Source organism: Absiella sp. AM09-50, assembly GCF_003433845.1.
Classification (GTDB): domain Bacteria; phylum Bacillota_I; class Bacilli_A; order Erysipelotrichales; family Erysipelotrichaceae; genus Hoskinsella; species Hoskinsella hominis.
On sequence record NZ_QVFI01000027.1, the window covers coordinates 3,658 to 54,052 of the forward strand.

Below are 50,395 nucleotides of genomic sequence, written 5' to 3' on the forward strand. Positions count from 1 at the left end.
TTGTCCATAGATATTGATCTCACCGGTACTTGTTGCGAGTACTTCCGCATTTTCTAAGCTCTTGTCTAAGATATAGGCAATGTTTTTGTTATCCCAGTCATCTCCATCACTATCCCAGTTTTCTTCTTCCATCAGTACACATTTGTGATGTGTCTTACGATAGTTGCTTTGGTAACGTACAGACTCTATGATCTGATCACTGTTCTTATCATCCAACAGTTCTTCTACTTCTTCAAAGCTTGTCTGTTCCAGGGATTTATACCATGTATCATTGTCATAGGCTTCACTGTAGTTCTTCTGATAACGGATACGATCTCCTTGGGCATCATAGCTAACAAATTATAAAGTAATCGTATAAAGCATACATTCTTGTTCTATCAATCTATTTGAAAAAAAATTAATATTATGGTATATAAAAAAAATCTAAAGTTGCTAATTCAGCATATCTTTAGATTCTTCTTTAAAGATTATTTTTTCACATCTTCCTTCAAGAAATTTTCTTTCCAATACTTATATGTATCAAATAAATAACATTCATTTGGATTATCTAATATCTTCAAAATCACGATATGAGTCATATGACAAGGTTGAAAAAATTCTTCATCATCAAACCCAAATAATCCTGGCATATTAGGTAATGCATATTCGGGTAATTGTTTTGGTGTTATTATCCCCCAATATAACTTTGGATAATTCACTAAAAACACCTTTGCCCAATAATATGCAATATCTACAGATATTTTGATTATTTCGTTTGTAAAAATATTTCCATTTATAATTAATTGATGTACTAGCCAATCTTTCTCATTGAATCTTTCTTTCATCCATTGAAAGCCTTTTGATTCTTTTATTATTTGCCGTGCAAGCCATTTGTTTAATGGTATCAATGATTCAGCTGAAAAATCTAGATTTATTTTATCTTTCATTTCAGGATCACTATCAATAAAGTCTTTTAATATCGCTATACGCTCATCCATATGATCTACATACCATTTCAAAAATTCATATGCTTCTTTTTCATTTAATTTGCGTAATTTGAATCGCTCTTTATCAATTATAAAACTTGGATATTCTCTTTTACCCATATACAACCACCTCATTTTAATGGAAAATATACTTTATATTTTTAAGGTGTAATATGATTATATCTTGGAACGATTTCATTTAAGTCTTTTTCCGTATCAAATGGCAGCATCTTAGCACCTTCAGGAATCTTGACTCTGCTGATATGAATTCCATTTGAACAATGATGACACCATACCTGAAGATATCCTATTTTTGTTTTCTTATCACCGATATAAAGATAGTCTAATGTCTTTCTACCACATGTAGGGCAATTGATATTATTGATATCTTTAAAATTTTTTGCTACATTAGCGGATGTCATTAACCATATTTTATACATTATTTTAACACCCGTTTAATTGTATATTTTGATTTATCTTCCATAGAATACCTCCTCATATTAATTTATGACCGATGACTATAGATATTTCCTGATGAACTTTTTTAATGAAATCGATTTATCTTTTGTTAAATCATAAAAGTCTTTAAAGTTGCCGTTTTCATCATATTGCCAGCACAGATCAGTTCCATAAGGTGCATCAAATATCTGTATCATCAATGGCGCTATTTGATAAACGGATTCTGCGCTAAGAATCACAAAGTTATTAGAATCATTAACATATGCATCATCATCTTCTATAGAATAGATCGTCCAACCATTTAATTGTGGAATTGTGCTTTTTTCCCGATATGTATATCGAATTGGTTTTCCATCAATGACATTTTTTGATACGATAAATCCACCAAAATCATCATTATTTATTTCCATTTACATTTCCTCACTTTTTACTTTTCTTTTTTAAGATATCATCAATAAATGTTTCTTTTCTTTGATTCATATCATAGAAACCGGCAAATTGTCCTTTTTCATCATACTTCCAACATAAATCCGTACCATAAGGTGCATCAAATATTTCCAACATCATTGGAGATACTGTATTGATAGTATCTGCATTTAAAATCACAAAGTTTTTATGGTCTTTCACAAACTGATTATCATCTGCCACACTATATATTGTCCACCCATTGAGTTCAGGAATTTCACTTTCCTGACGATATGTATAACCAATTGCTTTCCCATGCATAACATTCTTCGATACAATAAAACTTCCATACTCTGTATTATTTATTTCCATTTTTTCTATCCTCCATTTGTTTCACAATAAAATCTTAATTAGCGAAATTAAACTCTTATGTGAATCAATTTCTACCTGTATACTAACAAAATTATGAAGGAAAGTATACATGTTTAGTTAATTTCAGAAATACGCATATAAAATTGCTCGTATTGAACAAATTCAGGATATGATTTCAAATGTTTTTTTACAATATTTTGTATTTAAATTATGAAATATTGCGATAATTTTTACTCTTTAAGCAAAAAAACAACAATTTATAAATGCAATTAGTTATTTTTTCATTCTACCTTGCTTTTTTATAAATCAGGCATATACTGAATGTATTCTTTATAAAGAAAAGGAGAAAGCTATGAAAAAAGATAAGCTTCTAATCGCTGTCGTAATTCCTGTCTATTTGATTGTGAATTTGATATGCTACTATTTGAAAGTAGATAAGATGATTTTTTTGCTTGTGAATGTTGTTGGTATTGGTATCATAACACTGATTTTAGATTTTGTTGTGTATGGGCATAAAACTGATAATCATGATACAAAGTTGTTGGATAACCAGTTTTTCTTAAGTGTTCTCTTTATCGTTACTATGATTTTCTATATTCTTACGTTAACTGTGTGGATAGATTTATCTACATTTGGCTTGTTGTTTTTTATGATTACGTTGATTTTAGTCATAAGAAATGCCTATAAAAATCTGCATACACATAATATATAATATCTTAAAAGCACACCTCATTTAAAATGGAGTGTGCTTTTATATATATGTGTTACTCATTTCTTTTAATCAAACAAATTCGATATATTTCACAAAGAAAATATATGATGACAAAAGTGAAAAAAATAACTTTTGTCAATAATCCAGATATAGCGTAAATTAACAAAAATGAAGCAAATAATGTAGACATAAAACGATAGGCTTTTGCTGCTGCATATATCTCATGATTTAATAAAATATCATCCTTTGTTTTTATCATCTTTCTACGCATCCTAAATTCATTGATTAAGTATTTTTTTTGAATAAGCATGGATATCACAATGCCACAACTACTGGCAAATACAATCCAATCATGATCATGCGCATATATCAAATATAAACATAAGCATTGAATCAATATACAAATAATTAATAGCACTGCATATTTAAGCTTTTTATCTTTCATAAGTACCTCCATATCATGAGCATACTTTATCACGACTTTTTATAAATATGATATACCTTGTAGTAAACAACCTATTTTCATGTAGTCAGATAAACTTTTATTAAAATAAAAATCTTGACATTTAACCATATTTTATGTAGGATAGATACTTTTATAAGATAGAAGGTGCTTTTATGATAAAAATAGCAATTTGTGATGATGATATTGGACTATGTAATCAATTAGAAAATATTATCATGCAATCTAAGCCATTGTTAGATGACACAGATGTAGCCATTGATATATATTACTCTGGTTCATCTTTCATCAAGAAAATAAAATCTAGTATAGATTATGATTTGCTTTTTTTAGACATTGAATTAGATGAAACTAATGGAATTATGATAAGTGAACATATAAGATCCAACTTAAAAAATGATACTTGCCAGATTGTGTTTATTTCATCAAAAACAAGTTATGCACTTAAATTATTTGAATACCATCCATTGAATTTTCTTACAAAACCTTTTGAAGATATTAAAGTCATTCATAGTATAAATAAAACAATAAAATTGCTAAAAACTAATCAAGATTATTATACATATAAAAGCAATCAAACGATGAATAAAATAGCGATACATGACATTCTTTATTTGGAAGCGCAAAACAGACAGGTAAAAATCGTTTTAAAAAATGGTGAGAATATTTTATATTACGACTCTTTTTCTAATGCTATGAAACAGGTATCCAATCATAATTTTTATCAAATTCATAAATCTTATATCATAAATTACAGATACGTAAAAATATTCAAATATGATCAAGTGAAAATGATGAATGATGAAATTATTCCAATTAGTCAATCTTATCGTAAATCTTTTCGATTAATACAATTAGAAATGGATAGGTTAGACTTATGATGACAACCAAAGCTTTCTTAATTTACCTTATTGTTAATATATTAAACACTTACATTGTTTCTATTTTTTTAAAAGCTTTTTTAGGTGAACATATAAAAAATAAATATATCTATAGATTTCATTTACTTCTATACAATCCTACTCAAATTCTTATATATATTTTTATAACTACACCTATTATAAATCTTTTCATCAATATTCTTTTCATTTATTGTCTAACTTTTAATTTTGATACAAAAAATACAAAAAGGATTACTTCAGCAATAGAAATATATGCAATTTTTATGTTAGTTGAAACTGCTTTTGCTATATCTAATGGCTTTTTAAATGCTCCTATGGACCAGCCAATTCAATATTATGAATCCGATTTTTCTTTTTTAGTTACTAATATCATATCTTATATAATTGCACTCATCTTCAAAAACTATAAATATTTGAAAAGTGACATCTTAGTTCCCAAAATTTATTCATTACTTATTTTCATCTTACCCTTATTAACAATTGTTGTGATTTTTATATTAACAACTTCCAAACTCTCTTTTACTCATATGCTCATTGCTTTAGGTGCTATGCTTTTCATTAACACCATTGTATTCTATTTATTCAATACGATACTAAAAGATGTTCATATATATACAGAATCTTTAAAAATTTCTAATCAAAATAAATACTATTTGACGCAATATGAATTAATGAAATCGAATAATGAACAAGTGAAATTGATTCAACATGATTTTAAAAACTTTGTCCAAATGTTTGATTATCTTTTACAACATAAAGAATATGACCTTTTATCGCAACAATTAAAAAAGTTCAGTGATAAAACATTGTGTAGCGAATATATGAATAGTGGCAATTATATCATTGATGGTATTTTAAATTACAAGATCCAATATTTAATTTCAAAAAATATAAAATATACTATGGATTTACAAATACCTAATGATTTAAATATTGATTCTGATTTCATTACGATTGTATTAGGCAATTTGCTGGATAATGCAATTACAGCTGCTGACAAAAGTGATGCCTCATTTGTGAATTTTGCTATGAAATATAATCAAGGAAGGATATTTATTAAGCTGGAAAATAGTTATTCTAATGACCTGATATATGATGAACATATGAATTTTACTTCCACAAAAACAGATAAAATAAATCATGGACTAGGGATACAAAGTGTTAAAAAGGTTCTTTCAGAAAATAATGGTGAAATAACATTCGATTTAAAACCTGCCATCTTTACAGCTCATGTGATGATTTATACAAATTAGAAAAAATACGCAAGACGAACGCAAAAACGATGCAATCGCATCGTTTTCTTATATTATAGGCTCTGTATAACGTTTCGGATAGAAGCCGCATCAATCCCATACTTTTCAAACAGCTGTGCTGGTTTTCCACTTTCGCCAAAGCTGTCTTTTACACCGATCATGATTTGCTTACACAGCTTACAAGGTGCTAGTACTTCAGCAATCGCACTGCCTAAACCACCGATGATGTTATGTTCTTCACAGGTAATGATATACTCATGGGTTTTCGCAAGTTCAAGGATAAGTTTATCATCAATTGGTTTGATACAAGGCATATCGACAAGGGTAATGTCCATATCCTGTGTGGCATGAATGGCTTCTTGTACCATTGCGCCACTGGCAATGACGGCGATACGGTTTCCTTTTTTTAAGATATTTCCCTTTCCGATTTGGAAATGGGAAGTTGTTTCATATACATCTTCTACAGCACTTCTTCCAAGGCGTACGTAACATGGTCCATGATAATCTGCGATGCATTCTATGACTTCTCTAGTTTGGATATCATCACATGGCTGTATCACCACCATATTAGGAATGACACGCATTAATGCTAAATCTTCAATACATTGATGACTGGCACCATCTTCTCCTACCGCAAGTCCTGCATGGGTAGCGCATATTTTTATGTTTAATTTGGGATATGCGATACTATTGCGTATTTGTTCATAGGCTCTGCCTGCCGCAAACATCGCAAAGCTGGATGCGAATACGGTTTTTCCACTCGCCGCAAGTCCTGCTGCTACCCCCATCATATTTGCTTCCGCAATGCCCATATTGAAATGCTGGTTTGGACATACAGCTTTGGCTTCACTTGTTTTGGTAGATTTACTTAAATCTGCATCTAATACAATGATATCTTTTCGTTTGGATATAAGGCCGGCTAATGCTTTTCCATAAGCTTCTCTTGTAGCTGTTTTACTCATGATCACACCCGCCTTTCAGATCTTCGCAAGCTATGTGGTATTGTTCCTTATTCGGTGCACTTCCATGCCATGCGGGGTTATTTTCCATAAAGGATACGCCCTTGCCTTTGATCGTATGGGCAAGAATCATCGTTGGCTGATTCTTACATGCTTTCGCATGTGCACATGCCTGTGCGATTGCTTCAAAGTCATGACCGTCAATAGAAATGACATGCCAGCCAAATGCTTCAAATTTCACATCGATTGGTGTAGGATTCATGACTGTACGAATATCTCCATCAATCTGTAGGCCATTGTAATCCACAAAGACACAAAGATTATCTAATTGATAATGAGCCGCAGCCATAGCGGCTTCCCATACTTCACCTTCTTCACATTCTCCATCTCCAAGCAAGGCATAAATGCGATAATCGTTGTGATCAATTTTATTGGCGAGTGCCATACCTACAGCTGCAGATATCCCCTGTCCTAATGAACCGGTAGACATATCCACACCTGTGACTTCATTCATATTAGGATGTCCCTGTAAGTTGGAATTGATTTGACGAAAGGTGGATAATTCTGATTCTGATAGAATGCCTTTTTCCATAAGAACGCTGTATAATAAAGGACTGGCATGTCCTTTGGACAACACGAAACGATCACGATCGATACTGTCTGCGTTTTCTTTTGTGATATCCATTTCCTCAAAATATAAGTATGTTAAAATATCTGCGGCTGACAAGGAACCGCCAGGATGTCCGCTTTGGGCAAGATATACCATATCCACAATACGTTTTCTTATCTGTTGCGCATGTTTCTTTAAATTCATTTCCTTCCTTCTTTCATTGTTTCATCTATTTTATTTCTGATGGCTTTTGCGTTTTCTGCGATATCTTTAGATGTACCTTTGGTTAATAATCCCCCAAAGCCTAAACAATCGGCACCCTTCTTGATCCATACTGGGATTTCATCCAATGTGACTCCCCCACTGGCTAAGATTGGCATATAGGGAATCGGTGTTTTAAATACACTGATTAAATCTGGACCATAAAAGTTTGAGATGGGAAATGCCTTAATCATAGAAGCGCCTGCTTCTAGTCCTGTGATTGCTTCTGTGATACTGGTGCATCCTGGCATATAAGGGATACGATATCGATTACAGGTTTTCGCAACATCTAATGATAAATTTGGCGCAATGATAAACTGTGCACCTGCTAAAATCGCAAGGCGTGCTGTTTCACTGTCTAATACAGTGCCTGCTCCTACTAATAATGTATCCTTATAGCGTTCTCGTAATGCTTTGATCACATCATTGGCATTGGATAGTGTAAAACTAATTTCCATGATGGGTACGCCACCTTTGATCAATCCATCTGCGATTTCACAAGCACGTTCGATAGAATCTGTGCGTACGATTGCCATCGCTTTTATTTCATCGATTCTTTGTAATATTTTATACATTGACGTTTACCTCTTTTTTTATACAGGCTGCCATACGCACCTGAATATGATGCTTATGAAGCCATTGATACAGGTATTCTTTATCCTGTTGTAACTGACTGTGTGCGAAAGGATGGTGCAAATCAATCAAATACACGCCACTTGGATGATGAATGTTTTCCCCATGGATAATCATACGGATACGGTGTGCTTCTTCTTTGATTTCCACATCTTCAATATCTTTTACTGCCATGATTTTCCCATCTCCTGATGGCATAGCGATTTCTATTTCTTTATCACGAAGTACACATAATGGTTTATGTTTGATAAAACGATAGATGGCTCTGCCACCCCATTTGCCTGTGAACCAGCATAGTGTTAACATCATGAATACGCCAATGGGATTTAATGGTAAAAAAACCATAGAGATAAAGATGACAACAAGAAGCAGCAAATTGATAATGCCTTTGCCTAATAATAAAGTTCTATCGTAGTGGATCGTGTATGATTTCATAAACATCTTCCTTTCTTACATATGATAATATTCCAGCATTTCTTTTACTTTCTGGGTTGTTTTTTCATCTGGTGCACATACAGGATAACGGGCATCTCCTACCGGAATACCTGCCATATGCACAGCTTTTTTTAGGATGGATGGTACTGTCCCAAGTTTTAATACAGCACGTAATGGTTCTATTTCTTCTTGATAATATTGTGCTTTTTCTATATTGCCTGCTTTATAATTGTCATAGATAGCGACATCGATATCACATAACAGATTACTGGTACCGGCAACTGCCCCAACGGCTCCCATTTCAAAAGCCTGAAGCATTTTGGAATCTGAGCCAATCAGTACTTCAAAATCATAACGTGATGCGACATCTAAGTAATCTTTCAAATTATCCATATTGCCACTGGAATCTTTGATGGCAACAATATTGTCTACTTTCGCAAGTTCTTCTACCACTGCCTTGGATAAATTGATACCTGTACTCTTTGGGATATTGTATAAAATAATAGGCAAACGAACTGCTTTTGCGATCATTTGATAATGCGCAATCAGTTCTTCATCTCTTGGAGCGATAAAGTATGGGGTGATAATGGATAAGGCATCTGCGCCAAGGGCTTCCATTTGTTTAGATAACGCAATGACATGTTTGGTAGAACAGCCGCCAGTTCCTACGTATACGGGTACACGGTGGTTGGTTTTTTCTATGACATATTTTGCGAAAGCGATCTTTTCTTCATCATCTAATACATGGAATTCTCCATTGCTTCCTAAGATAAATAAGCCTTTTACACCATGGGCAATCAAGTGTTCTATCAACTGTCCACATGCTTCATAATTGATTTCCTGATGTTCATCAAATGGTGTTACAATCGGTGTAATGATTCCTTCAAAATTCATGCTGGTTCTCCTTCCTTTAAGGTTTCTTTAATGCTCTTGCCAAGACTTCCTCCCGGATGCCATTTGACATATTGTTTAGGATCTAAGTGTTTTTCATTTTGTAGAAGAATGCTTAAACACTGTAAGATAATAATTTCCGCTAGAATGGATGATCTTGGTGGTTTATTTAAATCATCACCTTCCTGTTTTACACCCGCAAACAAATAAGCATCTCCTTGTTTTGCCAGCCAAGAGTCTGGATTTCCTGTCACAGAAATAATTTTAGCGCCATTGCGTTTTAATGTTTCTACGGTTGCTTTCAGCTCGTTTGTTTCTCCGGAATTGGATATAGCAATGACCACATCTCCTTCCTGTACCTGGCCACTGCTTCCATGCACGGCTTCTGTTCCATGCAGTTCATAGGCTGGTGTTCCTGTACTGGACAACAAGCTTGCGATATAGCCTGCCACATGTCCTGGTTTTCCAATCCCTGTCACATGTACACGATTTTTATTGCGTTCTGCTTCAAGTATCAAATCTCTTGCGTTTATCAATGATGCTTCATCAATCTGATCAATGAAGTTTTGTATTTCATTTGTTTCTATATCTAAGAATGTTTTAATCTGTTGTTGTTCATTCATTTTAAATCTCCTATCATATCTTCGTATGTATTGACTGCCTGCATCATGGCATTTCTGATCATATTGGTATCAATGGCAGATAGAAAGAAGTCGATATCCTGTTTAAAATATTGAAGTAAAGCGACGCCTCCTATAATGCCGAAATACTTATGATGCGCATGTGCAGCATCAATCACTTTTTGTATCATTTGTAACTCCTCACATGCCATGACATTGTCTGGATTATTCATTGATATCCCTAAATCACATGGTCCAACGATCACTGCATCTATGCCTTCTACTGATAATATCTCATCAATATTGGCAACCCCTAAGCAGGTTTCTATTTGTACGATGGACAGGGTATTGGCGTTTATTTCTGTCATATGTTTTGCATGGTTTCCACCCGGGCCATAAAAGGTATTGGCACCTCCGGAATAACTGCGTTTTCCAATCGGTGGATATTTACTGTATGCGACCAGCTGCTCTGCTTGTGCTCTGGTTTCTATCATTGGTACCATGACACCCCTTGCCCCGTAATCAAGAATCTGTGAGATATCCTTTCTACCACATTGTGCTACTCGCACAATGGATGGTAATTGTATGGCATTACCAAACAACATGAGATCATGCAGCTTACGATAGGTAAGTACCCCGTGTTCAAGGTCATAAAACAGAAAGTCCATGCCACAATCTTTTGCCATACAAACAATTGCAGGATTTTCTATGATTTTTACCAGCATCCCTTTATAAGGATGGTTTTCTATATTCTGAATCCATGTCATTTTCTTATCCTCTTAAAAATAAGAACAAGGATGAAGCTCCTTGTTCTTAATATATTTCATTAAGCAAAGATGCTTAAGATCTTATCTAAGATAGCGCCGATGATGTTGTAGTCAACATTCGGGAAGCTTGCGCCTGCAATACCTAACTGCGCAAATGCAGGATACAGAATTAATGGAAGTGCTGTTAAGGCAATACCAACGATGAAGCTGCCGACCAGTGCACCTTTCCATCCACCATATGCATTACCGAATACACCACAAGTACCACCTGAGAAGAAACAGATACCAGCAGCAGGAATCATAATGGTTTCACTACCCATCATAACCATACCGGCCATAGCAACCAAACCACCTAAGAATGATCCAACAAAACCAATCAATACAGCTGTAGGTGCGAATGGGAAGATTGCAGGACAGTCAACAGCAGGTTTAGAATTAGGAATATATTTTTCAGAAATTGCAACGAATGCTGCAGTAATTTCTGCGATAAACTGACGAACACCATAAATCAATACACTCATACCAGCCGCAAACTGAAGTGCCTGTAAGAATGGATAGATAAACCAGATATCATTGCCAGATTTTTCTAATACAAAATCCATGTGACCATTGACTACACAAGCGATAACAGCAATGTAGAATAAGATAACCATAAACAATGCGATGGAGAAAATAAAGTCACGGAATAATTCAAAGAATTTAGGCATTTTTACAGTACTTGCGTCTTTGTGTTCTTTATTTCCTTTAGAGAATAATTTACCAACATAACCTGAGAAAGCATAACCAATACAGTTAAAGTGACCGATTGCTAGATTGTCTGCGCCAATGATTTTGTTCATGAATGGCTGACACATAGAAGGAAGTGCAGCACCACAGAAACCTAAGATGATACCTCCACCAATGACTGTCACAGGCATTGGAAGTCCACTGGAAATAAATACTAATGCAAGTACACATGCAAAGTATAAGAAGTGCTGTCCTGTTAAGAAGATAGCTTTAAATCTAGTGAATTTAGCGACTAACAAGTTGATAACAAAACCAAGCAGCATGACCATGGCAACTTCTGTACCATATGTATTTAATGCTAAGCCGGTTGCAACTTCTACCTGTGTGGTAACCCCGTTGATTCCAAAGCCGGTATTGAATAATTCGTTGAATGTTGTGATAACCGCAGACATTGCATTGGAACCAATATTGAAGACCATAAACCCTATCACTGTCTTCATTGTGCCACTCATAACATCTGTAGCTGATTTCTTTTGTAGTAATAAACCGATTAACGCGATCAACCCCATGATCAGCGCTGTATTTCTGGATTGTGCTAATATAGCATCTAACATATATAAATCTCCTCTCTTAATTATTTTCTATACATTCTATCCTTTTGTTGCTAAGAAAGCTTCCATTTTTTCTTTCATTTCGACTTTATCCATGATATTACAAATCCCTAATGCGTAAGGCACTTTATCTGCCAGTTCATTGGATAAATCATCCATTGTAATAACTAAATCCCCATTAAATCCCATTAATGAATCCAAATTTCCATGTTCTGTTTCAATTGGAAAGTTGTTTTCCTTAATAACCTGGTCGGCTTTGATTTTTAATAACATACTGGAACCCATACCAGCACGACAACAAACTAATGCTTTATACATAAATGTATCCTCCTTTATTTGTTTAAATATTCCATAATCTCTTCAGGTGTGTTGGCCTGATCCAGCAGATCGAAGAATGCTTTTTCTTCAAACAGCCCTGCCAGCTCTGCCAATGCGTTTAAATGTTTGATATTATCTGTTGCGCTTAAACAAAACAGATATTTGACCGGATCGTTGTCTTTATTGCCAAACTTCACTGGATGTTTCAATGTAGCAATACCAATCGCACTTTCTAGCGCGCCAGCTTCTGGTCTTGCATGTGGTAATGCCACATGTTTGGTAATGACAATATAAGGTCCCATCTCAAATACACCATTGATGATTTCATCTACATAAGCTGCTTTTACTTTTTTGTGATCCACAAGTGGCTGTGCCGCTTTGCGGATTGCTGTTTGCCAGTCATCAGCTTCAATGTTTAATCGAATCAAGGATGTATCCGTTAAATCCTTCAACAAGGTTATCACCTCCTATACATGTTTGTTTGATATCGTATCGATCCGCTATCAAATCTTACACTCACATTGTAATCTGATTTTTAAACGCTTTCAATTCTTTTTATATTCAACTTTTGTGTTTAACCTTTACAAAAATCAGACACAAATGATACACGAAAATCATGCATAAAACCGTCATTTTTTCAATATTACTAATATTCAATTTTTGTCAATTCCCATCACAAAAATCAGACATGTGACAATGTTCAGATTTTGTAACAGTGCGAAACAATAATCATACAGAAAAACACTTGCAACCGCTTCATATTTTCCATACAATAAACATGGAAGATTTATATCATATAGAAAGGGGAATGTTTTATGGATAATGAGCTGTTGGTACTCATTCGCCTGTTACTAAAAAAATCATTTCTGACAACCAAAGAAATTGAAGTGGAAACAGGCGCAAGCAGACGCCAGATTACCTACCGTATGGAGAAGCTGAATCATATGTTAAAAGAACACGCTGCCAATACGATTCGTATTTCCACACGTGGAGATATTATGATGGATCAGGAAATCAAGCATACCTTACGCCTTCTACTAAAACAGGCAAAAGATGATAAATATTATGTCATGAATAAAAAAGAACGTATGATCTATCTATACCTCATGCTGTTTTTAAACCTGTCTGATGTATCTCAAAGTGATTTGGTCAATGCCTTAAAAGTTTCCCGTTCCACTGCATTATTAGACTTTAAAGAACTCCAGCAGGAGTTGTCCACTTATCATATCAAAGTCGCAAATAATCGTACCAGAGGCTATTATCTGGTAGGTTCAGAACTATCCATTCGCCGCTATATGATGGAACTTGTCATCTATTTTCTAGCCGAAGAACATAATACCAAAGTATTTGATATCTTTATCGATGATTTCCATTTGGATTTATTTGAATATTCCCGCCTAGTTATATCTGAGCTGGCAGATAAGTATGATATTCGTTTTGTGGAAGATCGATTAACTGAATTCATTTATATCTTCTGTTTCCTAAAAGTGCGTATGAGCAGTGATATTCCTCAGGATGAACAAATCCTTCGCCTGCAAGAAGTCATTGACTTATCCACAATGAAAGAATACCAGTTCACAAAAGAGCTGTTGTCACACTTTAAACAAACACAACTCATTTCCCCTATTGATCAATACTATATCAGCTCCTGGATACTGGGCATCTGCGTTGGCAACGTGGAAGAAGATACACAGGACTGCCTGGTTATCGCAGAAATTGTGGAAAAAATTATGTTTCGTTTTGAATCATTAAGTGGTATCCATTATAAAGACAGTGAAGATATTTTCCGTAAACTATACTCCCATTTTCGCCCAGCGTATTATCGATTATTATTCAAAATTCCGATTGTCAATCCTTTGCGGGAACGTGTAAAGGAAGAGTTTCCAGAGTTGTTTCAATTAGTCAAAGAAACCATGAAACCTTTCAATGCCCTGTTTGGTGAACATATCCCAGATGATGAAATTGCCTATCTGACGATCCATTTCACCGCCATCTACTCTAAAAGCCGTGCCATGGAAGTAATACCTAGAAAGACTGCATTAATCGTATGTTTAAATGGTATTGGCAGCAGTGCAATACTATATAGTGAATTAAGTGACCTATTCCCGGAAATGCAGTTTCTTCCACCTATGGAAACAAGTAAACTCCTACATGCGGATATCAAAGCAGATATCATCTTTACCACCAGTGAATTGATTGACATCGATATTCCCGATGTCCCCATTGTGAAGGTTTCTCCTGTCATGAACTTTATGGAACGCTATCAGGTTGCACGTGAAGTCTATTTATTGATGGGAAATGCCATGAGTAAACAGCCGGATATTGATGCTATCATGGATATCATCGCACATCATGCAGATATCAAAAATGGCCCTCTTCTACAACAAGAATTATTACGTTATTTCTCTAATGTAGATGTGAAAGAAGATGTACAGCACAGTTCCCTTGCGTTAACCAATATGATAACGGAATCTATTATTCAACTACAGGTGGAGGCAAACGATTGGGAAGATGCGATACGCAAAGCTGGCAAACCAATGATTGAACATTTATATGTAAAACCTGCTTATATTGAAGAAATCATACGGATTATGCACCAAGAAGGACCATTTGTGGTTATCACAAAGCATGTCGCATTGCCACATACCAAACCATCCAGTGGAGCATTGCGCTGTGGACTAGGGCTTACTGTCTTAAAAGAAGGCATAACCTTTGGCAGTCAGGAACATGATCCCATCAAATACATCTTTACCTTATCCGCAGTTGATAACGAAAGTCATTTAACGGCCATGTCACAATTGCTGGAGTTATTTAATGAACCATCCTTTTTCACCATGATGGATGAAGCAGAAACACCACAAGAAGTGATTGCCTATATCAAATCGCACATCACAATGAATGGTCTGTAAGGAGTATCATCACGATATTCCTTTTCTTTTCCATGTTTTTCATAATGAAAAGATGGCTATTTAAACACTTCTGTAGTATACTGTCCATGTATCATTTTTTAAATGACAAATATATAATTAGTTTGTATAAATAACATAAGGAGTGGGAATATGAGTCAAAGAAAGCTAATGCAGATTAGTGAAGAAGAATATGATCAGTTTATTAACACACAGGAAAGCAACAACTTTCTAAATTCCATTTACGCAGGTAAAAAGCTGACCATTGATGGATGGCATGTAGAATATGTTGGTTTAAAAGAAGAAAACAATGTTGTAGGTGCCGCATTATTAATATCAAGAAATATCAAAGTGGGAAATTATTTCTATGCCCCAAGAGGCTTTGTGATTGACTTCAAGAACGAAGAACTTGTAAAAGACTTTGTGACACAGTTAAAGGCATATTTAAAATCTAATAAAGGTGTTTATTTAAAAATCGATCCATATGTTTTCTATCAGGTACGTGATAAAGATGGTGTAGAAAAAGAAAACGCCCAGAAAAACGATTTGGTCATCGCATTATTAAAATCCTTAGGATTTGAACATGATGGTTTCACAGTTGGGTATGATGAATCAAGACAATGCCGCTGGATGTCTGTTTTATTCTTAGATGGAAAAACCAAGGAACAGGCACTAAAAGAAATGAATTCACAAACACGTCAAAACATAAAAAATACCATCAAAAATGGTATCAAGGTACGTAAACTCGCCTATGATGAATTACACATTCTAGATGAAATCGTCAATGCCACAAGTGAGCGCAGAGGCTTCTCTAATTTATCTTTAGACTATTATCAAAACGAATATAAAGCATTTGGTGAACATGCATGTGCCTATTATGCATATCTGGATTTAGATGATTATTATGCACGTATCGTTAGTGAACGTGAAAAAGAAGAAGAAACCATTCGTGCAGCGGATGAAGTATTAAAAGATAATCCACATTCCAAAAACAGCACTTCACGTAAGAAAACAGCACTGCAGCATTTAGAATCATTAGAAAAACGTGAACAGGATTATAACGAATTAAAGAAAGACTTCGATCATGAAGTACCACTTGCGGCTTCTTTATTCATTATGTATGGCAAAGAAATCATTTATCTGACCAGTGGTTCTTATGATCAATATAAACGCTTCAAAGGGCCATATGCGTTACAATGGTATATGATACAAAAAGCAATTGATGAAGGTTATTCTATGTATAACTTCTATGGTATCAGTGGATACTTTGAAAAAGATCAAGATGGCTTTGGTGTATTTGATTTCAAGCGTGGATTTAACGCAGAAATTGTTGAATTGATTGGAGATTTCACATTACCGATTTCCTCCACAAAACTTGCGTTATACAATGCATTAAAAAAAGTTAAACATTAAAGGCTGTAAACTAGCAAATTTAGCTAGTGATACAGCCTTTTTTTCATTGATTTACTTTAATTGCTTCTAAAAACTTCTGAAGTATCTCATCAGCATTCTCTACTTCTTCTCCAACATCCCCCATATGAATACTTGGTTTGTGTTTACCATGGAAATCACTGCCACAGGTAATTAATAAATTATGTTTTTTTGCGTAATCTGCATAATAATGATTATGCTTTGGCTCATGATAATTACTATATGCCTCAATGCCATCAATACCATAGGAAACAGCAAGGTCTAATAATGCTTCTTTCTGATAGAACGTCGCAAATGGATGTGCCAATACCGCAATACCACCCGCATCATGAATCAGTTGAACCGTATCTTTGAATGATGGATATTCTACATGTACATATAAAGGAGAGCCTTTTTGACATTTATCCCAAAAGAAATTTACAGGTGCAGGATTACTACGTTTTCCTCCAGCTCGATAATCTTTAAAATCTTCGATATCCGCATTCTTAGGATCATTAAAGATCGTATCACACAACATAAACCATGGATTTTCACCATTGCTGTCTTTGATAATCTTTTCTTCATCAAAATCTATATGATACGTTTCTTTAAACTTCTTCACCCTTAACAAGAATGCATCATCAGACAACTTTTGAGTTTGTTCATGTAAGGTTGTAAAATAATCTTTATGATAATCAAAATGGTATCCCAACAAATGACATTCGATATCTGGTTGAAATAATGTGGAAAACTCTATTGCGGGAATCACCTGTATACCTGCCTGTTTTCCTTCTTCGATCATAGTATCTACACCTAACATACAGTTATGATCACTCAATGCCACACATTTTAAATGGCGATCCTTCGCAATCTGTATCAGCTCTTTTGGCGTAAATTCACCATCTGCGCTATAGTTTGAATGCATATGTAAATCAAATGGTATCATTAACTTCATCTCCTTCAAAATCACGTTTCTATTATAGACCAATTCTTTAGGTATGCAAGCCCTAGAAAAAAATTTACATATAGGAAATGATTGACCATATACTTATATAAACCTATAATGAAGTTAAGGAAACTGGTGGTTGTATGAAGAAAAGCTTTAATATCAAAAGGATGATTCTACTCATTGCGATTATATCAATTTTTGGCGTGATGTTATATCATGTCATTTCCACCAGAAACCAATTGATCCTTATGAAGCAGGATTTAACGGATATTCAAAATGGTGTTATCACAATTGAAGAAGCAACCCACATACCTGAAGGCTTTGCCTATACAACACCGGAAAGTATTCATATAGAAAGTGCCTATTTATGGGCGATTCCTTATGTGATCACAGATATCGTTCTCGGTTCTTTGTATATCGTTATGTATAAAACCTAAAAATGCCCAATGAAGTTTGGACATTTTTTTATCATATTTTATAGAAATTTAAACAATAACAAAATAAATAAAATCAGAAAAAATCGGTCTATGATTTGTATCACCATTGCCATATATAAAAACTTTTGATGATGAACTGGTGTACTTTGATTTTGTAAAATATGAATTGCGATTTTGTTAGCATTCCATTCTAAATTTATAGATATTATCAGATCCACAATCATAAGCACCAGTGCTAAAACAAGTGCAAATAACAACAGTTTTGTATGAATTCCAAGAATATATTTCATACAAATACAAACAAAAATTATGACATATAATATAGGTATAAATGTTTTCACAAGCATTATAAATCGATTATAATCAGCACTTTTCTCATGTAAATCTTTACAATGCCCATATTCATGTATTAGTATATCATATGCATCTAATGATTGTACCTCTGTATCCTTTATAACGATTTGTTTCTTAAACATATCATAAGCATAATTCTTTCCTTGTATAACATTTATCTCTGAATTATTATAAATATTTTCTTCCACACACATTCGCATATCGGTATCCACATGTATATTCTTCAGCTTTACTTTTAATTGATGATATTGAACTTCCAACACGATTTTAAACAGAATGATCAATATCAATATCACTTGTATAACACGCATATCAATCACTTAAATTTCTAAAAAAATAATAATAGAAAAACACAGAAAATGTAAATAAGGTTACAATAAATGTAAAGCCGAAAGCTACATTTGTTTTGATATAAAAGTATAGAAAGAACATGACACTGCTTAGAAATTCTATGATTCTACTTGTGGTTATTTTCATTGGATAAAAATCTAAAATGTTAAAGACGCTGATTTTAAGGTTTTTAGATGCTCGATAAGCCGCAATCAATATTATAAACAAGGCGGTATATAATCTTAAATCGATATCAAAAATTTCAAAAATCATGATATAAATAAACGTCAACAATGATATCACCATAAGAATAAATCCACCTCTCCTATACTGTAAATGAATAATAGTATAAAAATAATAACTATCATTTTCCCCCATATGGGAAGCTTTTTAAAGCTTTTAAATGCATCATTCATTTATTGACTCCTCCTTCCTATGCTATATTTTTCATCAAAACAATCTTGATTCTCCAATATAACCTCATCATAGAAAACATATAAATACTTTGTCCTGCATTCCTTTATCACGATATTTATACTCATAAACATAATCCAGGAAATTATTTTTACACCATAATATAATAATATAGCACTTATTATAGAAGCAATCAGACCATATATTATAATGATGTTTCGATAAGGAATATTTACTTTTTCATGAGTCTTTAGAATGATCGCACCAATAACTCCTAAAGCAATTATCAGTATATATGAGATGTTTTTGAGTTCAATAATCAAATAAAGTAACCCTATCACATTACTTGTTTTCAATAATTGATTTAAAACAATATATTCAGGATTCTTTCTAGCTAGTTTCTCAATCTCATCTTTCCTACAAACTTCTTCATAAACGCTGTTTTCTGAGCCTTTTAAACTTTTATTTTGTTTTATCACAACATACAAATGTGTAAGAAATATTAAGCCTAATAGGATACATATCAATATCCTGTTTGTAAAAATCTTAAATACCAATTCAGGCAAGAAAATCAGAAAAAGTATAAATAACGATAGCCCTTCTCCGATAATATTCATATGCTGATCAGCTTTTATATTCAGCATTCCATAAGAAGCTTGTATATATATGGTCATTGCCGCTGCCAATATTTCTACTAAAACAACACAGCTATTTTTCACAACATTAGTATCAGGGTATAATACTAAATACTGTATTCCTATCGCAATATAAAGGGTTATTGAGCTACAAAGAATAGCTTTTTTTAGTATTTTATTACTTAACATATACGTTCATCTCCCTTATATTTATCGTTGTATTTTTTATAAGTTATCAAGTCTTAAGCACTTTGTTTGATACAATATTTAATCTGACATCCTTTATTGTAATTTTCAATCTGTAAATCATGCATTACAGGATTTTGTTTGATGATATCAATATCATCAATATGTTGTTTCAATAGAAACATTGTAATCTGTATTTCTCCATTATCCACCATAAAGAATCCATAATTCAGCTTTTTTTCTGGTAGAATCAAATCAAAAAACACATTCAAATTTTCTACATAATATTCTAATTTATCTACTGGTATTTCTTGTATACCATATATGAATAATGGATGAAAATTACTGTTTTTCAAGGTTGTATAAAGAATAGACCTACTTTTATCATTTCTATATACTTTTTTATACATGACGATTAAAATTGCTTGATAAACCAATACTGTAAAAACTGCCATGATATCTATTTCTTCATATGATACAAGAGATATCAACACATAAAGCAATATAATTTCCATCATAATAAAATAATATTTTAAATAATGAATATTCATTCTTCTAATTACACAGTATGAGCCAAAAAACAAAACTGATATAAATATCATAAAAAGCCAATCTCCAAAATAGTTATCCATGTTTGCCTCCATTCATCATTTTCTTACCCCCATATTATTTACTAGAATTGTCGCTGATCCTACAGTATACTATCTCTTGATACAAACCCATACACATTTTTTCCAAAAGCATCTTGTAATCGATCTTTATAATCTGAAAGATATATAATTCTAGAATTGATTCGTTGAGAAAATAAAGCATCCCTCACTTCAAAACCATTACATTTGTTCATTTCAATATCTAATATAATGATATCCAAGGATTGCTTATTTTGTATTAAATCATAACCATCTTCAAATAGATGATATATTACATCTATTTGTTTATGCTGAAAAAAATCATTTAAAAAGTTTTTTACTTGTTCCCTTACATTCATATTATCATCGCATATTGCGATATTTAATTTTCCCAAGATCCGCCACCCCCTTTTGGTATTTTGAATTATACTTTTGTATATCTTTTAATGATTAACCTTGAACCTACTTGAATATATAACAATATCAAAATAACAAACACAAAGTTATATACAATACTGAATTTTACCTGATAAACAAGGAATACAAAAGCGGCGTTTAAAAAACAAAATAGTAAAACATAAGGAACATGAGTGATTTTCTTCATCATGTAGTATAAATAATAAGAAGATGAACCCAATAATAATAAACCAAGAATGACACTTTCATAAACTTTGAATACTTTTCCATTTTGTAACATCAGTGCAAAAATAAAAATTGCTTCTACAATCATAAATATAATATTTCTCTTATCTGTTTTCATATTTTTCCTCCATATTTATATAAGTCTGACCATAACAATATACCTTGCTTAACCTATCACACGTTATGATAAAAGGCAGGATACAGTATACTGAAATGAATATTTTTATAAATGAACCTACGCCATAAACATGAGAAACGTTTCCTTCTGATTATTAGCTTCCATGCTTCACCATCTCTCTTTCTTATGTAATATGATTAACACTTTTTTTCAAAAACCATTATGAAACTATTTAAAAATTTTTATAAAAGTCTTTTTCATTATATGCTTATTTATGTAAAAAAGCAAACAAAGTATGAAAATCTTTCTTTTTTCATGAAAATAAAAACAAAAAGTTATACATCATTTTAAATGTATAACCTTTGCTCATTTATAGATGAATCTTATTTTTTCCTTTTTAAAGAGATAATAGAGCCTATAACCAAGATAAGGATGAAGAAGATATATGTTCCATGAAGAATCGCTTCATGTGGAAATAGAATCTGATAAATATATGCAAAACGATCTGTGAACCAGATTGGCAACACGAAAAATATCAGACTTATCAACATAAAGATATAAGGTGTTCTCTGTTTTTTAAGAATCCTTGCTGATATCACAGTCATACAAATAATGCTTAGGATTTGAAGAATTGCTGTCATGATATAATAAAGGAAAATTGGCATCTTTATTGGAAAGTTATAAAACAGATCTAAACATTGTATATTTTCCATAAGATTTAAATCTGGGTATAACAATTCTGCTTTTATAAATAAACATGTTAAAAGTGTAAAGAAAATCACAATGAGTATAAATGAGTATAGTAGAAAGTGCTATAACCTTATAATAGAATGTTTGATACTTGCCTCTTGTCGTATTTTGAATCGTTAACATATGCGTTTTTCGTTCATAGTAAAAACACGTTGGCAGAATATATAGAAATGAAATAAGATAAAATGTAATCATGAATTTTGATAAATTCGTTGTTTCATATAATAAACGATATCGATCTTCTTTTAGAATTTTTCTACCTGTTGCATCTTCTTTTCTTTTATCGTACGCTTTTTTATAACGTTCAAATCCTTGTTGTGTCATCAGCTTCTGGGCAATTAAGTTTTGTTTATTCACATTTTGTTCCTGCATAAGCTGATTTTCTAAGTCCTGATAATATTGCTCCTGCTGCTTAATTTTTTCATCTGCTTCCTTGCTTACGTATGCGCCTATGGTATCCACAAAGCTATTATACATATAGTCATTTGCTGTTGATACACTTTGTTGATTTTGCATCATAATGATAAATCCAAGCACTGAAATCATGCCTATCAAAAGAGCTTTTTGTATGATTAAAATCTTCTTCATCTCATAATACATGAACGAGTGTAAGGAATGTTGGTATGTTCTTTTTGCCTGTGTTTTTCTTATAGCTGTTCGCTTTATATTTTTTCTTGAAAGCCAAATGCATATAATACTTACAAGCAACAGAAGCAATAATGTATCATATTCCCTAAAGGCTGTTACATTTAAATTCACAAAGTTATATTGTGAAAATATTTTTTCTGGATGCATATAGAAAAGAATATTCAGATAATTTAAATTAGAAATCAAACCATTTTGGTTTCGTATACCCCAGATCAAAAGGGCTGTAATACCAATGAAACATAATATTGAAATCAGAAAAGCTGATAATTGGTTCCAATAATAGGCAAATACATTCATAATGGAAGATATGGCAGTAAAAGCCAGTAAGGTTGCTAATACACTCATGAGCATAAAGGTAATTGTATTCCAAGCATATGGACATGTGGAAAAGAATGAAAAAGATTGTATCGGTGCCATGAGATCTATAAATCCATATGCAAAAGAATAAATCATATAGTCAAACAAGTAAAACACGATATAACAAGCCATCAATATAATCATCTGAGAAATGAATTTTGTAATCACCTGTTGCCGTTTTCCTTTTCTCATACTTTGGCTATATTGTAAAACACCTGTTTCTTTTTCCTGGTAAATCATCGTAAATACAAGGTAAAATATTAACACAACGGATATGATATTTCTTAATTCAAATGAATATAATTGTGATAAAACCAGTTCAGGTTGTAAACTTAATTCCTTTACATTTAATTTATGATATTGATCATATACTTTTTTTGAAATCTTTTTTTCTGTTTCAGTATCTTGCGCAAAAATAGAAATTTTGGCATGCTCCTCATATTGTTTCTCTATGGAGGAACGATAATTTTGATAATCTTCCAATACAGTCATCTCATTCATAATTTGTTGATATACAAAATCATCATGATGGGATAACGTATCATCATTTTGTTTAAGTATTTGTTCCTTTATCCATGCTTCTCCATACTTTTCCGTATATGTGTTTAGAAACTGTTCGCTATCGATATTGAAAATATAATTGCTTTGAAATTCATATGCGTCAATTTTTTCTTGTAAATAACTTTTAGCTTCTTCCTTACTCATTGTTTGTATTTCCTGATGTATCGTTTTATAAACAGATGGATTTATTGGATGATGATAGATGGTATAAACATCGCTGGCAATCAATAGAATCAACAGGAATGCTAGAAACTTAATATTACGTAATGATCCCAGAAACTTTTTCAGTTCATAATAAATCATGATATTTCCTGAAAATAACTCAAATATACATCGTTTAAATCAGGGGTTATACGTATACCATTTTCTAGTGGTGCCTCATCTGTAATGATACGAGCAATCAGTTTTCCCTGTTCATATCTTAGATTGCTAATTCTGTATTTACTTTCCAGCTGTTTTAATTGACCTTCTTCAATACATCTTTCAAACACTTTTCCATCTATGGATTGTATTAAATCTTTTGTGCTTCCTACTTTTATGATTTTTCCATGATTCATCAACACGATCTGATTAGCGATATATTCAATATCACTGACAACATGTGTAGCAATCAAAACAATTTTATCCTTACTAAGCTGTGAAATTATATTCCTTAATTCTATGCGTTTTTGAGGATCTAATCCTGCAGTTGGTTCATCTAATATTAATATATCAGGATGGTTCATAAGCGTTTGCGCAAACATTGCACGTTTTTTCATACCTCCAGAATATGTCTTTATTTTTTTATGTAGTACATCAGCTAAACCAACTTCTTTTGCTAATTCATTTGCCTGTAATCCTGCCTCTGTTTTTTTCATTCCTTTTAATGCTCCAACATAACAAAGACTTTCAAAAAGGGTAAAATCATCATATAAACAATTTTCCTGTGGCATATATCCAATATGATCAAGATATGTAGTATCCATTTTCACAATATCGTTTTCATCTAATGTTATATTTCCATCCGTTTTATCTAACAATAAACTTAATATATTCATCAAGGTACTTTTACCTGCGCCATTGGGTCCTAAGATTCCATAGATACCATTTTCAAAGGTGATAGATAAATGATCTAAAGCAATGGTAGAGCCATAGGCTTTGCATAAGTTTTCAACATGTAATTTCATACTATTACCCCATATACGCATCTAGTTGTTTCTGTAAATCATCAATGATACTTTTTAAACCCGCAGCTTTTAATTTCTCATTGAATCCTTTCGCATACTCTAACAGACCTTCCTTTTCATATACTGGCAGATTATTATTAGAATCTTTATATACACTTTCTACATCCTTCCATTTATCAGGAATCTTTGGTGAAAAACCTAAATAAGGTTCATCCGGCAGTTGTTTTAGATAATGCATGATAGCTGTTGTATGATCAGGACAGCTTTTAGAAGAAGGAAGTGCAATGATATAGTTTCCAATCATGGATGAACTTCCTAATGAATCAGGAATGATTAAGTCCTCACGTAATGGGTCCACAATACCATTTTTTAATTGATAATCTTCCCCTTCTATTCCATATATAAATAAGTTTGATAAATCCTGATCTGTATTGATCAATGATATTAACTCCACAGCTTCTTTTTCCTTCTTGGATTGATAATAAACAGCATCTCCACCTGTTCTTATATAATCGTATCCGCCAGAAGGCATTTGTTTATATCCTTTATTACGATCTGAATTTTCTCTTAAATCATCTGGGAAATAGTTGCCCAATCGTAAGAATGTTCCTTTCTCCATTTTCTTATTATATTCATCTGTATCTAACTGAGCGCCTGTTAATTCTTTCTGATTCATTTCCTGAATAGTTTTTAAAAAGTTATGAAACGCATCTTCTTCATATAAATTCACAATTTTATATTGCTTGTTATCATCTTTGATATAAATACTTGTTTCATAATCTGATAATAATGGAAGTGAAATATATTGCTTGTTTTTAAAATACTCTTGATATTGAATATCCATAAAACTAAAAGGTATCACATCCAACTGCTTTTTTGCCTGTTCCATATAGGGAATCAAAGAATTTAAATCATATTTTAGTGATGATGCATCTATTTTTAATTCCTTCATCATTTTTTCATCCACCAAGATACATTTTTGTTTTGCGTATAATGAAACCTTTGGAATATAATAGGTATGTTGATCAATTTTTTGTGATTTCCAGTATGTATTTGGCATCGCTTCATAAAATTTTTTCGCATAAGTGCCATTAAAAGTTTCATCTAAATTTTTTATAATACGAATATCTGAATGCATATAAGGAATGATATCAATTTGATTTCCAGCTTTATTTTCCTTTTCAAAATACATTTTCTCACTTTCCACAAATGAGCGATCCTCTGCTTCATCAACTTTCATATCTTTAAAAACAACTTCTATATCCATCCCTTTTTCTTTCAACATCTCATTAAACTTTTTCGTATATTTATTTTGGATGGTGCCCTCTTTATTAATATCTTCTTCTTTTATCCAATTTTGTTTATTGAAGCTTGCGCCATAAAGGTACCAGACAAGCTGATCTTTTTTTGAACTGCATCCATTCAACAGGATGATAAATCCAGCTGTCAGTATGCATTTTATGATTATAGTTTTCTTCATTGTGTTCACCTCTTTTTCATTCAAGCATTGTATAATTCATATTCTCATCATAAACACAATATTTAAAATCCTTTGACCCAAAATATCCATCTTTTGTTTTATATGTCACTCTTTCTCCTACACGATAATCATCAAATAAAAATTTGTTTTTATCCACATCATAGACCTGGATATAGTTTTTAGCTTCCGCTGTATTTTTGTTTTCTAAATATATCAGTTGGATAAGACCATTTTGGCATATAAATGAAAATTCGCCTTTATGCCCTTTGAATTCCGCCAACTTCTCTTTCTTCTGCGTAAAGATATCATAACTATATATTTCTTTTGTTTTTTCATCTGCGCCATAGAGTTTATCATGATACATAAAACTTGTTTCTATCGTATTTTGATCATCGATCAATGATACTTTATCACTCTCAAGATCATATGCATATACAGGTCGATTTTGCTTATCAAAATTATAATTTAAATAATATGCCTTACCTTCTTTAAAACCTATAAAGAAACAATATCCATTATTTTGATCTTCTGCCTTCGTCAGATCTTTCTGCTTTCCTGATGCAATATCATATACCGATACAATATAAGTACCTGAAGTTCCAAAAGATGTTTTACTGGCATCTAAATATTTCAACAAATTATAAGTAAAAAAGATATGGTTTTGGTAAACATCAATATCATTGATCATTGTATTATCTGGTGTTGAAAACAACATCTTAGAAGCCTGTCCTTTATTATCCGTTTCCACAATTACAGAACCAGATTTCCCCTCTTTGTCTGTACTCGCATAATGATAATTGATATATAAATGATCGCCGTACTGTTTTAACCCCATAAATTCTGCCCCATCATACTTTGTCAATTGAACTGCTGGGCAGCTTTCATCTTCATGTTTACAATTTACTTTCTCACATAAAGGAACAACTTTTTTCGCATGAAAATCATAAAAGTTTAATCTATGATATCCACTTTTTGTTTGTGTAACCATATAAATACCATCTTCGGTTTTATATGATCCTACTGCTTCTCCATAATTTTTTTCCTGATGAGAACATGCGCTAAGCATGAATAGCATGACAAAACATATCATTATTATTTTTTTCATAGATATCACTCCCTATTTACATTATTTAAATCTTTATATCATAATGCAATGTAAAAACAGGGAGTGTCGCTTATTTTACAGCCAACAACATTAGAAAAATAACATGATTCTACATTCAAAATCTTTATTCTGTATCAAGACGATATTGCCATTATATTTTTCCACAATCATATTGATGTTTTGATATTCCACACTATTTTCCGTTAATATTTTATGACACATTCCTTTCATACAAATAGATAACTCGTTATGATTGCCACAAATACTGATATCCAATTCGTTCTTTACGTTTTCACAAAATAGTTCAATAAACTTCTTCTTTTAGCTATATCTCTAAAATTTTTTCCTATACTTGCATTCTCTATAAACTATTTTGTTTTTTTCAAATAACTTATGCTTAATTTGTTCATTAAAGGAAAACAACATAAAATTAATACTCTACATATAATAGCGAGTATACTTCCAATTAATAAAAACATAATGCTATTTGGTCCTTTTCCAAAAAAACGCACAATAAAACAATCCATGAAAATTAATAGAATGATTGGCAATTTTCTAAAACTTTTAACAACATAACAATTACATATAGGACAACTTATACTATTTTTCATCCATAGTTCCTGTTTCTTGAATTGATAACCACAATAAGGGCAATTATAACTATTTTGTTTCATATATTTTTCCTCTCATTCTCTCAACGTCAATATAAAATTAACAAGAATGCTTATCGATAAGGATAGGTCAAAGAAGCAATTTTACATTAAGAATCCGTTTTAATAACTTTATGTAATAATATGCTGTATAAGATTATAATAATTCAAAAAATTCATTTATTAAAATTTCAACTGAATATTTAATCAAATCAATTTGATTTTTATGTATCCAATTTCCAAATTATGCGCTAGCTTTTAGAACTATAGTATCCTCCCTTTATTTACATTATTTAAATCTTTATATCATAATGCAATGTAAAAACAGGGAGTGTCGCTTATTTTACAGCCAACAACATTAGAAAAATAACATGATTCTACATTCAAAATCTTTATTCTGTATCAAGACGATATTGCCATTATATTTTTCCACAATCATATTGATGTTTTGATATTCCACACTATTTTCCGTTAATATTTTATGACACATTCCTTTCATACAAATAGATAACTCGTTATGATTGCCACAAATACTGATATCCAATTCGTTCTTTACGTTTTCACAAAAGTAATTCAGCAATAACATTAATACAGAAAGTAAATCTCTATTTTTCATTGGTATATTTTCTGGTACTTGTATTTTTAAGTTGAAATGAATATTCTGATAGTACTCTATTTTCTGACGCAATATAACATCAATATAACTATTGCGACAAATTTTTGTCACATAAGATGTTCCATATAAATAATACCAGTTCTTTATTAAATCTTTTGCCTCTATTAATTGATTCTGATCGATAGAACTTTCGATATCTATAAATAAATTTTTTGTATCATGAATAAATTTCATCGTTTTTTTCTGTTCCTCTATCATCTCATTAATTTGTTTTTCTTCTATATCCATAATTTCTTCCATTTTCATAGTCTGATATTTTCTAATAATGATCGTAATATATTCAACTGCAAAGTAAAATGAAAATAAAGCAATCAAAAGCAAAGTAAACATAACTTTGACATATACATCATTATTCTTTGATAACTGCATGATTGTAGTACCGATCAAAATACAGATAAGATAACTGCCTATAAAAATATTATAAGATTTCATTGTCATGTTAATCTGTAGTTTTTTAAATTGACGTATAAACAACCACATAAATATAACCATTAATATTTTTAAAACAATGAAAAAACAAAATTGATATAGTCCAAGTGAATTTGTATAAGCAATATCCATATGAATAATTTCCCCAAGAGCCATGAAAAGTGAAACAGACACACGAAAAACAGCATCTATTGTGAATGCATTCATGATATCCTGAACTTTGAATTTTTTCATATACACCAATAATGAAAGAATGATAAAAACATCATTCCAGATTGTCAATAAAACCCTCGATGCATCCATCATTTCTATAACATGCCAAAACAACGCAAAAACAAGTACTCCTCCAATAAATTTTTTCTTATTTATTTTCTCATTCTCCAATATATGATACATGTACAGAAAACATATAAAATCAATGATATGTAAACAAAATTCAGATAGAAACTCAATCATATAAATACCTCTTTGCTTGATACCTTATGATAAAATCTTTCCAAAATCCTCTTGTGACAGCATATTCCTTTCCATTAATCAGCAATACTTTATGCTCTTTACTAAGCACTTGTTGTATCTTTTGAATATTAATAATTGTCTGACGATTAATTTTAATAAAATTATCGGAAAGCTTTTGATTCTCTAATTCTTTTAAAGAACGCAAATTTAAACGTATAGGTTTCTTTTCATTCTGTAAATTTAAATAAACAGAAGTATAATCAAGATAAATTTCTAAAATAGAATTCTCATATACTTTTATATTTCCATCCATTGTCACAAAATCATACTGTTTCATGTTATCTAAATACTTTTTCGCCTTTTTCACTTTGGGTAATAAAGCTTCTTCTAAAACATTTTTGCCTATAAACCCAATGACATTGGGATTAAAGGAATCAACCATCCATTCTTCATGTGATGAGATATAAATCACAAGTTTATGCTTCACAGGTGCATTTTCAATATATGCAATACCATTTTCATCTGGCAATTCTATATCCAATAACAATAAATCATAAAAACATTCATCAGCTTCATATGCCGCAATAGATGAAAACGTAGTTATTTGAAATTCTTCAAAGGGACTTAATATATAAGTGATTTTTTTACATATAGATGTATTATCATCAATCACTGCGATTTTCATTCATATTCCTCCCTTCGTTTCATTGTATTACTTCATCTTTACTTGGATATATTCCAAATACCTGAATAGATGATATCAGAGAATGGTTCTTTAGAATTATCTATTTGATAATCTATGGCTGCTTGTTCTCCGGGGATCAGTTGTGTCCACCCATTATATGTATAATTGCCCTGATTATAAAAATCACCATTGATAAAGAAACGTATTTGATTCTTAGATTCAAACATAAGACTTATTTGTCCAGCAAACGCCTTCTCTTTCAATGATATCAAACCATTTTCAATATTCACGCAATCAAGTGCTACATACAACATTTTATCAATATGATGCTGCCTGCCTTCTCCAATAATATATAATCCACCAGGTCGATATACATTCTTTAATACAGGAAAATCATAAGCTTTCGCAATTACATATTGTGTGTTCTCTAATTCTTTTTTTATTTCCTCATGACTAAGACTTGCTCCATCAGTTTTTGCTTTTTGAAGATGCTGTTCAACTTCTTCTTCACTTTCTCTGGATAACTTTACAAGTTGTTTTACCACCTCATCATATGAAACCATACGATAGCTGGAATTTTCTGTTTCACTTTGTGTTCCATTTAAATAATCACTCATTTGATAATCTATGCTTTGTATCTCTTTATTTTTTCGATCATATAAATGTAATGTACATGTGATCTTTTTTGATAATTCTGTTATTTTCTGTTCATCTGTTGTGTGAAAATCTAACAAATAGAAATCCACAAAATCACTGTTTTTCTGAAATGGTACTGTATTATTGAAATCTTTTAATGAGAGCTGTGTGATAGCTTGTGAACCAAGAATATTATGAAAATCCATTGTAAGCTTTACGGAATCTATTTGTTCATACTGATGATAATCCACACTGATTTTTAAGACTCTGGCTTGTGAAACATCCGAGATATTCTTTTTAATATCCGCAGGAAGTTCTTCATAATTTTTTTCATTGATATCAAGTAAACTGAAATACACATTAGGTTCTATACCCGCCTTTTTCTGATCACCAAAGTAAAAAATCGTTCCTGCACATATAATCAAGACGAAAACAATTATATATATCATGAAGCTTTTCTTTTTCTCAAGCATAACTACTTCCCTCCTTTATGACTCTAACATAGGTTAACAGCATAAAATCATTCCTCTGCATATGGATGCCAATAGGTATCTATGATTTATGTACATTGCCTTCTTTTCTATATTTAGTATAACATTGATTGATTGATGAATATATATAAATGGGAAATATTATAAAATAAATAGGAAAAACGTGTGCAGCTTATAGTTACACACGTTTCTTCATTTTCGATTTCCTTCTTTGTCAAATGTTTTTCTTAATGCTTTCTCTGTTGGTATAATTGCCGCAATTAAAGGTATTATTTGTATACACATAAAGATAGTACTCATGATGGACATCCGCTCTTCATCCATTTGAAATACCCATAATATAAATATTATCGTAAAAACCAATAAAGCAATCCCCCATTTCAGCCACAGGTTTCCTGCATAATGATGCGCAAATTGCCATGTATCTTCATTCAACATAGACATGCTTGTACGATATCCAAATATATCATTGATTTCTTTTGGTGCATGGCGATAGAAATAATATCCAAAGCCTATCATGGTAAGTGGCACCAGCATACTGCATACGAACAATGTAATCTTTACAACCATATATTTCACCCCGTATATTTTTTGTGTAAATATGTCCAATAGATTATCATAATCACAATCCCTATACTATATATGATAATCGTGGAAAACGCAAAACTTTGTATACTGATTAAATAAAAACGATAAAACAGATAAGGGATAGCGCTGAATATTGCATACATCCCCCACATCATCCCGTTTTTATGATTGTATTCTTCTATATCATGAAAATGTTCAGCTTTGATTTCTTCTTCACTGCCAGAGAAAAACCACATCGGTTCTTTTTTACGCCAAGCATAGATGCCAATCGCAAAAAATATGCTAGAACAAAATAACATAATAAAATCTAATACGATATTCATAAATCTTCGCCTCACTTAAAGTATATTCCCACAACTTTGCCATTTTCATCATACGCAAAAGAATATTCTGCCTTATAATTCTCAAAATTGATAAATACAATTACCTGATATCCTGATTCTATTCTCATCATTTTTATTTTGTCTACATTTTGAAATTCACCATAGACATCAGGTACCTTACTAAATTCATGACGCAATATCTCCGCATCTAAACCAACCACTGCCAGAGAAACTTCTTTTCCAACTTTTTCATATTCGCCTTTTTGTAGATATTCCATTAACATAAGTGATTTTTGTTTTAATTCTTCTTTTTTTTCTTTTGGTATATCATTTGATGAACATCCACACAGGCAGATCAAACAAAATAATAATACTAACTTTTTCATTTTACCGGTTTCATGTAAATGCCTGTCATCACATCGTCTTGATCAAATGATAAGGTATACTGTACCTTACCTTTTTCATACTCTGCGATGATGCCAATTGTAACATTACCATCCTTTGCGATACAATCATGTTCTCCTATTTTTTTGAATGTGCCTAGCGGTGTTACATACGTATCCATCCCTTCTTTCAAGGCATCTGTGCCAACAGATTTCACATCCTTACTTCCCCGATCTAAGACTTTCTGATATTCCCCATTATTCATTTCCTTGATGATATCCGTAGCAAGTGCTACGACTTTTTCTTCGTCATAGTCATCTTTTTTACTATCCTGTTTACTGCATGCACTGACTCCTAATAATAATCCTAAACACAAACAAATACTTAAAATCTTTTTCATAAACGTTTTCCTTTCCTGCTGCTATGCAGCATATATAATCCCATACATATGGATAATATGGATAAACCTGATATAAAAACCGGCATAAAGAATGAAGAAAGCGGTGTTACATGTATGGAATGCTGAAATACATATATCAAACAAACCATGATATATACTCGCATACAGGCGATGTAGCATTGTACAGCTATCGTCATATTTTCTTTTTGTCTTTCTAATGTTGAATGCCATGAACATGAAAAACGTTCCACAGCTAACATCATCATATAAAGAAACGCAATCACAATCAGTATAATATATAAGGAAGAACGAGGCCCAAATTTATCAATTTCTCCTTGAAAATTGAAATGTGAACCAATTTGTTCAGGAATATCCTTCCATATATATAAGACATAAACATAAAAACTGATATAAACTAGCCACCCACATATGCCAATCATTTTTTTAAATGTTTTCATATCGGACTCGCTTTATAATCGTTTGATATAATACAATCCAAACAATGACTGTAAGAATAAGAATATATCCCTCTATCACCCATGTCTGATTGCCTAGTATCGCATAACAATCAAGCAGCATATGAAGGACAATTGCCAATCCAATATAGTAATTTTTATGTTCTTTCACACCGTACCAGACAATGATTGACATGGCCACATGGAATGCAATCGCAAGTATTCTTTCTCCACATGCCAGTAATACGCTTGATAAATCTGTGGATACACTCAATAAAGGTATTCCTATTAGCAACATCGCTTCTATACCACCATGTCCTAATCCAAATGCAAATGCATCATAGATCGAAGCATGCTTCTTTTTAATACATTGAAATCCAATCAGCCTTGCTGTTTCTTCAAATAAACCAGCTGTGAATGCTAATATAAGAATGTATAAAACAGGATGTTTCAATGTGAAAAGCGATATGGATCGCTGTTGCGTCATGATACTTAATAAAGGTAAACGCAATACCATCTGCGATATCACAAATGCCAGCATACCCACCACAAATGATACCCATAAGCCTTTCTGTTTTCTGGATAAACAGATTGTGAGCAGGATGGGCATTAAGAAACAAACCAAAATTACAATTGCTGTTTTCATGTCCTTGGGATATACAGGTGAATAGTAAATTCATGTTCTTCAGATGTCACCTGCATATTTCCTCCATAATGATCTAACGTCTGAGCAACATTTTTCAAACCAAGTCCGGCATGCCCCGGTTTGCTTGATTTTTCTATATCCTTAAATTCTTTCGTTGAATTGCTGATTGCAATAACAATAAACTCATGAATCTGGTCAATACATATATGAATAAATTTATTTCCTAACGTTTCTTCACATGCATCAATGGCATTATCTAATAAATTGGCGAAGATTACCGTCACATCAATCTCTTTCATAAAACTAAAATCAATTGGCGCAATCTGACAAGTTACTTCAATACCATCGTTTCTGGCTTCATCAATTTTTTCATGTAAGATCACATTGATAATTGGATGAGAGCTATATACCGTATGTGAATAGTTATTCAACAGTTCTTTCATATCTCCAATATAATGTTCCACATTTTCTTTTGGGAGTTCCTTGCTTTCTAATACTTGCATATGGCGTTTCATATCATGAATGATACCACGACTTTGATCATACTTTTCTTCCAGTTTCTGATAATACGTATACTGCATCTTTCCCATTTCTTCTAAACGAATTGCCTGTTCTTTCAACATGACATTTTCTTTGATTTTCTCAAACAGATAAAACAGATAGATATCTAACAATACCACAAAAGCCATATCCATAATCACTAAACAGATCATAACCGGTTGTAAATAATACGCACACATCATCAATACTACCTGATAATTCACAAAGGTAAACAATGGAATAACAACGATTTGAAATAATGCTTCGGATAAACTTTTTTTCTTATTGGTTTTAATTGATAAACGACGATACAGCCAATAGGCATATAAAATCAGCAATTGTGGAGAAATGATTGTTATTGCCATTGACCATTTATTCAAGGTAACCACATGATTGATAAACACCGAAATATATATGGAAATCGGATAAGACATATACTCATATAATCCTAGCAGCATCACAAATCCCATGATATTGCGCAGTGGCTTTTTACGATTCGTGAAAGGATATAACAAGAGGGCATCGAATAACACCATGACACTTTTACTGAGGGGATAGTATCTCATAGCACTGATTGCCAGCACTGCGGCATTGATAAATAGTACGATAAAAAACTTCCAACCACTTTGTTTCCATTCGATATGATGCAGAAGCACAAATGATGTGATACAACATGCACAAAAGGAACAAAGATACGTAAATACATATATATTCATAAGCATTACCTCTTAATCTGACGATATAAATAATCGTTTAATTCACTTCGGAAACTGGTACTTCGCTTTTGCGATAAGGGAATCAAATCACCATTGATCATCGTGATATCATAACCTTTTAAAAGTTTTACATGCTTTAAGTTGATACAGAAACTTTTATGTGGCATAACAAAGTCATAATCTTTCATCTCATCCGCAATTTCATGCAGGCTTTTACTCATGATATATTCCTGTTTCAAAGTATGCAGAATCACATTCCTTCCTAAGAATTCAAAGTACAGGATATCATCAGTAGGAAGTTGTAGTACACCATCTTTTGTATGAAAACTGCATAATAATTCCACTTGTGTAACCATCGATTTCACATCCTGCAAAACCCTTTCTATATCTGATTTTTGAATTGGTTTCTTTAGATAATCAAACGCATGTACGCCAAAAGCCTGCGCTCGATAATCGTCAAAGTTTGTGAGATAGACAATACAACAGTTTGGATACAGCTTTCTTAACTGATTTCCAGTTTCTATCCCATTCATTTCCTCCATCCCAATATCTAAAAAGTATAGCGGATATTTTTTATCTATCAACTGTCTTGGATCATGGAAACAATCCACCTCATGTCCCATATCTTTCAACAGTGTACTTAGTTCTTCCAATATTGTAAATTCATCGTCACATAATGCTATCTTCATGTGTTGTCCCCTGCTTTCTTGTCTTTATTATATCTTTTCAATGTTCGTTATACAACCATCTATGCATGAGGTAAAGCAAAAAACGTATAAAAGAAAAGATCCTATAGGACCTTTATGTTTCAGTAAGTATACACTCTTTCAACATCGTTATGATTTTAGGAATATCCTCCTCTGACAGCAGCTCTGTATCCTCCATCCTTTGAAAGGTACCACTATACGCTATATCATGTGTTTGAAAATTAAAAACAATCTCTTTTCTTTCCTTATATATATTATCGTTACAAATGATGATTTCCATTAGTCCAAATTCTGTCTGTATATCCTTTGTTTCCAGGATATCTTTTTTTGGTATATGTATAGCATAACCTAAATTCAATTCGAGTTGTTGCTCATCCTGATGCCAGATTATTTGATTATATGATTTCATTTTTTCTGAAACTCTAGTAAACGTTATTTTATCGTTTTCTATAAGTTTTGGGTTTAAATAATAAATTTCGCATATTTGAGATGGTGATATATTCATTTTTTGATATCGTTTCCCATTCATTAGGCTTAAGGAATATATGATAATGATAATGGCAAGTAATGTGATGATACAGCCTATTGTGATTTTTATTTTCTTTTTCATAATAACCATCCTCTATTCCATTATATCATTTACATTTCATCTTTTGTTTGTTTCATGAAAAATTAAAGGATAGCTTCTTTGCTTGTACACCTAAAGTATAAAAAAATGGAAAATATGCTGCTGAATACGACATTATCCGTTATACTGGAAGCACAACATACATATAGTCATTACATAGTAAACAAAATATATGCTATATTGATATATATATTTATCTAAATATCTAAGATATTATAATTATAGAATATTAAAATTGAAAACAAATCTACTTTAAAATGTAATTAGAAAGTGATATACTTCAGGTAAATATAAAGGCGAAAATCCTTTATAAAAACTACTCAAGGAGAAAAAATGGAAAAAAATATAATTGCTATAATAGTAGGAATCGCTTTAGTTTTTGTGGCATATTTGATAGCATTTAAAGGAAAAATTGATTTAATCCACAAGTATCATTATGCTAATGTACTTAAGGAAGATATAAAAGCATATGAAAAAGCTACAGGTTTCTCTATTTTTGTTGTAGCAGTAGGTGTGCTATCTATGCCCTTAGTAAATATGTCAGTGAACGAAAATTTAGGTGATAAAATTGGATTAGGATTTGTAATAATTGGTGTAATACTGCTAATCTATTTTTCATTTAAGTACAATGGAGGATTATTTAGCAAACATGAAAACAAATAGTTTTTACATTTATACATGTAAATGATGAATCATGTCTTATATCTTTTGTTATCAGTATACCCATTTTTGGCTATACTGATTTTTTTATAAAGTGGTGTAATAAAAAGACCTATGAAAGAATCTTAATTTCCATAGGTATCTGATATTTGTTCCATTAATGGAATATATACTTTACTGATTGTTTAGTTATGTAGAGGTTGTAACTTTTGATCATAAACAACAGTCCTACTAGCTAAATACTTGTTAAAAGGGTTACACATTGTGCCTGCACGCCTTCTTCTCTACCTACAAAACCCATCTTTTCTCCACGAGTTGCCTTGATAGATACTGCCTCCAGATCACAATGTAAAGCATTCGCAATATTCTTGCGCATAGCTTCAATATGGGGTGCCATCTTTGGTCGTTCAATCATAACAAGTGCATCAAGATTATTGATACGATACCCTTTTTCTGTCATCATATCATACACTTTGCCAAGCATCCAGATACTATCCATATCTTTATATGCAGGATCTGTATCAGGAAAATGTTTTCCTAAATCTCCCAATGCTAAAGCTCCCAAAATACTTTCTGCGATTGCATGTGTTAGCACATCCGCATCAGAATGCCCTAATAAACCTTTGGTATGTGGAATTTCCACACCCCCGATGATAAGTTTTCTTCCTTCTACCAATTGATGTATATCCGTGGATTGTCCTATACGAAACATGATTATTACCACCTTTCTAGCATTAGTGTACAAGAAACGAATTATTTTTGCAAATGCTTTTTCAGCTTTCCTATTTGGAAATGGATATCTTAATTCGTACAATAACATATTTGTAAAATATAAAAATCTAATTTTTAAAAAAATCATGTTCATATGCGAAAGTTTATGATATAGTAAAATCACAAAGGAATGAAAAGGAGACATTTATGAAAAAATTATTAACCTTAATATGTAGTGCCGGATTATTATTTTCTATGGCAGCATGCAGTGGCAGTAAAGTACAGGATAAAGCATTAGATGCATTAGAAACATCCTTAAACAAAATTGTGGAAATGAAAACTGCAACGTATTCCATGGGAATGGATGCAAAAAGTGGAGATGAAACTGCAACTTTAAAAATCTCTGGCGGTTATTTGGCAGATACTGCTAAACCTTCATTTACAGCTGTTGTGGACATGGAATCACAAGGACAAAAAATGGATGGTTTCATGAAGCTGTATATGAAAGATAACGTTGTTTATTATGATATGATGGGTATGAAAGGCAAAGGTCCTGCAACAGAAATTGAACAGGAAGAAACAAAGTTTGAAAAGTTCAATTTAAAGAAAGATGAAATCAAGCCTTATTTGAAGAAAGCTGAATTAAAAGGTGATTCTTTAGTATTAGAATTAGATGCTGATAAAGTAAATAATATCGCAAAAAAAGCAGAAAGCAGCGAAATTGCAGCTACAGCAAATGTAAAAGACAGTACAATTTCTAAATTTAATCTAACAGCAACACGTCAGGATGATTTTATCACAAAAGCTGTCATTGATTTTGAAGGTACACAAAAAAATGCTAGTGGAAAAGATGAACCAATCAGTGGAAAAATTACGATTGAATTCAACGATATCAATAAAGGAAAAGCATTGACATTCCCAGATTTCTCTGAGTTTAAAGAAGTTAAATAGCAAGACACCTGTGTAAAAGCAGGTGTTTTTTTAGATTAGTGTTGAAATTTATTATTTTATTTGTTATGATAGACAAGCCTAAGGGAGTAGTTAGCTCAAAAGAGTTGTTAAGTCAACATAATGATTCATAGTGAATCTGGCTTAAACAGTAAATAACGAGACTTATGCGTGGATTTTTCACGTTGAGTCTCGTTTTATTTTTGGAGGAAAACGATATGAGTGTAATTTCAATTTTTATGATTGGTATTGGATTGAGTATGGATGCCTTTGCGGTAAGTATCGCAAAAGGTATGACAATGAAGAAACAGGAAGTTTGGAAATATGCGATCATCCTTGGATTCTTCTTTGGTTTATTTCAGGCTGGTATGCCCGTAATCGGATGGTGGGTAGGAAGTTATTTTCAAGAATTAATTTCAAGTGTCGATCATTGGATTGCATTTGGTTTATTGGCAGTCATCGGATTAAATATGATAAGAGAAGCCGTTAAAGGAGAAGAGGATGTTGATAGTTCCTTAACGTTATCTACGATTATCGTATTAGCAATTGCGACATCTATAGATGCTCTAGCCGTAGGCATTAGCTTTGCATTTCTTCAGGTAAACATCTGGATGGCAGCTTCCATTATCGGTATTACCACTTTTGTATTAAGTATTATCGCTGTTGTGATCGGCAATCGATTAGGTGGTGTTCTTGAAAAGTATGCAGGCATTCTTGGTGGTATCATCTTAATTGGTATTGGTACTAAAATTTTGATTGAACATCTATTTTTCTAAAGATATCTTTCTTAAGGATATCTTTTTCTTTCTGCATAGTTTTTTGTAGCTATATGCAGAAAAACAGTCAAATTTATGGTTTTACTGCATAGTTTTATAAAATTATATGCAGATCCATTATCAGAATAAAATATCCATAATCTTATTTTCTATCATCCAGTAAATGATCAAGGTTACTATTTACAACAGTAAAAGCATAAAGACAGCAAAAAAATATCTTTTTTCATTTGAATATATTCATAATTATAAAACTAGTATTATTTCCTACTCCCTTACCCAATTCATCTATCATCTATGATAAAATAGAAGAAAGAACATGACAGGAGGGAAATCAATGGATTTAAAAGAAAGCTGGATAGAGGAACAGGCAGTCAATGCGAGTGCCTTAAAGAATGGTAAAGCTATCTATCAAAGCGGAAAGTTTATAAAGCTGTATCATAGTCAGGATGATACATTTTATATGGGAGAATGCAGTGGCAGCGGTAGTAAAAACTACATAACATCTGCGGATTTTCAGGATGCCTCACATCCTGTTTTTCGCTGTAACTGCCCTAGCCGACAGTTTCCATGTAAACACAGTATCGGTCTTTTATACGCTATCATGAAAAGTAAAGATTTTGAGATATGTGAAATACCTGAGGATATCATAAAGAAAAGAGAACGTTTGAATAAACGTAATCAGCCAAAGGATGAAGAAGAAAACAAAGCAGCGAAACCAAAAAAAGTAAATAAAACAGCGAATAAAAAACGCTGGAACAAGCAGCTGGAGGGTCTTGTAATGTGTGAAACCATGCTGCAGGATATCACAAGAATGGGAATTGCGGCATTTACCAACAGCAATTTAAAAGATTATGAAGCCATCGCAAAACAAATGAATGATTATTATCTGCCAGGTATACAGCGCCAGATTCTCATGTTGATTTATGAAGCCCACTGTGCCCAGCAGCAAAATGCTATATATGATGGTGTCATCGCCCAACTGGTACAATTACATCAAATTGTAAAGAAAGCGAAATCCTATTTAAATAAGAAAATCAATGAAGAAGAAATTACACAGGATGATAAAATTATGGAAGAATTGATTGGCCATGTATGGAATTTGAATGAATTGAAAGAACAGGGTTTTTATGTGGAAAACCAAGAACTGATTCAACTTGGTTTTCGTGCTGAATACAATGAAGCTTTACAAGAGTTTGTGGAAGAAGGCTTTTGGTATGTGCATCCTTTACAAGAGCTTCATAAAACTATCAATATCCGCCCTAAAAAAGCCGCAAAATATATCAAAGAAGAGGATAGCTTCTTAGAAAAAGTAATTGCGCCAACCTTATATTTATATCCACAAAGCGGTAACCGCCGGATTCGTTATGATGAAGCCTTTACCACAGAACAGATACAACCACAGGACTATCTCAATATCATGAATATCGCAAAAAATGATTATGAACAAGTCATGAAAGAAGTGAAAAATCAACTAAAAAATCCGCTTGCTCATAAAGAACTTGCCATGGTAATTCGCTATGAGGAAATCCGCCAGCATAAAGATGATTTTGTGATGGTAGATGCGAGTGGCAATATGTTGACGTTATCCTCTATGAAGGGCAGTTCTTTACATGCTTTTACCAGCCTTCCTAAAGAAGGTCTGCTTCATCATCAATGTGCTCTTGTGATTTTTTCCTATGATCATAAAACACATCAGCTATTGGCAAAACCAATGAGTATCATCAGCAGCGAACATATCGTTCGCCTATTGTATTAGGAGGTGGACAAGCATGTTGAAACAAATTTTATTAGAATTACAAACCCGTTTACAAACTGGATTAATTGCTGGTAGTAATATATTATTAAGTGATGAGCGACTTTCCACCATCTTACAAAAGGTAGATACACTGGCCGCAAAATCACCTGTCTTTCAAAAACTGTCTGCTTTATGCAAAGCCATCTTTGAAGATCAGGAACATTTAGAATCCAACATTTTAGAAGCCCTGGCCTTCTTGGATGCCTTGTTGATCACACAGGCAGACTGGAAATATGAAGAAGAAACCCAAAGCATTTCTATCCTTACGGAAAAAGCTTATACCAATATCAAATATTCACAATTAAAACCATTGATTCAGGCATTATCCACAACCGGGAGCGGTCGTTATGATATTGTGCATTCTACATGGATTCGTCATCCTGAATTATTTCAGGACTATCGTTTACTTCCCTATGTGATTCAAGACTTAGGTGATACCTATGCTGAGCTTGCGGATTTAAATGAAGAAATTTTAAAATATTGTGGAAAGAAAATTGTCCCACTATTGAAAGATGGATTCGACCCAGCTGGTAAAAAAGAAATGTTGAGAAGAATCAAATTAATCGTACAGCTTGGCGGAAAAGAAGAGAATGCATTCTATTTAAAAATGTATCCATTGGCACAGCCTGCCATTCAAAAAGAAATCGTCATGGGCTTATCTTGTGATGATAACAATCGTGATTATCTGATGCATATCGCAGATAGTGAAAAAGGTAAATTAAAAGAAGCTGCATTACATGCTCTTAGCCGTATTCGTGATGATGCAGTAGATGAATATCTACTCACAAAAACCAAGAAAAACAAGAAATTCTTAAACTATGCTTTATATTCTAATCATGAAGAAATCATACAAAGCCTGTGTATAACTGTAAAAGAGCAGCTGGAATTTCTCATGAAGAATCCACAACTCACTACATATGATGAAGAGGATGCATTAGAAGAGTTGCTTTCCCTTCTGGCCTACAAAACTGGGGATACCATCATGGACCTGCTTACCTGGATTATGGATCATGACCAGCCATTATGGGAAATCAGAGATTCGCATAAACATCTTTACAAAATCACCCGTAACTTTGAAAATATTCACCCAATCAACTTTATGCACCCGATTGTGACACCATTAAAAATATCAGAATATGTTATGGAAACTTTATTTCACACCTATCTGAAATATCGAAGTGAAGATATCATTTCTATGATTGAAGCCTTATATAAACAATATCCACTCATTGCCACACCTGTATATGCACGTATGTTATTCTTAGAAGATTATGCACACGCTTATGATCGTCTGACACAATGCATCGATGTCAAAAAAGCAAGAGAATTATATGCAGATATATGGAAGTATGTTGTGTATGATGAGGATAAAAAACAATATGTATTTAAAGTAAAGCTTTTAAGTGATGCCTTAAAACAGGATACGATAGAAATTCTATTAGGTGATACCTTAGATATGCGCTGGATAGAGTTATTATTGGATAAAAAGACTGTCACAAAAGGTATTTTCAAGAAGAATGAAGAAATCGTTTATGGTCGTGAACTGCCTTTATGCAGCCGCATTATGGTTCAGCTCGCAAATCTTGATGATATGGAATTAAAAGATATCATACTTCCATACTTTGAAAAAAACAAGCATACCATCTGCCATATTTATATCAAAAAATTATATGGTCTTCCTATCGCCAATGATCTTACCACATATCTAAAAGGTGCGAAATGCAATCAATATGAAATTGTAGCCATTACAGAAAGTTTCTGTACAGAAGAAGAGGCTTTTCATGTATTTCACGCCCTGTTATCCCATTTGAAAAGTAAAAATGCAAACAACCGGGAGTATTATTATATCGAAAGTGCCATTCACGGTATTGAAGAAAGTGAGGAATATTAATCCATGGATAAACAAGAATTTCAACGCCTGAGCGCAGAGATGCTTTACCAATTAGAATTAGATACTTTAATCGCCAATGAAAAATACCCTATTCCACAAGGATGGAAGATGTCACCACGTTCTGTATTCACGTATATATGTGGTGGAAAAAGCGGTGGTATGAAAATCACGCCAAAATATATTGGTAATGATCGCTTAGTAGAAATTGCGATTGCGACTCTGGTCACTGATCGTGCTTTATTGTTGATTGGAGAACCTGGTACTGCCAAATCATGGCTGAGTGAACATTTATGTGCTGCCATCAATGGTGATTCTACCAAAGTTATTCAGGGTACTGCTGGTACCAGTGAGGAAGCTATCCGTTATTCATGGAACTATGCCATGTTAATTGCGAAAGGTCCAAGTGAGGAAGCATTAGTAAAAAGTCCTTTATTACATGCAATGGAAACTGGTAGTATTGTGCGTTTTGAAGAAATCAGCCGTTGTGCCAGTGAGGTACAAGATGCATTAATCTCAATCTTATCTGAAAAACGTGTATCTATCCCGGAATTAAATATGGAAATCCCAGCAAAAAAAGGATTCTCCGTAATTGCCACTGCCAATACTAGAGATAAAGGTGTTAATGAGATGTCCGCTGCATTAAAACGTCGTTTTAATATCGTTGTCTTACCAGCGCCAAAAGATTTAAAAACAGAAATGGAAATCGTTGAACAGCGTGTTTCTCAATTATCTGAATCGTTAGGTCTTATGGCAAAAGTACCTGATCAGGATATCATTGAACGTGTTGTTACAATCTTTCGTGAACTTAGAAATGGTACTACTTTAGATGGAAAGCATAAAGTAAAAACAACCTCCGGTGTACTGTCTGCCGCAGAAGCAATTTCACTTTTAGCAAACAGTATGGCACTTGCCGCAAGCTTTGGTGATGGGAAAATACGCGCACAAGATGTTGCCGCAGGACTTCAGGGTGCTATCGTCAAGGATGAATCCAAAGATGCCCTAGCATGGAAAGAATACCTGGAAAATATATTAAAGAAAAAAGGAATATCCTATTATGAACTCTATCATGCATGTATGGAGTTAAATAAATAATGGCGCATATCTTTGGTATACGACATTTATCACCTGCGTCCTCCCTTCATTTATGTGCATATCTTGAACAGAAGCATCCTGCATATATCTTGATAGAAGGACCAAGTGACTGTAACGATATGATAGAGGATATCACACAGGATCAATTACAACCGCCATTTGCGATTATGGCATATACAACAAGCTCTCCGATTCATTCTATTCTATATCCATATGCGAAATATTCCCCTGAATACGTCGCCATGAAATGGGCAAAAGCCCACAATATACCTTGTGCTTTTATGGATCTTCCAACATCTGCATTTCTTTCACTCGATACAAAAGATGACACAAGGCAGGATTATGAAATTGATTTGGATATGGATGCCAATGATCAATGGGAACGTATCTTTGAACATGAAACTAACAGTGATGCTTTCCAAAAAGCCGTTACATTTTTCGCACATAATTTACGTGAAATAAAACCTGCGGATGAATTTACTTTATTACGTGAATCATACATGAACACAACCATCCAAAAGCTGATCAAACAGGGAATCCATGAAGATGATATTGTTGTGGTGTGTGGAGCTTTTCATATAGAAGGAATCATGGAGGCAAAAGTATTACCAGATGCACAATATGAAAAACTACAAAAAGATATCTCTAATATCACACTGATGCCCTATTCTTACTTTCGATTATCATCCTTATCTGGATATGGTGCCGGTAATAAAGCCCCTGCGTATTATGAATTATTATGGGATTATGCGAAAGATGGACACATGGAGCAATGTGCCTATGCTTATTTATCCAAGCTTTCCCTGTATCAAAGGGAACATGGATTTAACTGTTCTACAGCACAAGTTATTGAAGCTTTACAATTAGCCCAAAGCTTATCAGCTATGCATCAGGAACAGATTCCTTCCCTTCAAGATTTAAAAGATGCGGCGATTACCTGCATGGGATATGGAAATCAGGCTGAACTTATGGAAGCCTTTATGGCATGTGAGATTGGCACCACGATGGGTTATCTTCCCAAAGGTATGTCAAAGACAGCCATACAAAATGATTTTTATACACAGTTAAAAACTTTGAAACTGGAGCGTTTCAATACCATGAATGCCAATACATTAGCATTAGACTTACGTGAAAATACAAGCGTCAAATCAGAAGCATCTGCCTTTTTAGATTTACGCCGTTCCTGTTTCTTACATCAATTGCGCTTTCTAAACATTCCATTTTGTGTGCTGCAGCCAAATACCCAGCAGTCCGCTGACTGGAAGGAAATCTGGGAATTAAAATGGAGTAGTGAAGCAGAAATTACATTGATTGAAAATTCTTTGTATGGAGAAAGTGTCGCCTATGCGGCTCAGTTTTCCATCAAACAAAAGCTGGCAGATGCCACCAATATGAATGCATGCGCTACTTTAATGGAAGAAGCATTTCTGTGCGGCCTTAATGACAGTATGTCACATGCCTTAGAAGCAATACAAAAACTTGCGATAGATTCCTCATCCTTTGAAGATATTGTAAAAACCGCAAAACGATTAAGTTATATCATGCGTTTTCATACCTTACGCCGTATGGAAAATGATGCCATAGAGCCATTATTTCATCAATTATTCTATCGTGCCATTTTATTATGTGTAAGCAGCTGTCAATGTGATGATAAAGTATCACATAGTATCATGGAAGGTTTAAAAACCATCAATGATTTATCTATCCAGCATGATCACTACATGGAAGAGGAATGGATTCAGGTATTAAATGAATTATCCCTTCGTGATGATATCAATCAACTGCTCAGTGGCTATGCGACGGCTATCCTTTTAGAACGTGGCCTACTAAAAGAAGATGAATTCCAGCGTATTGTGATTTATCATGTATCCCATGGTGTACCTGTGGATATCGCAGCGAACTGGTTTGAAGGCTTTATGATGAAAAACCACTATGCGCTCATTGCCCGTTCTTTCATCTGGAAGCAATTAGATGATTACATCCAAGAACTAGAGGATGATGATTTTTTACGTGCTTTGTTGTATTTAAGAAGAGCTTTCAGCATGTATAGTGCCAAAGAAAAACATGAAATTGCGCAAAACCTGGGAAGCTTATGGCATCTTGACCAGGACAGTGTTGCGGAAATATTAAATACAGAATTAAAGAAAGAGGAACAAGATCTTTTAAATGAATTAGAAGATTTTGATTTTGGTGATTTCTAATGGAACAAAATAAAGAACTAACCCGCTGGAGAATGATTCTTGGCGAAGATACCCAGCAAGATTTTGAAAGTATGCAGGAAGGCTTTTCTTTAACTGATCGTGATATTATGATGGATACAGCACTTGCGGCAATCTATGGTGGAGAAGGAAGCCAAAATCAAATGGGTGGTGCTGGAAAAGGTGCCAGCAGTCCGCACATCACAAAATGGATGAAGGATGTCCGTACCCTCTTTGATCCAGAGCTTGTGAAAGTTATCCAACAGGATGCCATTGAACGTAAAGGCTGGAAACAATTATTAATGGAACCAGAATTGCTTGAACAATTAGAGCCGGATATCGAAATGGCAAGTATGCTGTTAACACTAAAAGATATGATTCCATCCAAATCCAAAGATCAGGCAAGAGCATATATCCAGAAAATTGTGGATATCATAAACAATCAGATCTCCTCAGACTTAAAACGCAGTGTACACGCAGCCCTTCAGAAAAAAGAGCATTCTCCTTTACCAAGTGCTGCTGCCATCGACTTTCCCTATACAATACGAAAGAACCTAAAACACTATTCCAGTGATCTACAAACCATTATCCCTGAACGTGTCTACTTCTTTGATCGTAAACAAAAAAGCAATCACTGGCATGTTATTCTGGATATTGACCAAAGTGGTTCTATGTCCAGTTCAATCATGTATTCTTCTGTGACTGCCTGTATTCTTGCGAGTATGAATGCTGTAAAAACAAACGTTGTTGCCTTTGATACAACCATTATGGATCTCAGTGACTTATGTAATGATCCAGTTGATTTATTATATGGCTTTCAATTAGGTGGTGGTACTGATATTCATAAATCCGTGAAGTATTGTGAACAGCTGATCGAAGAACCAGATAAGACGATTTTCTTCTTAATTTCCGATCTTGAAGAAGGTGGCAATCATGCAGGATTATTACATCGTCTGCAGGATATAAAAGACTCTGGTGTTCTGGTTGTATGTTTACTGGCCATTCAGGATGGTGGAAAACCATACTATAGTCAAGATATGGCGCAAAAAATTGCCAATCTTGGCATCCCATGTTTCGCCTGTGCACCAGAAAAACTGCCAGAACTATTACATGCAGTTTTACAGAAGCAGGACTTATCCCAATTTATGAAAAATTAGGAATTAAAATGACAAAGGAAGATATACAGATTATAGTTTTACTAGCATAGGAGAATTTCAAGTGTTATTTTAGAGAAATTATATGAGGAGAAAATTATGGAAAAAATTGTTACAGTAAAAAATTTGTCTAAATCTTATGGAAAACAACTTGTTTTAGATGATATTTCTTTTGAAATATATAAAGGCGAGATTGTTGGCTTCATAGGGCCTAACGGTGCTGGTAAAAGTACTTTGATGAAATGTATGTGTAATCTGATTAATATTGATGCCGGCTCCATTAATATATGTGGATATGATTTAGTGAAAGATAGAAAAAACGCTCTGAAAAAGCAAGCCTCATTGATCGAAGGACCTGGCCTTTTTCTGACTATGACCGGTTTACAAAATATAAAATTATTTGCCAGCCTGCATGATGTATCTAAACAAAGATTACAAGAAATGATTGATTATAGTAGATTAGGAAAACATATAAACAAAAAAGTGTCAGCATATTCATTAGGAATGAAGCAGCGTTTAGCCTTAGCTATTGCTTTGTTAAGCGAACCAAATTTTCTTATGCTAGATGAACCAATGAATGGTTTGGATCCAACAGGTATATTTGAGTTGAGAGAAGAATTAAGAAATATGGTGAATAAATATAACATGGCGCTTTTAATATCCTCACACCAATTAAATGAGATTGAGAAAATCGCGGATAGAATTATCTATTTAGACCATGGAAAAATAAATGAAGTGGAGAAAAATTCTACGACAACCAAATATATTATCAAATTAGATAAGGCATTAACAAATTATAATAATGATTATGAGTGTATGGCAATTGATAATCTATCCTATCAATTTACGATTAAGGATGAAAAAGAATTATCTCAATTAATTCAAAATTTGGTTTTACAAAAACTGAATATTTTGGATGTGATAAAAATAGAGGATGATTTAGAAGATGAATATTCCAAAATCTATGAGGTAACAAAATGACGCAGCTATTTAAATATGAATTAAAAAAGTTTATTTATAACAAAAAAAATATTGTTGTGGTGCTTGCTACTTTACTATTTCTCGGTATGTTCATTGCATATAATGATTACCAAGATCAGCAATACCCAAATAAAATGTACACTGAAATGACAAATGCAAGTGTATATTCTTCCAAAATGGTTAAGAATATAGAAACTTCAATGAAATATATGGAGGAAGGAACGAAAAAAGAAGAGTTTAAACAACAAAAAAAATTTTGGGATAATCTATCTACATCCTCTCTGATTTTATCATCAGGATACATGAAAAAAGACTACAAAAATGAAGAGTTTGTTAAGGAACAAATCGAATGGTATCATCTGGTTTTAGATGGAAGAAAGAAAAATTATGATTTAGATCCAATTAATAGATTAACAATCAGGACGATAAAAGAGCAAATACAGAAAGACCAATACATTGTGGATAATCATATAGAAATAATGAATAGTCCATATTCATGTAATTCATTAAATCTATTTAATCTTTTATTTTCTGATTATGTTGGACTATTCATAGCTTTTCCATTTCTCTTATTAGTTTTTGACATAGTAGCAATAGAATTTGAAAATAGTAGCTATAAATCACTATATACTTCAAATTATTCACGTTCAACTATCCTAATTTCTAAAACTATTTTTATTGGTTTATTAATCATAGCATATATTGCAATGATTAGTAGTGTCTTTTTCATATCCGGCATTAAATTTGGATTTGGAAACATTATTTATCCATATGCCGTTTATCCAGAAATTTATCCTTTCTATCAAGCTGTATTTCTTATGTTAGCTATATTTGTTATGGCACTGATGTCATTATCTGCAATAACAATCTTCATATCATCTTGGACTTTCTCTTCTTCTGTAACGTTAGTTACTATATTATCATGTTATATGATGGTAATTGTCTTTCAACAAATATTAGATTATCGCTGGTTATATCCATATATTCCACTTTGTTATCCATTCAATAAAGATATCATCCAGTATCATGGAACAATACAAAGTATTATAATAGGATTAGCCGTGTCATTTGTGTTCATAGAAATAAGTATAAGATCCTTAAAAAGGAAAGATATTACTGTATAACCATAAAAATGAGTAATTACTAATATCCAAAATGGTAGAATCAAAAAAAGCATCTGTTATCACTTTAAGTAAACTGCAGAAGCTAATGGAGGGTAAGCAATGAGGGAATTTATTAAATTTGAAATATTGCGTAATATGAAAAGAAAAGAAGTTAAGTTAATCATCAATGCCAATAAGTTAAGGGTATTGACAACAATGAAAAGTGATATCTAGTGA

At 32.7% G+C, this 50,395-nt stretch carries 56 protein-coding genes; 16 read left to right on the top strand and 40 right to left on the bottom strand.

Translation table 11 applies throughout. The features are described from left to right. From DW114_RS17200 to DW114_RS17220, 5 genes are all read right to left on the bottom strand, one after another. Nucleotides 1-216, bottom strand: a 216-nt coding sequence (locus tag DW114_RS17200) for a hypothetical protein (protein WP_199485905.1), incomplete at its 3' end; no start/stop codon positions are given. A gap of 251 nt (nt 217-467) precedes the next feature. Then, a complete protein-coding gene (locus DW114_RS17205) occupies nt 468-1,085 on the bottom strand; it encodes a hypothetical protein (protein ID WP_117454940.1) in 618 nt (205 codons plus the stop codon). Nucleotides 1,086-1,126: 41 nt separating this feature from the next. Continuing rightward, complete coding sequence (locus tag DW114_RS17210) at nt 1,127-1,405, bottom strand: hypothetical protein (RefSeq protein WP_117454943.1); 279 nt, start codon at nt 1,403-1,405, stop codon at nt 1,127-1,129. A gap of 78 nt (nt 1,406-1,483) precedes the next feature. Then, on the bottom strand, nt 1,484-1,834 hold the full coding sequence (locus DW114_RS17215; protein WP_117454945.1) for a DUF2185 domain-containing protein: 351 nt from the start codon (nt 1,832-1,834) through the stop codon (nt 1,484-1,486). 10 nt (nt 1,835-1,844) lie between these two features. After that, entirely contained in the window at nt 1,845-2,201 is a 357-nt protein-coding gene (locus DW114_RS17220; RefSeq protein ID WP_117454947.1) for an immunity protein Imm33 domain-containing protein, read from the bottom strand. Nucleotides 2,202-2,553: 352 nt separating this feature from the next. On the opposite strand from DW114_RS17220, the gene DW114_RS17225 reads away from it, so the two are divergent. After that, a complete protein-coding gene (locus tag DW114_RS17225) occupies nt 2,554-2,913 on the top strand; it encodes a hypothetical protein (RefSeq protein ID WP_117454949.1) in 360 nt (119 codons plus the stop codon). A 52-nt stretch (nt 2,914-2,965) separates the two neighbouring features. Here DW114_RS17225 and DW114_RS17230 read toward each other — a convergent pair whose 3' ends face one another. Beyond that, nucleotides 2,966-3,358 (bottom strand): hypothetical protein, encoded by a 393-nt coding sequence (locus tag DW114_RS17230; RefSeq protein WP_117454951.1) that lies wholly within the window; start codon nt 3,356-3,358, stop codon nt 2,966-2,968. A 173-nt stretch (nt 3,359-3,531) separates the two neighbouring features. On the opposite strand from DW114_RS17230, the gene DW114_RS17235 reads away from it, so the two are divergent. Continuing rightward, nucleotides 3,532-4,257, top strand: a complete 726-nt coding sequence (locus DW114_RS17235) for a LytR/AlgR family response regulator transcription factor (protein ID WP_117454953.1) — start codon at nt 3,532-3,534, stop codon at nt 4,255-4,257. Next, on the top strand, nt 4,254-5,531 hold the full coding sequence (locus DW114_RS17240) for a sensor histidine kinase (protein WP_117454955.1): 1,278 nt from the start codon (nt 4,254-4,256) through the stop codon (nt 5,529-5,531). The genes DW114_RS17235 and DW114_RS17240 overlap by 4 nt, the downstream gene beginning before the upstream one ends. 53 nt (nt 5,532-5,584) lie before the next feature. On the opposite strand, the gene DW114_RS17245 is transcribed toward DW114_RS17240, so the two are convergent. Genes DW114_RS17245 through DW114_RS17290 form a run of 10 tightly spaced genes read right to left on the bottom strand, consistent with a single transcriptional unit; the run spans nt 5,585 to nt 12,817 of the window. After that, nucleotides 5,585-6,493, bottom strand: coding sequence for a transketolase family protein (locus DW114_RS17245; protein WP_117454957.1), 909 nt, complete (start codon nt 6,491-6,493; stop codon nt 5,585-5,587). After that, complete coding sequence (locus tag DW114_RS17250; RefSeq protein WP_117454959.1) at nt 6,486-7,304, bottom strand: transketolase; 819 nt, start codon at nt 7,302-7,304, stop codon at nt 6,486-6,488. Before DW114_RS17250 ends, DW114_RS17245 begins: the two co-directional genes overlap by 8 nt. Continuing rightward, nucleotides 7,301-7,936, bottom strand: a complete 636-nt coding sequence (locus tag DW114_RS17255; RefSeq protein WP_117454961.1) for a ketohydroxyglutarate aldolase — start codon at nt 7,934-7,936, stop codon at nt 7,301-7,303. The genes DW114_RS17250 and DW114_RS17255 overlap by 4 nt, the downstream gene beginning before the upstream one ends. Further along, nucleotides 7,929-8,429, bottom strand: a complete 501-nt coding sequence (locus DW114_RS17260; protein WP_117454963.1) for a hypothetical protein — start codon at nt 8,427-8,429, stop codon at nt 7,929-7,931. The genes DW114_RS17255 and DW114_RS17260 overlap by 8 nt, the downstream gene beginning before the upstream one ends. Nucleotides 8,430-8,444: 15 nt before the next feature. Then, entirely contained in the window at nt 8,445-9,323 is an 879-nt protein-coding gene (dapA, locus tag DW114_RS17265; RefSeq protein WP_117454965.1) for a 4-hydroxy-tetrahydrodipicolinate synthase, read from the bottom strand. Continuing rightward, a complete protein-coding gene (locus DW114_RS17270) occupies nt 9,320-9,943 on the bottom strand; it encodes a KpsF/GutQ family sugar-phosphate isomerase (RefSeq protein ID WP_117454967.1) in 624 nt (207 codons plus the stop codon). Before DW114_RS17270 ends, dapA begins: the two co-directional genes overlap by 4 nt. Further along, nucleotides 9,940-10,707 carry an HpcH/HpaI aldolase family protein gene (locus DW114_RS17275; protein ID WP_117454969.1) on the bottom strand — a complete coding sequence of 256 codons (768 nt, stop codon included), beginning with the start codon at nt 10,705-10,707 and terminating at the stop codon, nt 9,940-9,942. Before DW114_RS17275 ends, DW114_RS17270 begins: the two co-directional genes overlap by 4 nt. Nucleotides 10,708-10,766: 59 nt before the next feature. After that, nucleotides 10,767-12,047 carry a PTS ascorbate transporter subunit IIC gene (locus DW114_RS17280; protein WP_117454971.1) on the bottom strand — a complete coding sequence of 427 codons (1,281 nt, stop codon included), beginning with the start codon at nt 12,045-12,047 and terminating at the stop codon, nt 10,767-10,769. A 36-nt stretch (nt 12,048-12,083) separates the two neighbouring features. Continuing rightward, the gene (locus DW114_RS17285; RefSeq protein WP_117454973.1) at nt 12,084-12,362 is read right to left on the bottom strand and encodes a PTS sugar transporter subunit IIB; all 279 of its coding nucleotides are present in this window, start codon (nt 12,360-12,362) and stop codon (nt 12,084-12,086) included. Nucleotides 12,363-12,376: 14 nt separating this feature from the next. Continuing rightward, nucleotides 12,377-12,817 (bottom strand): PTS sugar transporter subunit IIA, encoded by a 441-nt coding sequence (locus tag DW114_RS17290; RefSeq protein WP_117454974.1) that lies wholly within the window; start codon nt 12,815-12,817, stop codon nt 12,377-12,379. Between the two features lie 360 nt (nt 12,818-13,177). Between DW114_RS17290 and DW114_RS17295 the strand changes: the two genes are divergently transcribed. Together DW114_RS17295 and DW114_RS17300 are read left to right on the top strand one after the other, a co-directional pair. Next, nucleotides 13,178-15,271 carry a BglG family transcription antiterminator gene (locus DW114_RS17295; RefSeq protein ID WP_117454976.1) on the top strand — a complete coding sequence of 698 codons (2,094 nt, stop codon included), beginning with the start codon at nt 13,178-13,180 and terminating at the stop codon, nt 15,269-15,271. Between the two features lie 150 nt (nt 15,272-15,421). After that, nucleotides 15,422-16,681, top strand: a complete 1,260-nt coding sequence (locus DW114_RS17300) for an aminoacyltransferase (RefSeq protein ID WP_117454978.1) — start codon at nt 15,422-15,424, stop codon at nt 16,679-16,681. A gap of 43 nt (nt 16,682-16,724) precedes the next feature. On the opposite strand, the gene DW114_RS17305 is transcribed toward DW114_RS17300, so the two are convergent. Next, nucleotides 16,725-17,624: a PHP domain-containing protein gene (locus DW114_RS17305; RefSeq protein WP_117454980.1), complete on the bottom strand. Its 900-nt coding sequence runs from the start codon at nt 17,622-17,624 to the stop codon at nt 16,725-16,727. Between the two features lie 143 nt (nt 17,625-17,767). On the opposite strand from DW114_RS17305, the gene DW114_RS17310 reads away from it, so the two are divergent. Further along, nucleotides 17,768-18,064: a hypothetical protein gene (locus DW114_RS17310; protein WP_117454982.1), complete on the top strand. Its 297-nt coding sequence runs from the start codon at nt 17,768-17,770 to the stop codon at nt 18,062-18,064. Nucleotides 18,065-18,102: 38 nt separating this feature from the next. Here the strand turns inward: DW114_RS17310 and DW114_RS17315 are convergent, their stop codons facing one another. The 22 genes from DW114_RS17315 to DW114_RS17430 form a co-directional block, all read right to left on the bottom strand. Beyond that, a complete protein-coding gene (locus DW114_RS17315; protein WP_117454984.1) occupies nt 18,103-18,729 on the bottom strand; it encodes a zinc metallopeptidase in 627 nt (208 codons plus the stop codon). A gap of 1 nt (nt 18,730) precedes the next feature. Next, on the bottom strand, nt 18,731-19,054 hold the full coding sequence (locus tag DW114_RS21795; protein ID WP_117454986.1) for a hypothetical protein: 324 nt from the start codon (nt 19,052-19,054) through the stop codon (nt 18,731-18,733). A 110-nt stretch (nt 19,055-19,164) separates the two neighbouring features. Beyond that, on the bottom strand, nt 19,165-19,986 hold the full coding sequence (locus DW114_RS17325) for a hypothetical protein (protein WP_117454988.1): 822 nt from the start codon (nt 19,984-19,986) through the stop codon (nt 19,165-19,167). A 53-nt stretch (nt 19,987-20,039) separates the two neighbouring features. Beyond that, on the bottom strand, nt 20,040-20,615 hold the full coding sequence (locus DW114_RS17330) for a hypothetical protein (RefSeq protein WP_117454990.1): 576 nt from the start codon (nt 20,613-20,615) through the stop codon (nt 20,040-20,042). A gap of 59 nt (nt 20,616-20,674) precedes the next feature. Next, nucleotides 20,675-21,007, bottom strand: a complete 333-nt coding sequence (locus tag DW114_RS17335; protein ID WP_117454992.1) for a response regulator — start codon at nt 21,005-21,007, stop codon at nt 20,675-20,677. Nucleotides 21,008-21,036: 29 nt separating this feature from the next. Beyond that, a complete protein-coding gene (locus DW114_RS17340) occupies nt 21,037-21,372 on the bottom strand; it encodes a hypothetical protein (protein ID WP_117454994.1) in 336 nt (111 codons plus the stop codon). Nucleotides 21,373-22,050: 678 nt separating this feature from the next. Beyond that, on the bottom strand, nt 22,051-23,991 hold the full coding sequence (locus tag DW114_RS17350) for an ABC transporter permease (RefSeq protein ID WP_117454998.1): 1,941 nt from the start codon (nt 23,989-23,991) through the stop codon (nt 22,051-22,053). Beyond that, the gene (locus DW114_RS17355; RefSeq protein ID WP_117455000.1) at nt 23,988-24,854 is read right to left on the bottom strand and encodes an ABC transporter ATP-binding protein; all 867 of its coding nucleotides are present in this window, start codon (nt 24,852-24,854) and stop codon (nt 23,988-23,990) included. Before DW114_RS17355 ends, DW114_RS17350 begins: the two co-directional genes overlap by 4 nt. Before the next feature lie 4 nt (nt 24,855-24,858). After that, the gene (locus DW114_RS17360) at nt 24,859-26,334 is read right to left on the bottom strand and encodes a DUF3502 domain-containing protein (RefSeq protein ID WP_117455002.1); all 1,476 of its coding nucleotides are present in this window, start codon (nt 26,332-26,334) and stop codon (nt 24,859-24,861) included. 16 nt (nt 26,335-26,350) lie between these two features. Next, nucleotides 26,351-27,439, bottom strand: a complete 1,089-nt coding sequence (locus DW114_RS17365; protein ID WP_117455004.1) for a hypothetical protein — start codon at nt 27,437-27,439, stop codon at nt 26,351-26,353. Between the two features lie 1,008 nt (nt 27,440-28,447). Further along, entirely contained in the window at nt 28,448-29,650 is a 1,203-nt protein-coding gene (locus DW114_RS17375) for a hypothetical protein (protein ID WP_117455008.1), read from the bottom strand. Further along, complete coding sequence (locus tag DW114_RS17380; RefSeq protein WP_117455010.1) at nt 29,643-30,335, bottom strand: LytR/AlgR family response regulator transcription factor; 693 nt, start codon at nt 30,333-30,335, stop codon at nt 29,643-29,645. The genes DW114_RS17375 and DW114_RS17380 overlap by 8 nt, the downstream gene beginning before the upstream one ends. 38 nt (nt 30,336-30,373) lie before the next feature. Next, nucleotides 30,374-31,444 carry a hypothetical protein gene (locus DW114_RS17385; protein ID WP_117455012.1) on the bottom strand — a complete coding sequence of 357 codons (1,071 nt, stop codon included), beginning with the start codon at nt 31,442-31,444 and terminating at the stop codon, nt 30,374-30,376. A 210-nt stretch (nt 31,445-31,654) separates the two neighbouring features. Continuing rightward, the gene (locus DW114_RS17390; protein WP_117455014.1) at nt 31,655-32,032 is read right to left on the bottom strand and encodes an SdpI family protein; all 378 of its coding nucleotides are present in this window, start codon (nt 32,030-32,032) and stop codon (nt 31,655-31,657) included. Between the two features lie 5 nt (nt 32,033-32,037). Beyond that, nucleotides 32,038-32,373 carry a hypothetical protein gene (locus DW114_RS17395; protein WP_117455016.1) on the bottom strand — a complete coding sequence of 112 codons (336 nt, stop codon included), beginning with the start codon at nt 32,371-32,373 and terminating at the stop codon, nt 32,038-32,040. 11 nt (nt 32,374-32,384) lie between these two features. Further along, nucleotides 32,385-32,759 carry a hypothetical protein gene (locus DW114_RS17400; RefSeq protein WP_117455018.1) on the bottom strand — a complete coding sequence of 125 codons (375 nt, stop codon included), beginning with the start codon at nt 32,757-32,759 and terminating at the stop codon, nt 32,385-32,387. After that, a complete protein-coding gene (locus DW114_RS17405) occupies nt 32,756-33,157 on the bottom strand; it encodes a DUF3887 domain-containing protein (protein WP_117455020.1) in 402 nt (133 codons plus the stop codon). The genes DW114_RS17400 and DW114_RS17405 overlap by 4 nt, the downstream gene beginning before the upstream one ends. After that, entirely contained in the window at nt 33,154-33,615 is a 462-nt protein-coding gene (locus tag DW114_RS17410; RefSeq protein ID WP_117455022.1) for a DUF1648 domain-containing protein, read from the bottom strand. The genes DW114_RS17405 and DW114_RS17410 overlap by 4 nt, the downstream gene beginning before the upstream one ends. Further along, the gene (locus DW114_RS17415) at nt 33,602-34,258 is read right to left on the bottom strand and encodes a YhfC family glutamic-type intramembrane protease (RefSeq protein WP_117455024.1); all 657 of its coding nucleotides are present in this window, start codon (nt 34,256-34,258) and stop codon (nt 33,602-33,604) included. Before DW114_RS17415 ends, DW114_RS17410 begins: the two co-directional genes overlap by 14 nt. Further along, nucleotides 34,255-35,514, bottom strand: a complete 1,260-nt coding sequence (locus DW114_RS17420) for a sensor histidine kinase (RefSeq protein ID WP_158552328.1) — start codon at nt 35,512-35,514, stop codon at nt 34,255-34,257. Before DW114_RS17420 ends, DW114_RS17415 begins: the two co-directional genes overlap by 4 nt. A 5-nt stretch (nt 35,515-35,519) precedes the next feature. Further along, nucleotides 35,520-36,203 (bottom strand): LytR/AlgR family response regulator transcription factor, encoded by a 684-nt coding sequence (locus tag DW114_RS17425; RefSeq protein WP_117455029.1) that lies wholly within the window; start codon nt 36,201-36,203, stop codon nt 35,520-35,522. A 112-nt stretch (nt 36,204-36,315) separates the two neighbouring features. Next, nucleotides 36,316-36,831: a hypothetical protein gene (locus DW114_RS17430; RefSeq protein WP_117455031.1), complete on the bottom strand. Its 516-nt coding sequence runs from the start codon at nt 36,829-36,831 to the stop codon at nt 36,316-36,318. Nucleotides 36,832-37,182: 351 nt separating this feature from the next. Between DW114_RS17430 and DW114_RS17435 the strand changes: the two genes are divergently transcribed. Further along, nucleotides 37,183-37,512: a hypothetical protein gene (locus DW114_RS17435; protein WP_117455033.1), complete on the top strand. Its 330-nt coding sequence runs from the start codon at nt 37,183-37,185 to the stop codon at nt 37,510-37,512. A 232-nt stretch (nt 37,513-37,744) separates the two neighbouring features. On the opposite strand, the gene ispF is transcribed toward DW114_RS17435, so the two are convergent. Next, nucleotides 37,745-38,221 carry a 2-C-methyl-D-erythritol 2,4-cyclodiphosphate synthase gene (gene ispF, locus DW114_RS17440; protein ID WP_117455035.1) on the bottom strand — a complete coding sequence of 159 codons (477 nt, stop codon included), beginning with the start codon at nt 38,219-38,221 and terminating at the stop codon, nt 37,745-37,747. Nucleotides 38,222-38,427: 206 nt separating this feature from the next. Here ispF and DW114_RS17445 point away from each other — a divergent pair, with 206 nt between their 5' ends. The 9 genes from DW114_RS17445 (at nt 38,428) to DW114_RS17485 (ending at nt 50,179) form a co-directional block, all read left to right on the top strand. After that, the gene (locus DW114_RS17445; protein WP_117455037.1) at nt 38,428-39,171 is read left to right on the top strand and encodes a hypothetical protein; all 744 of its coding nucleotides are present in this window, start codon (nt 38,428-38,430) and stop codon (nt 39,169-39,171) included. A 215-nt stretch (nt 39,172-39,386) separates the two neighbouring features. Beyond that, nucleotides 39,387-39,944, top strand: coding sequence for a manganese efflux pump MntP family protein (locus DW114_RS17450; RefSeq protein ID WP_117455039.1), 558 nt, complete (start codon nt 39,387-39,389; stop codon nt 39,942-39,944). Between the two features lie 334 nt (nt 39,945-40,278). After that, nucleotides 40,279-41,700, top strand: coding sequence for an SWIM zinc finger family protein (locus DW114_RS17455; protein ID WP_117455041.1), 1,422 nt, complete (start codon nt 40,279-40,281; stop codon nt 41,698-41,700). Between the two features lie 13 nt (nt 41,701-41,713). Then, nucleotides 41,714-43,630 (top strand): hypothetical protein, encoded by a 1,917-nt coding sequence (locus DW114_RS17460; protein WP_117455043.1) that lies wholly within the window; start codon nt 41,714-41,716, stop codon nt 43,628-43,630. A gap of 3 nt (nt 43,631-43,633) precedes the next feature. Beyond that, on the top strand, nt 43,634-44,722 hold the full coding sequence (locus DW114_RS17465; protein WP_117455045.1) for an ATP-binding protein: 1,089 nt from the start codon (nt 43,634-43,636) through the stop codon (nt 44,720-44,722). Continuing rightward, the gene (locus DW114_RS17470) at nt 44,722-46,923 is read left to right on the top strand and encodes a DUF5682 family protein (protein ID WP_117455047.1); all 2,202 of its coding nucleotides are present in this window, start codon (nt 44,722-44,724) and stop codon (nt 46,921-46,923) included. Before DW114_RS17465 ends, DW114_RS17470 begins: the two co-directional genes overlap by 1 nt. Further along, nucleotides 46,923-48,077, top strand: a complete 1,155-nt coding sequence (locus tag DW114_RS17475) for a VWA domain-containing protein (RefSeq protein ID WP_117455049.1) — start codon at nt 46,923-46,925, stop codon at nt 48,075-48,077. Before DW114_RS17470 ends, DW114_RS17475 begins: the two co-directional genes overlap by 1 nt. Nucleotides 48,078-48,173: 96 nt before the next feature. Beyond that, nucleotides 48,174-49,055: an ABC transporter ATP-binding protein gene (locus tag DW114_RS17480; RefSeq protein WP_117455051.1), complete on the top strand. Its 882-nt coding sequence runs from the start codon at nt 48,174-48,176 to the stop codon at nt 49,053-49,055. After that, nucleotides 49,052-50,179: an ABC transporter permease subunit gene (locus tag DW114_RS17485; RefSeq protein WP_117455053.1), complete on the top strand. Its 1,128-nt coding sequence runs from the start codon at nt 49,052-49,054 to the stop codon at nt 50,177-50,179. Before DW114_RS17480 ends, DW114_RS17485 begins: the two co-directional genes overlap by 4 nt. Nucleotides 50,180-50,395: the final 216 nt, after the last annotated feature.

What these genes read in the sequence shown, in the direction of transcription:
- DW114_RS17205 (WP_117454940.1), bottom strand. Translation starts at nt 1,085, where the DNA reads ATGGGTAAAAGAGAATATCCAAGTTTTATAATTGATAAAGAGCGATTC.
- DW114_RS17210 (WP_117454943.1), bottom strand. Translation starts at nt 1,405, where the DNA reads ATGTATAAAATATGGTTAATGACATCCGCTAATGTAGCAAAAAATTTT.
- DW114_RS17215 (WP_117454945.1), bottom strand. Translation starts at nt 1,834, where the DNA reads ATGGAAATAAATAATGATGATTTTGGTGGATTTATCGTATCAAAAAAT.
- DW114_RS17220 (WP_117454947.1), bottom strand. Translation starts at nt 2,201, where the DNA reads ATGGAAATAAATAATACAGAGTATGGAAGTTTTATTGTATCGAAGAAT.
- DW114_RS17225 (WP_117454949.1), top strand. Translation starts at nt 2,554, where the DNA reads ATGAAAAAAGATAAGCTTCTAATCGCTGTCGTAATTCCTGTCTATTTG.
- DW114_RS17230 (WP_117454951.1), bottom strand. Translation starts at nt 3,358, where the DNA reads ATGAAAGATAAAAAGCTTAAATATGCAGTGCTATTAATTATTTGTATA.
- DW114_RS17235 (WP_117454953.1), top strand. Translation starts at nt 3,532, where the DNA reads ATGATAAAAATAGCAATTTGTGATGATGATATTGGACTATGTAATCAA.
- DW114_RS17240 (WP_117454955.1), top strand. Translation starts at nt 4,254, where the DNA reads ATGATGACAACCAAAGCTTTCTTAATTTACCTTATTGTTAATATATTA.
- DW114_RS17245 (WP_117454957.1), bottom strand. Translation starts at nt 6,493, where the DNA reads ATGAGTAAAACAGCTACAAGAGAAGCTTATGGAAAAGCATTAGCCGGC.
- DW114_RS17250 (WP_117454959.1), bottom strand. Translation starts at nt 7,304, where the DNA reads ATGAATTTAAAGAAACATGCGCAACAGATAAGAAAACGTATTGTGGAT.
- DW114_RS17255 (WP_117454961.1), bottom strand. Translation starts at nt 7,936, where the DNA reads ATGTATAAAATATTACAAAGAATCGATGAAATAAAAGCGATGGCAATC.
- DW114_RS17260 (WP_117454963.1), bottom strand. Translation starts at nt 8,429, where the DNA reads ATGAAATCATACACGATCCACTACGATAGAACTTTATTATTAGGCAAA.
- dapA (WP_117454965.1), bottom strand. Translation starts at nt 9,323, where the DNA reads ATGAATTTTGAAGGAATCATTACACCGATTGTAACACCATTTGATGAA.
- DW114_RS17270 (WP_117454967.1), bottom strand. Translation starts at nt 9,943, where the DNA reads ATGAATGAACAACAACAGATTAAAACATTCTTAGATATAGAAACAAAT.
- DW114_RS17275 (WP_117454969.1), bottom strand. Translation starts at nt 10,707, where the DNA reads ATGACATGGATTCAGAATATAGAAAACCATCCTTATAAAGGGATGCTG.
- DW114_RS17280 (WP_117454971.1), bottom strand. Translation starts at nt 12,047, where the DNA reads ATGTTAGATGCTATATTAGCACAATCCAGAAATACAGCGCTGATCATG.
- DW114_RS17285 (WP_117454973.1), bottom strand. Translation starts at nt 12,362, where the DNA reads ATGTATAAAGCATTAGTTTGTTGTCGTGCTGGTATGGGTTCCAGTATG.
- DW114_RS17295 (WP_117454976.1), top strand. Translation starts at nt 13,178, where the DNA reads ATGGATAATGAGCTGTTGGTACTCATTCGCCTGTTACTAAAAAAATCA.
- DW114_RS17300 (WP_117454978.1), top strand. Translation starts at nt 15,422, where the DNA reads ATGAGTCAAAGAAAGCTAATGCAGATTAGTGAAGAAGAATATGATCAG.
- DW114_RS17305 (WP_117454980.1), bottom strand. Translation starts at nt 17,624, where the DNA reads ATGATACCATTTGATTTACATATGCATTCAAACTATAGCGCAGATGGT.
- DW114_RS17310 (WP_117454982.1), top strand. Translation starts at nt 17,768, where the DNA reads ATGAAGAAAAGCTTTAATATCAAAAGGATGATTCTACTCATTGCGATT.
- DW114_RS17315 (WP_117454984.1), bottom strand. Translation starts at nt 18,729, where the DNA reads ATGCGTGTTATACAAGTGATATTGATATTGATCATTCTGTTTAAAATC.
- DW114_RS21795 (WP_117454986.1), bottom strand. Translation starts at nt 19,054, where the DNA reads ATGGTGATATCATTGTTGACGTTTATTTATATCATGATTTTTGAAATT.
- DW114_RS17325 (WP_117454988.1), bottom strand. Translation starts at nt 19,986, where the DNA reads ATGTTAAGTAATAAAATACTAAAAAAAGCTATTCTTTGTAGCTCAATA.
- DW114_RS17330 (WP_117454990.1), bottom strand. Translation starts at nt 20,615, where the DNA reads ATGGATAACTATTTTGGAGATTGGCTTTTTATGATATTTATATCAGTT.
- DW114_RS17340 (WP_117454994.1), bottom strand. Translation starts at nt 21,372, where the DNA reads ATGAAAACAGATAAGAGAAATATTATATTTATGATTGTAGAAGCAATT.
- DW114_RS17350 (WP_117454998.1), bottom strand. Translation starts at nt 23,991, where the DNA reads ATGATTTATTATGAACTGAAAAAGTTTCTGGGATCATTACGTAATATT.
- DW114_RS17355 (WP_117455000.1), bottom strand. Translation starts at nt 24,854, where the DNA reads ATGAAATTACATGTTGAAAACTTATGCAAAGCCTATGGCTCTACCATT.
- DW114_RS17360 (WP_117455002.1), bottom strand. Translation starts at nt 26,334, where the DNA reads ATGAAGAAAACTATAATCATAAAATGCATACTGACAGCTGGATTTATC.
- DW114_RS17365 (WP_117455004.1), bottom strand. Translation starts at nt 27,439, where the DNA reads ATGAAAAAAATAATAATGATATGTTTTGTCATGCTATTCATGCTTAGC.
- DW114_RS17375 (WP_117455008.1), bottom strand. Translation starts at nt 29,650, where the DNA reads ATGATTGAGTTTCTATCTGAATTTTGTTTACATATCATTGATTTTATA.
- DW114_RS17380 (WP_117455010.1), bottom strand. Translation starts at nt 30,335, where the DNA reads ATGAAAATCGCAGTGATTGATGATAATACATCTATATGTAAAAAAATC.
- DW114_RS17385 (WP_117455012.1), bottom strand. Translation starts at nt 31,444, where the DNA reads ATGCTTGAGAAAAAGAAAAGCTTCATGATATATATAATTGTTTTCGTC.
- DW114_RS17390 (WP_117455014.1), bottom strand. Translation starts at nt 32,032, where the DNA reads ATGGTTGTAAAGATTACATTGTTCGTATGCAGTATGCTGGTGCCACTT.
- DW114_RS17395 (WP_117455016.1), bottom strand. Translation starts at nt 32,373, where the DNA reads ATGAATATCGTATTAGATTTTATTATGTTATTTTGTTCTAGCATATTT.
- DW114_RS17400 (WP_117455018.1), bottom strand. Translation starts at nt 32,759, where the DNA reads ATGAAAAAGTTAGTATTATTATTTTGTTTGATCTGCCTGTGTGGATGT.
- DW114_RS17405 (WP_117455020.1), bottom strand. Translation starts at nt 33,157, where the DNA reads ATGAAAAAGATTTTAAGTATTTGTTTGTGTTTAGGATTATTATTAGGA.
- DW114_RS17410 (WP_117455022.1), bottom strand. Translation starts at nt 33,615, where the DNA reads ATGAAAACATTTAAAAAAATGATTGGCATATGTGGGTGGCTAGTTTAT.
- DW114_RS17415 (WP_117455024.1), bottom strand. Translation starts at nt 34,258, where the DNA reads ATGAAAACAGCAATTGTAATTTTGGTTTGTTTCTTAATGCCCATCCTG.
- DW114_RS17420 (WP_158552328.1), bottom strand. Translation starts at nt 35,514, where the DNA reads ATGAATATATATGTATTTACGTATCTTTGTTCCTTTTGTGCATGTTGT.
- DW114_RS17425 (WP_117455029.1), bottom strand. Translation starts at nt 36,203, where the DNA reads ATGAAGATAGCATTATGTGACGATGAATTTACAATATTGGAAGAACTA.
- DW114_RS17430 (WP_117455031.1), bottom strand. Translation starts at nt 36,831, where the DNA reads ATGAAAAAGAAAATAAAAATCACAATAGGCTGTATCATCACATTACTT.
- DW114_RS17435 (WP_117455033.1), top strand. Translation starts at nt 37,183, where the DNA reads ATGGAAAAAAATATAATTGCTATAATAGTAGGAATCGCTTTAGTTTTT.
- ispF (WP_117455035.1), bottom strand. Translation starts at nt 38,221, where the DNA reads ATGTTTCGTATAGGACAATCCACGGATATACATCAATTGGTAGAAGGA.
- DW114_RS17445 (WP_117455037.1), top strand. Translation starts at nt 38,428, where the DNA reads ATGAAAAAATTATTAACCTTAATATGTAGTGCCGGATTATTATTTTCT.
- DW114_RS17450 (WP_117455039.1), top strand. Translation starts at nt 39,387, where the DNA reads ATGAGTGTAATTTCAATTTTTATGATTGGTATTGGATTGAGTATGGAT.
- DW114_RS17455 (WP_117455041.1), top strand. Translation starts at nt 40,279, where the DNA reads ATGGATTTAAAAGAAAGCTGGATAGAGGAACAGGCAGTCAATGCGAGT.
- DW114_RS17460 (WP_117455043.1), top strand. Translation starts at nt 41,714, where the DNA reads ATGTTGAAACAAATTTTATTAGAATTACAAACCCGTTTACAAACTGGA.
- DW114_RS17465 (WP_117455045.1), top strand. Translation starts at nt 43,634, where the DNA reads ATGGATAAACAAGAATTTCAACGCCTGAGCGCAGAGATGCTTTACCAA.
- DW114_RS17470 (WP_117455047.1), top strand. Translation starts at nt 44,722, where the DNA reads ATGGCGCATATCTTTGGTATACGACATTTATCACCTGCGTCCTCCCTT.
- DW114_RS17475 (WP_117455049.1), top strand. Translation starts at nt 46,923, where the DNA reads ATGGAACAAAATAAAGAACTAACCCGCTGGAGAATGATTCTTGGCGAA.
- DW114_RS17480 (WP_117455051.1), top strand. Translation starts at nt 48,174, where the DNA reads ATGGAAAAAATTGTTACAGTAAAAAATTTGTCTAAATCTTATGGAAAA.
- DW114_RS17485 (WP_117455053.1), top strand. Translation starts at nt 49,052, where the DNA reads ATGACGCAGCTATTTAAATATGAATTAAAAAAGTTTATTTATAACAAA.